The organism is uncultured Gemella sp., from assembly GCF_963537375.1.
Lineage (GTDB): Bacteria > Bacillota > Bacilli > Staphylococcales > Gemellaceae > Gemella.
This window is the reverse complement of record NZ_CAUTDQ010000001.1, coordinates 57,672-115,342: the sequence shown is the minus strand read 5'-3', so window position 1 is coordinate 115,342 and position 57,671 is coordinate 57,672. Positions and strand designations below refer to the sequence as shown.

Genomic DNA, 57,671 nt, shown 5'->3' with positions numbered 1-57,671 from the left:
GTATTCCAGTACCTACAGCAAGTGCAATCAAGCAATATGAGGATAAAAAGAAAAAACAAATTGAAGAATGGAGTAAACTATTATGAAGAAACTAGAATTTCCATGCATGCAACCTAAGTTAGTATCAATTGATAAGGTTGTAGCAAATAATTATAATCCTAATAAAGTAGCTAAGCCAGAAATGGAATTGTTATATAAATCTATTTTAGAGGATGGATTAACAATGCCAGTAGTTACATTTTATGATGAAAAAATAGATAAATACGTTATTGTAGATGGATTCCATCGTTACACAATTGTTAAGGATTATTTTAAGTCAGATGTTGTTGCGATTAGTGTTATTGATAAAGATATTAAGCAAAGAATGGCGAGTACAGTAAGACATAATCGAGCAAGAGGAGTCCACAAGGTAGACTTACAAGCAGATATGGTAGTTGATTTACTTAAAAAAGGTTGGAATGACAATGACATTTCAAAAGAATTAGGAATGACATTAGAAGAAGTGTTGCGATTAAAACAACAAACTGGAATAGCAGAGCTATTTAAAGATAGAACACATTCAAAATCTTGGATAGTTAATTAAGGAGGTGATTTAAATGTTATTAAGTGGAGATAGATAATTATACTAAAGAGGGAGCTTTCTCCCTCTTTCATTAAATTTGTTTTTCTGATATAATTATAGAAAAAATTAGGAGAAGGACATGAATAAAATATCTGAAGCTAAACTAAGAAGCAATAAAAAGTGGGATGATAATAATCGTGAACGTAAAAGATATATTAATAAGAGATCTACAGCAAGAAGTTTTATTAAAACAATGGAACGAGAAGACATTCCAGAATTTGAAGCCTTATTAGAAGAACGTAAAGCTAGAAAAGATTAATATAAAATGTTATAATAAATTTGTTAGTAGAATTCAAAATTTACATATTTGAATTAAAAGAGGTAGTTGAATGACTATCTCTTATTTTTATTCAAGGGGCATAGGGGTACAAATTAGGGGCAAATTTCCCCGAAAAAGCATTTTTTTACGGGAAAATACGGGAGTAAGAAGTCAGTAATACAAGGGGTTTTAAGCACATTCGAGGATATATGGTATATACGAACATGCCTATGCGAAAGATGCATATTTAAACGTAGTAGTTGGTAATGTTTATGATACAAAATTCACACGAAATGTCTTTAACTTCATTAAAGATAAGAAAGATGGAAGAAAATACTCATTGAATAATGTCTTTTATGAAAATGTATCTAATTCTAATTCTGTCGCTTGGGAAATGAATAAAACAGTTCATCAGGTAGAAAAGGTTATGAACAATAACAATATTCTAGTAACAAGAAGAACATCAGAACAAAAAGGTGGATTGTTTGATGCTACTGTATATAAAGCTAAAGTAGCTGCTAAGGCTAAAGAAGGTGTGTATTATCCATTGAAAACTTCTGATATTATCATTAAAGATGTTACAAAATATGGTGGATATACTAGTATTGGTATAGCGTATTATTCAATTTTTGAATATACTTTGGTTAGTAAAAAAGGCGAAGAAAAAATAACTAGAATTATTCCAATACCTATTTATGTTTCTCAAAACATAAAAGATGATAGTTCACTATTAGAATATGGAAACACTCAAACTAATATTAAATCAGGTGAAAAAATAAAAGATTTCAAATTAAAATATAAAAAATTATGTATTGGAAGTTTTATTTTTATAAATAATTATCCGTATTATATTGGAGGAAAAAGTGGAAATAGATTTTATTATGATAACGCTGTACAAGTGATATTAGACTATGAAAGCGAGCTTTATTTAAAAATGCTATCTAAGTATAATAATTGGAAAAAAGAAAACAAAGATGGTGAACTTTGGGAAAGTATAACAAAAGAGAAAAATATAGAGTTATATAATAAGTTGATTGAAAAGATGAATTCTGGAATATTTATTAAGAAAAAACCAAATAAATATGATGAAATGAATAGTGAAGAGATTCGAAATAATTTCAGTAATATTGAAATAGAGGAACAGGTGAAGGTATTATTAGAAATATTGAATTTATTGACAAATAAAAAATCAACATTTGATCTAAAAAATATTAAAGTAGGGGCTGCTAGAGGGCTACAACTACTTGATTTGACAAAATTAAATCAATTCTCAATAATAGAGCAATCCGTTACAGGATTCTATGAAAAAGAAATAACAATAATAGGGGATAAAGAAAATGACATGGAGAACAATAATAGTTAGGGATAGGGCAAAGCTAGATTATAGCTTAAATTTCCTAACAGTAAGAAAAGAAGCGGAGACTAGGAAAGTTAGTCTTAGTGAGATATACATGATCATCATTGAAAGCACTGCGGTATCAATTACCGCCGTGCTTTTAAATGAACTCATGAAAAATAAAATAAAAGTAATATTTTGTGACGAAAAAAGAAATCCAAGTTCGGAATTAATACCATATTATGGTAGTCATGATACAAGTTTAAAATATAAAAATCAATTAGAGTGGACTACTGAAAGCAAAGAGCGTATTTGGACTAGAATAGTATATGAAAAAATACAAAATCAGATGTTATTGTTAAAAAAATTAGGTAAAGAAGAGTATAAATTATTAGAACAATATCTTACTGAACTTGAGTGGAATGATAATAGTAATAGAGAGGGACATGCAGCTAAGGTTTACTTTAATGCAATGTTTGGTATGGATTTTAGTAGAAATAAAGAATGTTTTATAAATGCTGCATTGGATTATGGTTATTCAATAATTCTTTCTGCATTCAATAGAGAAATTGTCTCATGCGGATACTTCACTCAACTTGGACTATGTCACAGAAATCCATATAATAAATTTAATCTAGCCAGTGATTTTATGGAACCTTTCAGAATATTAGTAGATGAAGTAGTGTATAGTTTAGAAGGTAACGAATTTACTAAAAATCATAAAAATATACTAGTCAATATTCTAAATACTACCGTTAAAATTGATGATAAAGAACAAACTTCAGCTAATGCAATAAAACTATATGTTAGAAGTTTGTTTACAGCATTAAAAGAAAATGATTTAGAGTATATAAAAATGTATAGTTATGAGTTATAGATTTATGAGAGTATTAGTAATGTTTGATCTTCCGACAGAAACATCACTTCAAAGAAAGAACTATAGAAAATTTAGAAAAACTCTAATAAAAAATGGTTTTATTATGATGCAAGAATCTGTCTATGTAAAACTAGCGATGAATCAAGGTAGTGCTGATTTAATTGTGAAGAGTATCAGAAAGATTTGTCCTGAAGAAGGTATTGTGCAAGTTTTACAAGTTACAGAAAAACAATTTTCTAAAATGGAGTTTCTAGTAGGAGAGAGTCAAACGGAATATGTTGATAACGATGAAAGGTTACTGGAATTATGAAGATAATTAATAAGAACTGGCAAAGAAAAATCGAGATAGAAGAAAACACTATTTATACATTAGTATTTGAAAATAAAAAATATTATAGGGAAAATATAAAGGAGTTAATAAGTCAACACAAAGGAAATGAAGGTAATTATATCTATTCAAATGATAATAAGGAGATATCATTTGAAAAGAGCAGTTATATAGTTACTGATATTTTTAATATAGAAATTAATAGTAAAAAAATTTTAACGAAGATTTATAATTCACTTTTAAAACAAATAATAGATGATACTGTAGAGTATAATGAATTAACAACACATATAAGAGCATATTTTGAAAAATTAATATTCAATAGTCCATTTGAAGTTGAACAAGTTGAAGAAATTGATGTAAATGCTTTATTGAAATTAGGTGATTTTCGAATTCACGTAGAAGATGATGATATTGTAGAAAAATTTATTAAATTTTTGAAAGTACTTGTGCAATTATGCGGAATAAATATCATCTTTATAGTAGGACTTCATAACGTTTTCAAAGATGAAGAAATAAAAGCAATATATAAGGAAGCTTGTGTCAATAAAATTAGTATTATAAACATAGAATTTCAACAATTTGAAAATCTTTCTAATGAAAACTACATAGAAAAAGTTTATATTTTTGATAGAGATAATTGTGAAATATAATGTTGCAATTTTGGAAAAATACTTGTATAATATAGGTAGATTCAAAATTTACATTCAAGTTCAAATAAAGATTTTATCTAAATTGCCTTTTGGCTGGATCGGTGTCGGTCCATTTTTTTATACCCAAATTCAAAATTTTCAATCCAAATCTCAATTTGAGGTTTGAGAGATATGTAAATTTTGAATTCTATTAAACGGAATTTCAGATTTCAAAGCGTAGTTTGAGTTTGAGAGATATGTAAATTTTGAATTCTATTAAACAACAATCTACCATGCTCAACATTGTGACAAGTTTGAGAGATATGTAAATTTTGAATTCTATTAAACGCATATTGACCTTGAGTAACCGCAGCTAAGTTTGAGAGATATGTAAATTTTGAATTCTATTAAACAAAGTCATTCCATGCTGATTGATGGATACCGTTTGAGAGATATGTAAATTTTGAATTCTATTAAACAAATATAGTAAATATAGTAACCACCCTTTAGTTTGAGAGATATGTAAATTTTGAATTCTATTAAACGTTGTAAATGAATTAAGAATTAAGTGGTTAGTTTGAGAGATATGTAAATTTTGAATTCTATTAAACATGAAAAACTGTTTCTTGTGCAGCTCTTCCGTTTGAGAGATATGTAAATTTTGAATTCTATTAAACATGCTTAACTGGTGAAGATGTTAAGGGGCTGTTTGAGAGATATGTAAATTTTGAATTCTATTAAACGCAGAATACAAACTTGCTATTTCTCCTAAGTTTGAGAGATATGTAAATTTTGAATTCTATTAAACCCATGAAGTAGGATTTCATGCTGGGTTTTCGTTTGAGAGATATGTAAATTTTGAATTCTATTAAACTAAAGAGAGTTATTTAAAGAAAAAGTTTCGTTTGAGAGATATGTAAATTTTGAATTCTATTAAACAGTATTTGCTGAGAATAAGAAAGCTGAACTGTTTGAGAGATATGTAAATTTTGAATTCTATTAAACTTTTGCTCCAGTACCTCAACACGTGCTTTGTTTGAGAGATATGTAAATTTTGAATTCTATTAAACTGTACTTGTTGCTATTCTGTAGAAGAGTTGTTTGAGAGATATGTAAATTTTGAATTCTATTAAACATCATAACCAACAACTACATCTTTCTCATAGTTTGAGAGATATGTAAATTTTGAATTCTATTAAACTAAACCAGTTGTGATTTTAGGTAAAGTTGGTTTGAGAGATATGTAAATTTTGAATTCTATTAAACTACTTCCTTTTGTTCGCTTGCAAAGTCGTGTTTGAGAGATATGTAAATTTTGAATTCTATTAAACTATTAGATATTGAATATACAACTAGAAATCGTTTGAGAGATATGTAAATTTTGAATTCTATTAAACTAAGATTTTGTATTTGTTCAAGAGTACATTGTTTGAGAGATATGTAAATTTTGAATTCTATTAAACAAGTTACAAAAGCGTATTACTGATGTTTGGTTTGAGAGATATGTAAATTTTGAATTCTATTAAACACAATTAGATAAGATTAGACAGAGTTTCTGTTTGAGAGATATGTAAATTTTGAATTCTATTAAACATTTTTGGTATAATTACTCATTTTTAATCTGTTTGAGAGATATGTAAAGTATATTATAATAAGATTATCGATGAGATAACATTGAGTGTTATTTGATCTATAATCTTATTTTTGTTTACATAAACTTTATCAAATAGAAGAGGGTATAAAAAAAAGCGTTCACGTTAATCTCAATAAACGTAAACGCCCTCTAATATTTTGTTACTCCGTTATCTCCTCAATAATCGTTTCTAATTTCATTGAACGACTTGCTTTGAATAGAATAACTTCGTTTTTATGTTTGTTATTTTTTAAATATTCACTAACTTCTGCTGTAGTAGGGAAGTGTAGTGTTTTTATTTTGTCATTTTTAATTTGTTTAGTAATGTTTTCGGCAAGTTCTCCTACGCTGATTACTAAATCTATATCGTTAGTATTGTTAGAGATATATTCACCAACTTCACCGTGATAATTAACTTCATTTGGTCCAAGTTCGAACATGCTTCCTAATACTAATGTTTTATAGTCGAAGTCATTGAAGCTGCTCACGACATCTACTCCAGCTTTCATAGAGGTAGGGCTGGCGTTATATGCATCGTTAATAATTAGTGAGTCTTCTTTGTAAGGAATACTTTGCAGACGCATACCGGTGATTTCTACAGTATTTTCGATAGCCTTGCGAATTTCTTCGTTAGTTAATCCGATTTTACTTGCGATAGCTGTTGCGAACATAATGTTGAATAGATTATGTTTTCCTTTTAATTTAGTGAAGTATTGTTCATCACTGATGTTAAGTTTAAAATCAATTCTATCACGAGTAATAGTGTAGTTTTCTAAAATAATATCGTTATAGTTATTTTCACCACATGAAGTAGCATTGATATCTGATGAATCTACTAATGTTTTTAGAAGAACTTCATCTCCATTGTAAACGAAGTATCCGTCTTTTTTCATTCCGTTAGTAATTTCGAATTTAGCCTTAGCAATACCTTCACGAGATTTGAAGAATTCTATATGACTTTCACCGATATTAGTAATTACTGTATAATCTGGTTCAACCATTTTAGATAAGAAATCAAGTTGACCGAATCCATCAGCTCCCATTTCAAGAACTAGAATTTCACTATCTTCTGGAGCAGCAAGAATAGTTAATGGTACACCAAGTTCATTGTTAAAGTTACCTTGTGTTTTGTGAACTTTATATCTTGTTGATAATACACTTGTAATTATATCTTTTGTAGTAGTTTTACCGTTACTACCTGTAATAGCGATAGTTTTGGCATTTAGGCTGTCTAAGTAATGTTTTGCTAAAGTTTGAATTGCTTCGTAGCTATCATTAACATAAATAATGTTATTATCAGAAACGAAGTCATCTTTTAGTGATAAACTTGCTGCTGCACCTTTTTCAAAAGCACTTTCTATATAGTTGTGACCATCTACATTTTCACCTAAGAAGGGGATAAATAGATCCCCTTGTTTAACTTTTCTACTATCGATTGCGATACCTGTAATTTCTGTATCGCTAGTGATATTTACTTTTTTTGCATTTAATATTTTTTCTAAATCTTTAACTAAATATTTCATGTTTTATCCTATTCTTCAGTTAATAAGTCTTTACGATCTTCATAACGCTCTATAGCTAGCTTGAATAATTCTTCGATGATTTCAGAATAACTTACATTCATGTTTGCCCATAGTGAAGGGAACATTGAGAATGGTGTGAAACCAGGCATTGTGTTTACTTCGTTAATGAAGATTTCTCCTTCTTTAGTGTAGAAGAAGTCAGCACGTACTAGACCAGAACCACTGATTGCACGGAAAGCAGTAGCTGCCATTTCTCTAAATTTAGGATATAGAGTAGTGTCTACTGGGGCAGGAATATCCATACGTGATTGTCCATCAGTATATTTAGTTTCATAATCGTAGAATTCTGTTGAAGAAATATTTACGATTTCACCTGGATTTGTAGTTTTTACTTCGTTGTAACCAAGAACTGCAACTTCTATTTCTTTAGCTCCAACAGCTCCTTGTTCAACAACGATTTTTTTATCGAATTTAAGAGCTTCTTCAATACCTTTAACTAATTCAGCTTCATCATTACAACGGCTGATACCAACTGATGAACCTAAGTTTGCAGGTTTAACGAAAACAGGGTATTTAAGGTTTTCGCCGATTTCAGCGATAATAGCTTCTTTTTTATTTTTCCATGTATACTCGATAAAGTGAACATATGGAAGTTGAGGTAAATCGTAAGCAGCGAATAACTGTTTCATAACTACTTTGTCCATACCAGCAGCACTTGAAAGTACATTGTTACCAACATAAGCGATATCCATAATTTCTAGTAAACCTTGGATTGTTCCATCTTCACCATTTGGTCCATGAAGAACAGGGAAGACGATATCGAATTTACGTCCATCTTCGAATAATAATCCGCTGATGTCATTATCAAAGTTTGAGAAAATAAGATCGTGTTGGTCGACTACTTCTGATGTAATTTGTTCACCACGTGCCCAGTTTCCTTTTAATGAGATGAAGATAGGAAATACGTTGTATTTTTCTTTATCAATTGCGTTAATAATTGATTTTGCTGTTAATAGTGAAATTGAGTGTTCTGCACTTTTTCCACCGTAAATAATTCCAATATTTTGTTTTGTCATGTTTTTAATCTCCTAAGGAATAAAATTGTTTTGTCATTATGTATAAATCTCAATCTACACACATATTAACTTAGTAATGGCTAACGTTTGATGAAAACGATACATTACTAATATACTTTATTATATCACAAAAATCTAAAAGTAGAATAAATTTGTAAAATATATGGAAGAAAAATTTAAAATTACTAAAACGCTTAAGAATAATAAAAAGAAGCGCGAGCTAATTCGATACTATGTTAATCAAATTAGAAAAGTCGCTTCCTTAAAAATTAAGTGCTAAAGCTTATATTTTTCTTTAAGTTCTGCGATAGTATCACGAAGTTTCGCAGCTTGTTCGAACTCGAATTTTTCTGCTGCAGCGAACATTTGTTGTTCTAGTTCTGCTAAGTGTTCTTCAATATTATCGTCGTTGATATTTGCACTTTCTTCAAGTTCAAAAATTTCATCATCTTTAATGACTTCTTTCTTAGCACTTATAGAATCACGAATATCTTTGATAATTGTTTGTGGAGTGATTCCGTGCTCTTCGTTATAAGCCATTTGAATTTCACGACGTCGATTTGTTTCATCTATTGCTTTTCTCATGCTTCGAGTAATATTGTCAGCATACATTATTACTCGACCATTAGCATTACGAGCTGCACGTCCAATCGTTTGAAGAAGTGCTTTATCTCCACGTAAAAATCCTTCTTTATCTGCATCCAAAATAGCTACAAGAGATACTTCTGGAATATCTAATCCTTCACGTAATAAGTTTATACCAATAAGAATATCAAATTTACCAAGACGTAGATTTCTAATTATTTCAGTACGTTCTAAAGTTTTTATATCAGAGTGTAGATATTCTACTTTTAATCCATTTTCTTTTAGATAAGCAGTAAGAGATTCTGCCATTTTTTTCGTTAGAGTAGTGATTAGAACACGTTCCCCTTTAGCTATAATCTTCTCAGCTTCTTTAGTTATATCGAAGACTTGATCGCTTACTGGACGAATATCAATAATAGGATCTAATAGGCCTGTAGGACGAATAATTTGTTCAGTAATTTTTGTACTGTTTTCTAGTTCGAAATCGCCAGGTGTCGCTGATACGAAAATAGCTTGATTTAATTTCTTCTCAAATTCTTCGAAGTTTAAAGGTCGGTTATCTAGAGCTGTAGGTAATCTGAAACCATAATCAACAAGAACTTGTTTACGAGCTCTGTCTCCATTAAACATACCACGAACTTGAGGAAGAGTAACGTGTGATTCGTCAACCACGAGTAACCAATCATCAGGGAAGTAGTCTAGTAATGTATAAGGAGTACTACCTGGTTCACGAAGTGTAAGGTGAAGAGAGTAGTTTTCTATCCCGGAACAGAATCCCATTTCTTCCATCATTTCAAGGTCATAGTTAGTACGCTGTTCAAGACGTTGAGCTTCTAGAAGTTTGTTTTCCATATTAAGAACTTTTAGTCTTTCTTCCAGTTCAGCTCTAATTCTTTTAATTGCTTCTTTAGTTTTTTCATCACCAGCTACGAAGTGACTGGCAGGGTAGATTGCTATATGTTCAAGTTCACTCGATACTTCACCAGTAAGTGGATTAATCTCACGGATGCGATCTATTTCATCTCCAAACATTTCTACACGAACCGAATTTTCACTGCGAGATGCTGGGAAAATTTCAATAACATCACCACGAACTCTAAAAGTACCACGAGTAAATTCGATATCATTTCTCATATATTGAATACTAATAAGTTTTTCTAGCATTTTATTACGACTTATTTCATCGCCAACTCGTAAAGATAGTACTAGAGAAGAATATTCTTCTGGAGACCCCAGCCCGTATATACAGCTGACACTCGAAACTATAATTACATCATCACGATCGAATAAAGATGATGTTGCACTGTGTCGAAGTTTATCAATTTCATCGTTCACCGAAGAATCTTTTTCTATATAAGTATCAGTCGATGGAACATATGCTTCTGGTTGGAAGTAATCATAGTATGAAACGAAATACTCAACACGGTTATTCGGGAAAAACTCTTTAAGCTCGTTGTAAAGCTGACCAGCTAGTGTCTTGTTGTGAGCTAGAACTAGGGTAGGTTTACCCACATTTTTCACAATGTTAGCTATGGTGAAAGTTTTACCAGTACCTGTAGCCCCCAGTAAAGTTTGATATTTTTCTCCATTATTTAAACCTTCAGTAAGTTCGGCAATCGCATTTATCTGATCTCCTTTAGGTTCGTACTTACTTTGAAGGTCAAAATCTACATGTAATCTATTAATTTCCAAAAAATTCACTCCTTTTTTGATAGTTGTTCTGTGAGTTGAAATTGTATAAATAAATCGACTCACACAAAAGGTTCATTAATTCTTTCTATAATATTATAATATAGATAGGGTAATAGTGAAAGAAAAAGTAACTAGTGTTTAATCTAAAAAGTGTTTATTATTATAATTAGATATGTAGAGAAATTAACCTTGAAATACTATATATATCAATGGAAATAGAGGATATTAGTATGATATAATATTGTTATAGGAGATTGTAATTAAACACAATGGGAGGTGTGCAATTATGAAAAAAGTTAGACATGAACATGTAAAACCAACAGAAGATTTAGTAGCTAAAAAAATATTCTCAAATACAGAGATAACATCAGCCTTCATTAGTGATATACTAGGACTATCGGTTAAATGTTCAAAAATATTAGATGGAACTCAAATTCATTCAAGTTTTGAAGACGAGGTATTACTGTACAATACATCTTTAGACGTTTTAGCTGAATTAGATGATGGAACTCAAGTTATTATAGAAATACAGGTGGCTAAGCAGTTAGAATTTTTAAAAAGATTATGGGTGTGTATATGTAATCAAGTGTCCAAAAATATGGATACAATAAGATTACAACTAGGTAGAACTAGTCCTATTTATTCAGAGTTAATACCAGTTTATTCAGTTTCGATTTTAGAAAAAAATTATTTTGACGATGATAGAGCAATAAGAAGTTTCAGTCTAAGAGATGATGATACGAATAAACAGCTAAAAGTTGATGTAAAAGGAATACAAGAAAAAAGAAATTTAATAACTATGGCATTTTTAGAGCTAAGTAAATATAATCCAGATATAAGAGAAAACTATAATAAAAAACGATGGTTAGAATTATTCTCTAATCAGCCGTTTACTCAAAGTCAGGATGAAATAATTGAAAGTGCTGATAGTTTGATGGAGTATAAAAATTGGAGTGAGGAGGAAAAAGCTATGTATGATGAAAAGACAAGGAAATATGATGCATATATAGATGCATTGCAATATAAATTTGTAGAAGGAATAGCTCAAGGAAGAAGCGAAGGACTAGAACAAGGAAGAAATGAAGGAATAGAGCAAGGCATAGAACAGGGAATAGAAAAAGGCCGTAGCGAAGAGAGAAAGAATTCGATAGCGAAATTTATTAAGTATGTAAAATTAGGAGTAATCTCAAAAAAAGATGCATGCCAAGATTTAGGACTGACAGAAAAAGAGTTGGATAAATATTTACAGGCTTAATTAAGATTTGAAGTTTAAAAAAACATTCACTGATAATGAGGTGATTAGATAAGATGTATGATGAAAAGACAAGGAAATATGATGCATATATAGATGCGTTGCACTATAAATTTGTAGAAGGTATGGAACAAGGAATAGAGCAAGGCATAGAACAGGGAATAGAAAAAGGCCGTAGCGAAGAGAGAGAGAATTCGATAGCGATATTTATCAAATATGTAAAGCTAGGAGTAATCTCAAAAAAAGATGCATACCAAGATTTAGGATTAACAGAGAAAGAGCTTGATAAATACTTACAGGCATAGCGTCTTGAGAATGACATTAAAAACCTATTGCATTATAAAAAAATATATATAATAATTGAGAGTGATATTGAATCATAGTTTGAATAAACGGATTTAAAATTATCACTCTCATTTTCTCTGTTTTAAGCAAATATATCTTCTAAATATGAAGCGGAGTTTTCTTATTGTTTATATCATATTTAGAAATATTACATTAATAAATCTTGAATAGTGTAATTAATACTATATTTTAAAACATTTCTACTATATTTCATTTTGTTTTTTTGAATGTATATGTTAAGATAGTATAGTATGAAAAAAGGAGGAAGTAATGGATACACAAAAAATTATATATACTTCACCGAAAAGTGAAAGAATCGATAAATTTTTACAACAAGAATTAACAGATGTTTCTAGAACAAATATCCAGAACTTAATTTCTGAAGGTTATATCAAAGTAGATGGAAATAATATTAAAACAAATTATAAATTAAAAGACGGAAATGTTATTACTATTGAATACAAGGAGCCTGAAGAATTAGACGTTGTAAAACAAGATATTCCAATTGATATTGTATATGAAGATGATGATTTAATTATCGTAAATAAAGATAAAGGTATGGTTGTTCATCCATCAGTAGGTCACAAAGATGGAACATTAGTTAATGCCTTATTATTCCACAGTGAACTTTCAAGTATTAATGGTACTATTAGACCTGGTATTGTTCACAGAATCGATAAAGATACATCGGGATTATTAATCGTTGCGAAAAATGATAAAGCACATGTTAAATTATCTGAAATGATTGCGAATAAGGATGTTAAGAGAAAATATTATGCTCTTGTTCACGGTAGTATCAAACACGACTACGGAACAATTGATGCTCCAATAGCTCGTAATCCAAAAGAACGTAAAGAAATGGCAGTTATCGATGAAGGGAAACCATCTATTACACACTTTAAAGTTGTTGATAGATTCGAGAAATATACACTTATCGAGTGTGAATTAGAAACTGGACGTACTCACCAAATCAGAGTACATATGAAATACATCAACCACCCATTAGTAGGAGATCCAGTATATGGTCCAAGAAAAACATTAAATACTAATGGACAAGCACTACATTCAAAAAGTATCGAATTCAACCACCCAATCACAGGAGAACATTTATATTTTGAAACAGAAATTCCTGAATACATGGTTGAAACTATGTCTAAATTAGACAAATAGTATAAAAGTATAATATATCGCCTCAAATATTAGTATAAACAACTAATTTTGGGGTGATTTTTTCGAATTATATAGGTGTACTAGTATAATGAAAAAAATTTAGAGGGGAAATTAAATAGTTTAAATAAATGAAAATTTTTAAAAAATCAAGTTAGAAAATTTAAAGTGTAAATTTATAAAAACTAAGAAATTAATCATGTATACGTTAACAGAGAAAACTTGTAATACCAAAGAATAGAAGAATTAATATGTTAAAATTTAATAAATATTACACTTAATTGAAAATTATAAAAGAAAATAGTTTATTTTTTCTAAAAAGTGTAGTATTATAATATATAATAAGTAGTTATTTAAGGAGGACAAACAACATGGTATTAGTACCAGCAAAAGACATGCTTGTAAAAGCAAGAAAAGAAGGATATGCTGTAGGGCATTTCAACATCAATAACTTAGAATGGACAAAAGCTATTTTAGCAGCTTGTGAAGAAGCAAAAAGTCCAGTAATCTTAGGAGTAAGTGAAGGAGCAGTTAAATACATGACTGGTTTCAGAACTGTAGCAGCTATGGTTGAAGCTATGGTAGAAGAAATGAAAATTACAGTTCCTGTAGCATTACACTTAGACCACGGTTCATACGAAGGAACTCAAAAAGCTATCGAAGCTGGATTTAGTTCAGTAATGTTCGACGGATCTCACTATCCATTCGAAGAAAACATCGCTAAATCTAAAGAAATGATCGCTTTAGCTCATTCTAAAGGTCTTTCTATCGAGTGTGAAGTAGGTTCAATCGGTGGAGAAGAAGATGGAGTTATCGGTAGCGGTGAATTAGCTGATCCAAACGAATGTAAAACAATGGCTGACTTAGGAATCGACTTCCTAGCTGCAGGTATTGGTAACATCCATGGTAAATACCCAGAAAACTGGGCTGGATTAAGCTTTGAAACATTAGAAAAAATTTCTAACATCACTGGTGGAATTCCATTAGTATTACACGGTGGTTCAGGAATCCCAACTGAGCAAATCCAAAAAGCTATCTCTCTAGGAGTATCTAAAGTTAATGTTAACACTGAATGTCAATTAGCATTTGCTGAAGCTACACGTAAATACATTGAAGAAGGTGGAGATCAAAAACCTAAAGGTTTCGACCCTCGTAAATTATTAAACCCTGGATTTGAAGCTATTAAAGCTATGGTTCACGAAAAAATCGATATCTTCGGTTCAAGAAACAAAGCATAATAACTACGAAACATATTTTAAGACTCATGCTTTGCATGGGTCTTTTTTTAATAGAAGGGAGAATTCCAATGCAAGAAACAATAAATTATTTAAAAAAACTAACAAGTATAGTATCACCTACAGGTTATACTAAAGAAATCTCTGATTACTTAGTAGAAGAATTAGAAAGACTTGGCTATAGTCCTATAAGAACTAATAAAGGTGGAGTGAATGTAGTAGTGAAAGGAAAAGATGATTCTAAACATCGTGTAGTTACTGCTCATGTTGATACTCTAGGTGCTATGGTTCGTGCCGTAAAACCAGATGGAAGACTTAAACTAGCTAAAGTCGGAGGTTATCCTTGGAATATGATAGAAGGAGAAAACTGTCTTGTACACATGGCAAGTACAGGAAAAACAGTAAGTGGTACTATCTTAGTTCATCAAACTAGCACACACGTATATAGAGATGCTGGTACAGTAGAACGTACAGAAGATAATATGGAAGTAAGATTAGATGCGAAAGTAACTAACGAAAAAGAAACTCGTGAATTAGGTATTGATGTTGGAGACTTCATTAGTTTTGATCCTAGAACTATCATCACAGATACTGGATTCATTAAGAGTAGATTCTTAGACGATAAAGTTAGTGCGGCAATCCTACTAGATTTGCTAAGAATATATATAAAAGAAAATGTTGAACTTCCATATACAACACACTTCATGTTCAGTGTGTTTGAAGAAGTAGGACACGGAGCAAACTCAAGTCTTCCGAAAGAAGCGGTAGAATACCTTGCGGTTGATATGGGAGCGATGGGTGATGACCAACAAACAGATGAATATACAGTGTCTATTTGTGTTAAAGATGCGAGTGGTCCGTATAACTATGAATTCAGAAATCACCTAGTAAATCTAGCGAAAGAAAATGGAATAGAATATAAACTAGATATATATCCATATTATGGAAGTGATGCTTCAGCCGCCATGAGAGCAGGAGCAGAAGTGAAACATGCATTATTAGGTGCAGGAATAGAGTCAAGCCACTCTTATGAAAGAACGCATGTAGATTCAGTAGAACAAACTCATAAATTAGTTAATGCTTATTTAAGAAGTGAATTAGTGTAGTAAGTGTAAAGAATAACAGATGATATATATAAATTATCTAATTTATATATATCTATGTTATAATTACTTACCTAAGTTATATTTACTAGTAAAATTGTCGACTAAACGTTATATGAAAATAGTAATGAGATAGAAAAAACTAATTAATCAAAAATTCATCTGTAAATTGGTTTGTTATTACAATAAATTAGATTTGGAATAACGGTCTTTGTTCAGATTAAAAATGTTTTTTGAGTTTTTTATGTTTTGTAAAGTTACAAAAATAAAAAAAATTACAAAAGAATACTATATTTCTATTGACAAGATATATACAATAAGTATATAAATTATTTTAAAAAGGAGATTGTTTTATTATGAAATTAAACAAATTTTTAGCAGTAGCAGTAGCAGCTACAGTATTACCATTATCAGTAGCTCACGCTGTTGATGAAACACCAGTAGTAGAAAAACCAGAGGTAGTATTTGATGCAAATGGACAACCTGTGATTAAAGACGGAAAATTTGAAACTCGTCCTAGCGTAACACAAAAAGGTACTCCAGAAGTTTCTGATGAAAAACCAAATGTAAAAGTACGTCCAGATGGAGTGGTAGAAGGAAAAATTTCTCCAGCAGTACACAATGTACAAGAATTCAAAGGTGGAGTAAACGGAGCTGAAGCAGCAGTAGCTGAAAAACCTGAATACAAAGCTGAAAAAGCAACAAATGGTAGAAATGTAAGAAGAGTTTTACCAAAAACTCACGCAGTAAAATAATACTGACAATAAATAAAAAGGATGTTTGATTTCAAACTCCTTTTTTTTTATGTAAGAATATATATCTTAATATAATTAAGAAAACAACCTTAAAACCCAGATTAATTCTGAACTTTCAAGGTTGTTTTTATTTTTATCTTTTTGCTTTTAATTTCGTTGCAACTACTGTTCCTATGGCTGCGATGATTGCTGATGCATAGAACACGTATGAGGTACTAATATCCCATAGTGCTCCCATAATATACAATCCTATAGCCATGCTTAGTTGGAAACAAATCGCTGTATATAGATTTTGCATATCTATAATCTCTTTGTTGTTGTAATCTCTATTAAGCATTAAGATGAATGCTATATGTGCAACAGCGAAAGTTATTGCATGAAATGTTTGCATTACTGTAAATACATAGATATTATGGAAAGTTGCTAAGGCTGCCCAACGTATCACGGCGCAAACTCCCGCGAACACCAATAGATTTTTTGGTTTTATTTTATCTACCAATCTTTTCGAAAAGATAAAGAAGATAATTTCTGCTATAACTGATACGTTTAAGATTACTCCTGATAACCATTTAGCTGATATATTCATACTTTCTAAATATATAGCATTATAATTGTTGTATGCTGTGTGAGAAAGTTGATATAAGAAAATAGTTACTATTAACAATATCGCATTTCTATCTTTTAATACCCAGCCATATAGGCTTTCTTTTTTATCGCTGTTACTGTTATTATCTAAGTTTAAGTTTTTTACTAATTTAGGCTGTGGTAGGAACATAAATACTAAATATAATGCTACTAAAAATATTAGTATGTAATATAGAGCTCCATTACCTACATAACCCAATACTCCTCCGATAAATATACCAACAACTGTATACCCAAGTGATCCGTATGTTCTTGCTTTCCCGTAGTCGATATTTTCTTCACGTAAAAATAAAGAAGCTAAACCTTCTACAAGAGGATTAATCATAAAGTAAATTAACCCGAATAGGAATGTGATAATTCCTAATAATATCTTTTCGTTTGTAAATCCATAACTTACCGCAAGTATAAGACCTGAAGCAACAGATAATTTCATCGTAATATTTAAGTTGTATTTTTTTATTAAATACGGACTTAAAAATATACCACTGATAACCCTAGCGAAATACAACATTGAGAATATCGAACTGGCCTCTAGAACACTTAAGTTTTTTACAGAAGTCAGATAAACCATCCAGAATGGAAGGAAAGTCCCTGTTACTAAAAATTGTAAAAAGTAGTTAGACGATAACCAAGTTTTTGATGACATATTTACCTCCTAATTTACGAAAAATTGTACTAAAACTACTAAACTATTCATTAAAATATGAGCTACGATAGGTGTAATTATTCTCTTCGTATGTAAATATAGATAAGAAAATACGAATGACATTCCGATATAGACGATCATAATTGGTGAAAATCCATCGTGAGGTAGTGCGAATATTATTCCTGTGATTAGTGCAGGAATTGTAAATCTAATCCACTTTTTACTACCTATCATTGCGTCGTAAAAATATCCAAATACTGCTTTTCTAAAGAACAATTCTTCCATTATTGGTCCTAGTACAGCTACATATAGTACGAAATATGTTTTTAGTTTTATTACTTCAACAACGTTACTTGTATTTTTACTTTTAGTAGGAAAGCTAAAAAAGTTTGATAGGTATACTAATAAACCATTCAGAAGTCCTTGCAGTAACATCATCGAAATAAATCCAATAATTCCAATTGCAAATAGGGTGATAAGGTTATATTGTGACTGTTGTCTATCTATATCGTTAGTTCCTTTTCTAGCTATAAAACCAAGAATAAAGGTCGATGTTAAAGATAAAAATAACACAATAGTTACACGACTATCAACACTAATGTTTCGAGGGAGTTGAAGTGGAATAACAAATACTGCTAGTATATAAATAATCCCACTAAGAAGTAGGTGGTTAACATTACCACGAGTTAATGAAAATCTCATAGCCCCTCCTTATTAAATTTTAATCATTTTCTATTATAACATCTATAAATAGTGAGTACAACCTTATTGATTAAAAGTTGTATATAATGGTGAAAATAATACGCTAAAAATTTAATCTAAATAATTTATCATTCATAAGTAAACGTATTCATGATATTTTTATTAATTTAACTTGAAAATTTATAAATTTAGTGATAGAATGTAATGTAAGAAAGCGAGCTGATGATGGTGAAAGTTCAGCAACAATATTGGCATTAAATACAATTTAATATTGTTAAAGTTGAGTTTTTACTAATCAGGGTGGAACCGCGGAAATTATTTCGTCCCTAGATGTGCTTCGGCATATCTAGGGCTTTTTATATTTTTATTAACAAGGAGGAAACAACAATGGAGAAAATTTTATCTCTAGCAAAAAATAGAGGATTCGTATTTCAAGGATCTGAAATTTATGGTGGATTAGCTAATACTTGGGATTACGGTCCACTAGGTGTAGAATTAAAAAATAACGTAAAAAAAGCATGGTGGAAAAAATTCATTCAAGAATCACCATATAACGTAGGGTTAGATGCAGCTATTTTCATGAACCCACGTACTTGGGAAGCATCAGGACACGTAGGTAACTTCAGTGACCCTATGATGGACTGTAAAGTTTGTAAATCACGTCTTCGTGCTGATAAACTAATCGAAGAATACTACTTCAATGAAAAAAATGAAGATGTAGTAGTTGATGGTCTTCCATTCGAAGAATTAGAAGCTATTATCGATCGTGAAAACATTAAATGTCCAGAATGTGGTAGTCATGATTACACAAACATTCGTCAATTTAACCTTATGTTCAAAACTAACCAAGGTGTAGTAGAAAATTCTACAAGCCAAATTTACCTACGTCCTGAAACAGCACAAGGTATCTTCGTTAACTTCAAAAACGTTCAACGTAGTATGCGTAAAAAATTACCATTCGGTATTGGACAAATTGGTAAATCATTCCGTAACGAGATTACGCCAGGTAACTTCATCTTCCGTACACGTGAATTCGAACAAATGGAATTAGAATTCTTCTGTGAGCCAGGAACAGAATTAGATTGGCACAGTACTTGGAAAAATAATTGTGAAAAATTCTTACTAGACTTAGGTATGACTAAAGAAAATATCCGTCTACGTGACCACGATCAAGAAGAATTATCTCACTACTCTAATGCAACAACTGACATCGAGTTCAAATTCCCATTCGGTTGGGGAGAACTTTGGGGTATTGCTTCAAGAACAGATTACGACTTAAAACAACATATGGAACACTCAGGTCAAGATTTAACTTACCAAGACTTAAGTACAAATGAAAAATTCATTCCATATTGTATCGAACCATCTGTAGGGGTTGACCGTGTTCTTTTAGCATTCTTATGTGATGCGTACAACGAAGAAGTGGTTGGAGAAAATGATACTCGTACAGTTCTTAAATTCCACCCAGCACTTGCTCCATTTAAAGCAGCGGTATTACCACTTTCTAAAAAATTAAGTGATAAAGCTGTTGAAGTATATCAACAATTAGCTGCAGATTTTATGGTTGATTTCGATGAAACTGGATCAATTGGTAAGAGATATAGAAGACAAGATGAAGTTGGTACTCCATTCTGTATCACTTATGACTTTGAATCTGAAAACGATGGAATGGTAACTGTTCGTGATAGAGATACTATGGAACAAACTCGTATTCCAATCGCTGAATTAAAACAATATATCGAAGAAAAAATTAAATTCTAATTAAATGAACACTCAGAATATTAGTTCTGGGTGTTTTTTGTAATAATTTTAGTACATATTTAGAATAATAAAATCAAATGTCTGTATTTTCTTATGTAAACAAGTGCTTTAAATAAATGAATAGGTTGAAAAGTTCATAAAATCTTTAAAATTATTTATAAAAAATTAAAAATATCCGATTTTTATTCTATTTATACTTGATAAAAATTTAAACAAGTAGTATAATTTGAATTGTAGACGTACGATAAAAATATTTAATGTAAATAAATAATCAAAAAACGTACATTTAAAATTAAAAAGGAGCTTAAAGTATGAAAGTTGCGGTAATTATGGGTTCAAAGTCGGATTATACAACGATGGAAGAAACTTGTAAATTGTTGGAAGAGTTTGAAATTCCTTTTGATAAAAAAGTAGTAAGTGCACATAGGACATCTGATCTTTTAGTTGAATTTTCTAAAAATGCGAGAAGTGATGGCTATTCGTTAATCATAGCCGCGGCAGGAGGGGCAGCACATCTTCCTGGTATGGTTGCTTCTATGACTACCTTACCTGTTATAGGTGTTCCGATTAAATCGAGTGTTCTTAGTGGAGTCGATTCATTGTATTCGATAGTACAGATGCCTGCTGGAGTACCGGTCTTAACTATGGCAATTGGAGTAGCGGGAGCAAAAAATGCGGCTATAAGTGCTTTATCTATACTTGGAATAAATGATGGAAAGTATGCATCTAAGTACGAACGATTCAAAAAAGAACAAGAAAGAATAGTATTGGAAGAGATGAAACTATGATTAAGACGATATTACCAGGAAAAACTATTGGAATAATTGGTGGTGGTCAACTTGGAAGAATGCTTGCGATGGGTGCTAAGGAGATGGGATACAAAATTGCTGTTCTAGATCCTAGTGATAGTTGTTGTGCAAAAATATTTAGCGATATTTTTATTCAAGCTGAATTCAATGATTTTGCTAGTGTTGAAAAGTTATGTTCGGTTAGTGATGTTATTACTTTTGAATTCGAGAATATCGATGCCGCTTCTTTAGAAAAACTAGAGAAAAAATATAACATTGTTCAAAGTGCAGAAGTGCTGAGAACTACTCAGCACAGATATTATGAAAAAGAATTTGCTAGAAAACTAGATATTCCAACAGTAGACTATATATATGTTGAAGAAGAAACAAATGTAGAAATAACTAAACCATATTTAATGAAAACTGTACGTTTTGGTTATGATGGAAAAGGTCAGAAAAAAATTAGCTCTAGTGAAGAAGTAGAATCATATACTTTACTTGAAGAGTTCGTTAAACTCGATAAAGAAATCTCGATAGTTGCGGTTAAAGATAAAGATGATGTTAATATCGTCGCAGTAGTCGAAAATGAACATAGAAATAATATTTTATATCGTTCGAAAGTACCAACTACAGCCACTAAAGAACAAGAAGCTCTTGCAATCGAATATACGAAAAGAATTCTTAGTAATTTTGACTATTACGGAGTACTTACTGTTGAGTTCTTTATAAGTGAAGGAAAAGTTATTTTTAATGAAATAGCACCACGAGTTCACAATTCAGGACATATAACAATGCAGAGTGCAACGAAGAGTCAATTTAGAGCTCATATTGAAGCTATTTGTGGTTTAAAAGTAGGTAAGATAGAGAATAAAGAAACGACACTTTATAATATCCTAGGTCAAGACTTAGATTATTATATAGATGTGTATAAAAATAAAGGTGGTTACTTACACTTATATGAAAAAGAACCACGCCAAGATAGAAAAGTAGGACATATTAATTTTTACGGTGATGTAAATTTAGGAGGAGAACATGACTAACAAACGAATTTTTGTAAAGAAACGCAATGGATATAATAAAGAAGAACTACAGCTAAGAGACAACTTGAACTTAGAGTTTAATCTAGGCCTTGACTCTGTGGAATTGTATGTAATTTATGATGTCTTTAATATTGATGAAGAAACTTATGAACTAGCTAAAACTTCCGTGTTTTCTGAGATTGTTGTTGATGAAGTGTTTGAAGATATTGAGCTTAATGATGGGAAATACTTCGCTTATGAAGTTCTACCTGCCCAATACGATCAAAGAGCTGACAGCGCAAAAGAAAGCATAAGATTGCTTAACTCAAAAAGTAAAGCAACTGTACGAAGTGGTAAGTTAGTTCTTTTTAATACACAGTTAACAGATGAACAACTAGAACTTGTAGAAAGCTATTTAGTAAATCCTATTGAAGCTCGTAAAAAAGATTTATCAATTCTTGACTTTACATTAGATTCTACTCCAAAACCGCTAAAAGATTTAGCCGGATTTTTAGAGTTTGACAAAGATGCGTTACTTGGTCTTAAAAAAGAATTTTCTCTAGCTATGAATATTGAAGATTTAGTATTTATCCAAGATTATTTCAAAAAAGAAGGCCGTGTGCCTACTGAAACTGAAATCTATGTATTAGACTGTTACTGGAGTGATCACTGCAGACACACTACATTCGAGACTGTATTAGATGATGTAAAAATTGAGTCAGAACTTTTCCAAAAAGAGATGCAAGATGCCTTTGAATATTACTTAAACGTCCGTAGTGAACTTGGCCGTAATGATAAACCTATTACACTTATGGATATGGCGAGTATTATCGGTAAATATCATGTGAAAGTATTGAAAGATGAAAATATTGAAGTAAGTGAAGAAATTAATGCATGTTCATTCTTTACTACTATAGAAAATAATGGTGAAAAAGAACGTTGGTTAATCCAATTCAAAAATGAAACTCATAACCACCCAAGTGAAATCGAACCATTCGGGGGAGCTAGTACTTGTATAGGAGGAGCTATTAGAGACCCACTATCAGGACGTAGTTATGTATATCAAGCTATGCGTATTTCAGGAAGTGGTAATGTATTACAAAAACGTGAAGATACTTTAAAACACAAACTTCCTCAAGTAGATATCGCTAAAGGAACAGCACACGGTAACTCATCTTACGGTAACCAAATTGGTCTTGCGACTACATTTGTTCGTGAATTATACGATGATAGTTATGTAGCTAAACATATGGAAGTTGGTGCTGTAGTTGGTGCTGTTAAGGATGGAGATTATAAACGTGAAACTCTTGTCGATGGTGATATTGTTGTGATGATAGGTGGAAGAACTGGTCGTGATGGTATTCAAGGTGCGAGTGGTTCAAGTGTAGAACATACTAATGATTCATTAAATACCATGTCTAGCCAAGTTCAAAAAGGTAATGCGCCAGAAGAACGCAAGTTACAACGTTTATTTAGAAAACCAGAAGTCACAAAACTTATTAAAAAATGTAATGACTTCGGTGCTGGTGGTGTATGTGTGGCAATCGGTGAACTTTCTGATGGTATTGAAATTCACTTAGAAAAAGTTCTTACTAAATATCAAGGTTTAAATGCTACAGAATTAGCTACTAGCGAATCTCAAGAACGTATGGCAGTAGCTATTGATAAAAAAGATTATGATGTGTTTGTTCGTGAATGTGAGAAAGAAAACATCGAATATGCTCATGTTGCTAATGTGACTAATAGACGTCGCTTAGAGATGTATTACAACGCTGAGAAAGTTGTAGATATGAGTGCTGATTTCTTAGAAACTAGTGGTGTTCGTCAAAAATCAAAAGTTACGATGAAAGATAATACTGCTGCTAATCCATTCTTAAATAAAGAAGTAACTCGTGAAAATATCTTAAGTGAATTAGGTGAGTTAAATGTAACTTGTCAAAAAGGTCTTGCTCAAAAATTCGACTCTTCAATTGGTGTTACTACAGTTCTTATGCCTTTTGCAGGGAAACATAAACTTACGCCAGTTCAAGCGAGTGTTCAAGCTTTACCAACATTACATATAACGAGTGATACAGCGACAATCTTAACTTATGGATTCATTCCAAAAATTTCGTACTACTCACCATTCCTATCATCTATTTATGCCGTGTTAGAATCAGTAGCAAAAGTTTACGCAGTAGGTGGAAATAAAGATAGCTTATACTTCTCATTCCAAGAATACTTCGAAAAATTAGGTACTGATAGTACTAAATGGGGTAAAGTTACTCAAAGTTTATTAGGAAGTATTTATGCTCAAAAAGAAATTGGTAGACCAAGTATCGGTGGTAAGGATAGTATGTCAGGTACTTTCAATGACTTAAATGTAGTTGAAACATTAATTTCATTTGCTTGTACACCTGTAAAAATAGCTGATGTAATTACTCCAGAATTAAAACAAGCTGGCAATAAATTGTACTATGTACCTGTAGAAAAAGATGAAAAAGGATATCCAGATATTAAGAAAACTTTAGAAAATTATGAACTTGTTCATAAGTATATTAAAGAAGGTAAGATAGTATCTGCATATGTACAAGAAGAAGGAAGTATAGCCGCTTCATTAGTGAAAATGTCACTTGGTAATGATCTTGGTTTTGAAGTTGAAAAAGAAAATATTCTTAACTTTGATCCAGCATCTCTAGTAGTTGAAGCAACAACCGAGCTACCATTTGAGAAGTTAGGAAAAGTTAGTGAAAGAATTATAATTAATAACGAAGTGTTTATGCATAAAGATATTTACGAAGCATACACAAAAACACTAAATAAAATTTATCCATTATATCAAAATGAAGATAAAGGTAATGTTGAAAATCTTCATACAGAATATAAAGAGAAAAAATATTATCCAGAATATGTAGAAGATGTAAAAGTAGTTATTCCAGTATTCCCTGGTACAAACTGTGAGTACGATAGTGAAAAAGCTTTTATAGAAGCAGGAGCTACACCTATTACAGTAGTTATTAGAAATACTCGTGAAAATGATATTGAACAATCGATAGAAGAGTTCACAAAAGCTATCGAACAATCTCATATAATTATGTTTCCTGGAGGATTCTCTAGTGGGGATGAACCAGATGGAAGTGCTAAATATATTGTAAACTTCTTAAAAAATGAAAAAGTTAAAGATGCAATTCATAAACACCTTGCTCAGAAAAAATTAATCTTAGGTGTGTGTAACGGATTCCAAGCATTGCTTAAATCAGGACTATTACCATACGGTGAAGTTAGAGAATTAGCTGAAGATGATTTAACACTATATAGAAATGATAGTTACGAACATATTTCAACTACAGCCTTTACTCGTGTAGCTAATACAAACTCACCTTGGTTACAAGATTTTAATATTGGAGATCAACACGAAGTGGTATTCAGTCATGGTGAAGGTAAAGTGGTAGGACTTAATATTAACAAGTTTAAACATCTTGTCGCTTTCCAATATAGTGATTTCGATGGTAATGCTACATTAAATGGTCGCTTCAATCCTAATGGATCAGTTCTTGCAACTGAAGGATTAGTTAGTGAAGATGGATTTATCCTAGGGAAAATGGGTCACAGCGAAAGATACGGAGATACATTATATAAAACAAATACATTAAAAGTTAAACAAGATATTTTCAAAAATGGTGTGAATTATTTCAAAGGGGGAAGAAAATAATGAAACTTTTATACGAAGGAAAAGCTAAACAACTGTTCGAATGTGAAAATAATGATGAAATATATGTACATTATAAAAATAGTGCTACAGCATTTAACGGTGTGAAAAAAGAAGAGTTTGAAGGAAAAGGAGTATTCAATAATACAATTACTTCATTAATCTTCGAATACTTAGAAAAACAAGGTGTAAAAACACATTTCATTAAAAAAGTTAATGAAACAGATCAAATTTGTAAACATGTCACTATTATTCCTTTAGAAGTAATAGTTCGTAATATAGTAGCTGGTTCTATGGCTAAAAAATATGGACTTGAAGAAGGGAAAAAATTAAAAAAACCAGTCTTTGAGTTAAGTTATAAAAATGATGAACTAAATGATCCGCTAATTAATAATGATCATGCGGTGGCATTAGAAATCGTTACAGAAGAAGAGTTAGAAAATATTCGTACTCAAGCGTTAAAAATCAATGAACTATTACAAAAACTGTACTTAGATGTAAACTTAGTACTTGTTGATTTCAAAATTGAATTCGGAAAAACTAAAGATGGTGAGATAATTCTTGCTGATGAAATTTCTCCAGATACATGTCGTCTTTGGGATAAAGACACAAATGAAAAATTAGATAAAGATAGATTTAGAAGAGATTTAGGTTCAGTAATGGAAGCTTATGAAGAAGTTTTAAGGAGATTAGAAAATGCGTAGTCTTAATGAAGAATGTGGAGTATTTGGTATTTGGGGACATCCTGAAGCAAGTAACGTAACATACTTTGGTTTACATAGTTTACAACATAGAGGTCAAGAAGGAGCTGGAATAGTTTCTAAAGAAGGTACTAAACTAAGAGGGCATCGTGATCTAGGTCTAGTATCAGAAGTATTTCGAGATAAAGAAAAATTAGAAAGATTAGTAGGAGAAAGTGCTATTGGTCATGTTAGATATGCGACTAGTGGTAGCAATAGTATCCAAAATATTCAACCATTCTTATTTCATTTCTACGATATGAGCGTTGGTATTTGTCATAATGGTAACTTGATTAATGCTAAAACTCTTAAAAAGGAATTAGAAGAGCAAGGTGCAATATTCCACTCTTCTTCAGATACAGAAGTACTTATACATCTTATTAGAAGAAGTAAAAAAGAAACGTTTAAAGAACAGCTTAAAGAAAGTCTAAATATTATCAAAGGTGGATTTACATATTTAGTATTAACAGAAGAAACTCTATATGGGGCGGTAGATCCAAATAGCTTTAGACCTTTAGCGATAGGTAAGATGAAAAATGGAGCGTATGTTGCTGCAAGTGAAACTTGTGCTCTAGATGTAGTAGGTGCTGAGTTTGTGTGTAATGTAGGTGCTGGAGAGCTAGTTACTATTAATGATAAAGGTATTAGAATCGAGAAATATACTGAAGATACACAAGTAGCTATAGCTGCGATGGAATATGTATATTTTGCTAGACCTGACTCAAATATTGCTGGTATTAACGTACACAGTGCTAGAAAAAGAACAGGGCGTACACTTGCTAAAGAACAACCTACACCAGATGCAGATATGGTAATTGGTGTACCTAACTCATCTTTATCAGCTGCGAGTGGTTATGCAGAAGAAAGTGGACTTCCATATGAAATGGGATTAATTAAAAATCAATATGTAGCACGTACATTTATTCAACCTACACAAGAACTTCGTGAACAAGGTGTGAGAATGAAACTGTCAGCGGTTAGAGGTGTAGTTCAAGGTAAGAGTATAGTCTTAGTCGATGATTCGATTGTACGAGGGACTACTAGTAAGAGAATAGTTCAATTGCTAAAAGAAGCGGGAGCAAGAGAAGTACATGTAAGAATTGCTTGTCCACCACTTATGTTCCCAAGTTTTTATGGAATAGATATTTCTACTACAGAAGAACTTATTTCAGCAAACAAAACAAATGAGGAAATATGTGAAATTATTGGAGCTGATTCACTAGGTTTCCTAAGTGAACAAGGATTAATTGATTCTATTGGTTTAAACTATGATGCACCGTATACAGGTTTATGTATGGAGTGTTATAACGGAGATTATTCAGCAGGTCTATATGACTATGAAGAAAGCTACGTTAATTCTATGACAGATATTCAAAAACAATTTCTAAAAGAGAGAGGTAGAATGTAATGAGTAAAAAGTATGAAGAAAGTGGTGTAAGTCTACAAGCTGGTTATGAAAGTGTAGAGCGTATTAAGAAACACGTAGCACGTACAAAAAATTTAGGAATGATGTCTGCAATAGGTGGTTTTGGTGGAGCATTCGACCTTAGTAGTTATAACTTTAAAAATCCAGTATTAGTTAGTGGTACTGACGGTGTTGGAACTAAATTAAAACTTGCATTCGAATTAGATATTCATAACACTATAGGTATCGATGTTGTAGCGATGTGTGTCAATGACATTCTAGCTCAAGGTGCAATTCCATTATTCTTTTTAGATTATCTAGCAGTAGGTAAAAACTACCCTGAACAAGTAGAAGCGATAGTTGAAGGTGTTGCTGAAGGTTGTGTTCAAGCAGGATGTGCGATAGCCGGAGGAGAGACTGCTGAGATGGCAGGATTTTATGAAGACGGGGAATATGATATTGCAGGATTCTGTGTAGGTGCTCAAGAAAAAGAATTACTGCTAAGTACAGAAAACACAAAAGCAGGACAAGTAGTAATAGGTCTACCATCAAGTGGTGTACATTCTAATGGTTTCTCATTAGTAAGAAAAATTTTAAAAGATAATAATATTGGTTTAAACGAAGAATTTAACGGAAGTACAGTAGGAAAAACATTATTAACACCTACTAAAATCTATGTAAAAGAAGTACTTAAAGTATTAGAAGAGGTTAAAGTAGCTGGAATAGCTCATATTACTGGGGGAGGTTTCCATGAGAATTTACCTCGTGCTCTTAAAGACGGATTAGGTATGAAAATTAATAAGAGTTCATATGAAGTACCAGAAATATTTAAGTACCTACAAGAAAAAGGTAAAATTGATGAAGAAGAAATGTACCATATCTTTAATATGGGTGTAGGTATGGCATTAATAGTAAACAAGGAAGATGTAGATAAAACTTTATCATTAATAGATAATGCGTTTGTCCTTGGTGAAGTAACAGAGGAAAGTGGAATAGAGATAGTATGAAGAAAGTAGCGATATTTGCGTCGGGAACAGGGAGTAATTTCGAAAAAATTTCAGATGATGAAAGACTAAAAGATAAAATCTCAATCGAGCTACTAGTATGCGATAGAAAAGATGCAGCGGTAATTAGAAAAGCTCACGATAGAAATATTAAGGTGTTTATATTCTCTGCGAAAGATTTCGAGTCAAAAGAAGCGTACGAAAGTGTAATTTTCGAGAAAGTTAAAGATTTAGATTATATTTTCTTAGCAGGTTATATGAGAATTATCTCACCTTATTTCTTAGAAAGATATAAAAAAACTATTCTTAATTTACATCCATCATTATTACCGAAGTTTAAAGGTAAAGATGCTATCGAACAAGCTTTTTATGCAGGTGAGAAGGAAATAGGAATTAGTATTCATTATGTCAATGAAGAGCTAGATGGTGGAGAAGTAATAGCTCAGAGATCATTTGAAGTACAAGAAGATGATACTATAGAAACTGTAACTGAAAAAGTGCATAAACTAGAACATAAATTATATCCAGAAGTAATATTGAAATTAGTTAAGGAGGCACTATGACTAAAAGAGCATTAATAAGTGTAAGTGATAAAACGAATATTGTAGAATTCGCAAAAGGTTTAGAAAAACATGGTTTCGAAGTTATTAGTACAGGGGGAACTTTTACACATTTGAAAAATAATGGAGTAAGTTGTATTAGTATCGAAGATGTTACACATTTTCCAGAAATTTTAGAAGGACGTGTAAAAACTTTGCACCCTAAAATTCATGGTGGATTATTATCAAAACGTGGTAATGAACTTCATAATAAACATGTAGCTGAAAATAACATTGAGTATATAGATTTAGTTTGTGTAAACTTATATCCATTTGAAGCTACTGTTAAAAAAGAAGGTGTTAGTGAAGAGGAAATCATCGAAAACATTGATATTGGTGGACCTAGTATGCTAAGAAGTGCTGCTAAAAACTTTAATGATGTAGCTGTAGTTACTGATATTAACGACTATGATAGAGTACTTTCTGAACTAGAGCAAGGTGAAATCTCATACGAAACACGTCGTGCTTTAGCTATAAAAGTATTTAATACAACAGCTAGTTATGACGCAGCTATTGCGAATTATTTCAATAAAAAAGATAACTTAGTACCTGAAAAATTAACATTATCATATAAATTACAAGATAATCTTCGATATGGGGAGAACCCTCATCAAAAAGCTTATCACTATGTACAAGATAATAACGAAAGTTATGCTTTACAAAATGCTGTGCAACTTCATGGTAAGGAAATGTCATACAATAATATTCAAGATGCTTCTGCAGCTTTAGATATTCTTTCAGAGTTTGATGAAACTACATGTGTTGCTGTTAAACACATGAATCCATGTGGAGTAGCGACAGGAAGTTCTGTATTTGAAGCGTATAGTCGTGCATATGAAGCGGATCCTGTATCTATCTTTGGAGGAATTGTTGCAGTAAATGGAAAAGTAGATAAGGAAACTGCTGAAAAAATGCACAGTATCTTTTTAGAAATTATTTTAGCGACAGATTACGATGAAGAAGCGTTGGAGATACTAACTAAGAAGAAAAATCTACGTATCTACAAACTGTCTGAAAAAAATAATAATCATGAACAACAAATCAAAAGTGTTCGTGGTGGAATCTTAGTACAAGATTTTAACGAAAAACTTGCTGATGAATATGAAAGTGTTACTGAGAAAAAAGTTGATGAAACTCAACGAAAAGATATTGAGTTTGGCTTAAAAGTTGTAAAACATGTTAAATCAAATGCAATAGTTGTAGTAAAAGACGGACAAACTTTAGGAATCGGTGCTGGTCAGATGAATAGAGTAGGTTCATGTAAAATAGCTTTAGAACAAGCGGGAGAAAAAGCAAGAGGTGCAGTGCTAGCTTCTGATGCATTCTTCCCAATGAGAGATAGTGCTGATATTTCAGCTGAATATGGTATTGCTGCGATAGTACAACCAGGAGGATCTATACGAGATCAAGAAAGTATAGATGCATGTAATGAGAAAGGTGTGGCGATGGTCTTCAGTAAAATACGCCACTTTAAACACTAATATGGCTAAAGTATTAGTAGTAGGAAGCGGCGGTAGAGAGCACGCTATCGCCTATAAATTCCACAAAGAGGGGCACGAAGTACAGATGGCAGGAATTAATCCTGCAGTTGAACAATTTGGAGTATGTGTAGCATTAACAGAAGACCAAATACCAAACTACGCAAAAACAAACAATATCGATCTTGTTTTCGTTGGACCTGAAGTACCATTAGTAAATGGATTAGTAGATGAACTACAAAAAGAAGGTATCCGCGCCTTTGGACCATCTAAGCTTGCAGCACAACTGGAAGGAAGTAAAGTATTTTCAAAAATGATGATGAGAAAATACAATATTCCAACAGCAAAATATGAAAGTTTTAATGATTATGAACAAGCAAAAGAGTACTTAAGTAAGCAAAAAGCACCGATTGTTCTTAAAGCAGACGGCTTAGCTGCAGGTAAAGGTGTAATCATAGCAAACACTTTAGAAGAAGCACAAATTGAACTTAAGGAAATGATGTGTAACGCTAAGTTCAATAAGGCTGGTTCTAGCGTTGTTATTGAAGAATTTCTTCAAGGTGAAGAATTTTCGCTAATGTGTTTTGTTTCGGATAGAAAAGTTTATCCGATGAAAATTGCTCAAGATCACAAACGTGCATTCGATAATGATGAAGGATTAAACACAGGTGGAATGGGAGCATACCTTCCGCTTAAGAAAATTACTCAAGATGACATTGATGAAGGGGTTAGAAATGTTGTTCAACCGATGGTTGATGCTATGAGTGATGAAGGAATGCCATTTTACGGAATACTGTATGCCGGTCTTATGAAGTGTCATGATGGCGTAAAAACTATAGAATTTAATGTTCGTTTTGGAGATCCAGAGAGTGAAATTTTACTACTGTCTTTAGAAAGTAGTCTATATGAGATTGCTAATAATATTATCGATGGAAAAGAAGTTAAATTAACTTGGTCTGAGGATGCATTTATCGGTGTCGTAATGGCAGCAAAAGGATATCCAGAACATAGTGAAAAAGGGGCTGTAATACATGGCTTAGATAAAGTTACTACACCAATATTCCATATGGGAACTAAGCGTGTAGGTGATGATATAGTAATTAATGGTGGTCGTGTATTATTAGTTTGCGCTCAAGGAAAGAGCTTGCAAGAAGCATATAAAAAAGTGTATAATGAGATAGTAAAAATAGATTGTGAAGAACTATTTTACAGGAAGGATATCGGTCACTTGTCTTTATAGTATTTTTTAGATAGACCGATTGAAATAAAAACATCAGGAGATTATTGCAATGATTGAAAGATATAGTAGAGAAGAAATGCGTAATATCTTTAGCGATGAAAATCGTTTTAAAGCATATTTAGAAGTAGAACTTTATGCGACAGAAGCTTGGAGTACATTAGGTGTCGTACCAAAAGAAGATGTTGAAAAATTATTCGCTAATGCAAAATTTGACCTACCAGGAATTTTAGAATTAGAAAAAGAAACAAAACATGATATAGTAGCATTTACTCGTAATGTTTCTAGTTATCTAGGTGATGAGAAAAAATGGGTGCACTATGGATTAACATCTACTGATGTTGTTGATACTGCTTATGGATATTTATATAAACAAGCTAATGATATAATTTACAGAGATTTATTAAATTTCCAAGAAGTATTAAAAGAAAAAGCATTACAATATAAATTCACACCATGTATCGGACGTACTCACGGGGTTCATGCTGATATAAGTAGCTTTGGATTAAAATTCGCTCTTTATTATGATGAGTTTAACCGTCATATCAAGCGTTTCAATGAAGTTAGAAAAATTATCGAAGTAGGGAAAATTTCTGGAGCTGTAGGTACATTCTCAAATACACCACCAGAAGTTCAAGACTATGTTTGTAAAAAATTAGGAATAGAATCTAGTAATATTTCAACGCAAACACTTCAACGTGATAGACATGCAGATTACTATGCAACTTTAGCATTAATCGCAAGTTCAATCGAAAAAATTGGGGTGGAAATTCGTCACTTACAACGTACAGAAGTAAGAGAAGCAGAAGAATTTTTCTCGAAAAATCAAAAAGGTTCAAGTGCAATGCCTCACAAACGTAATCCAATCTCAAGTGAAAACATGGCAGGATGTGCTAGAATTATGCGTGGATACATGTTAGCAGCATACGAAAACATTCCATTATGGCATGAACGTGATATTTCTCACTCAAGTGCAGAAAGAATCTTAAGTAATGATGCTACAACATTATTAGACTACATGTTAAATAGATTCACTAATGTTGTAAAAAATCTAACTGTATTTACTGATAACATGATTAAAAATATTTACGCAACTAACGGTGTAATCTTCGCTCAAAGAACAATGAGTAATCTTATTGAAAAATACTCATTCTCACGTGAAGAAGCTTATGACTTAGTACAACCATTAGCTATGAAGTCATGGTTTGAAGGTATTCCATTTAGAGAGCTTCTTGAAGAAAATGAAACTATAAAAAATACAGTTTCTAAAGAAGTGTTAGATAGTTGTTTCGATCTAAATGTACATTTAGTAAATATCGACAAAATATACAAACGTATTCCAGGATTGGAAGATTAAAATAAAAAATACAAAGCACAAAGAAAAGAGGTAGATTAAATGAAGTCAGACTTTCAAATTTCAAATGAATGTGAAAAGAAACATATTGCTGAAGTAGCAGGTAAATTAGGGATAAAAGAAGAAGATTTAATATTATACGGAAATCACAAAGCAAAAATCCAAACAAAAAATATCAAAAAAGATATTAGTGAAGATGCAAAACTAGTATTAGTTACATCTATTAACCCAACATCAAGTGGAGAAGGGAAAAGTACTGTAACTATCGGTTTATCTGATGGATTAAATAGAATCGGGAAAAAATCTTGTGTTGCACTACGTGAGCCATCTTTAGGTCCTGTATTAGGAAGAAAAGGTGGAGCAGCTGGTGGAGGATATGCACAGGTTGTACCAATGGAAGATATTAACCTTCACTTTACAGGAGATATGCACGCTATTACTACAGCGCACAATGCAATCGCAGTATTAGTAAATAACCACGTATTCCAAGGTAACGAATTAGAAATTGATAAAATCGTCTTTAACCGTGTTATGGATATGAATGCACGTGATTTACGTCATATTAAAGTTAACGCTGGGACTGATTTAGAACGACTAGATGGTTTTGATATTACTGTAGCTAGTGAAATCATGGCAATCTTATGTTTATCAGAAGGACTAGGAGATCTTAAAGAAAAATTAAGTAATATTCTTGTTGCTTACAACAAAAAAGGTGAACCTGTTTACCTAAAAGATTTGAAAATTGAAGGTGTTATAACTTCATTATTAAAAGATGCAATTAAACCGAATATTGTTCAAACATTAGAGAATAATCCAGCGATTATTCACGGTGGACCATTCGCAAACATTGCACACGGATGTAACTCAATCTTAGCTACAAAAACAGCATTAAAATTCGCTGACTACGTAATTACAGAAGCTGGATTCGGAGCTGATTTAGGAGCAGAGAAATTCTTAAACATTAAATGTCGTAAGTCTGGTTTAAGACCAAAAGCTGCAGTAGTAGTTGCAACTATTAAAGCATTAAAACTACACGGTGATATTGAAGAAAAAGATCTAAAAGAAGAAAACTTAGAAGCATTAGCTAAAGGTGTTCAAAACTTAGAAAAACATATCGAAAACTTACGTAAATTTAATCTACCAATAGTAGTAGCTCTAAATGTCTTCGTTACTGATACAGAAAAAGAACTAGCGTTCTTAGAAAACTGGGCTAAAGAACAAGGTGTAGAATTCTCACGTACAGAAGTATGGGAAAAAGGTGGTCTTGGAGGAATAGACCTGGCAGAAAAAGTAGTTAAAGCTGTTGAAGGAAATGACAAAGAACTTCAATTATTATACAAAGATGAAGCTTCAATCATTGAAAAAATTGAAACTGTATGTCGTGAAATATATGGAGCTGATGGAGTTAACTTCTCTGATGAAGTTAAGGCTGAAATCGAAAGAATCGAAAATCTTGGATTCAAGAACTTACCAGTATGTATGGCAAAAACGCCAGCTTCATTAACAGATAATGCGAAAATTAAAGGTCGTCCTACAGGATTTAATATTTCAATTAACGATGTTAAGCTACGTAGTGGTGCTGGATTCGTAGTAGCTTATGCGAATAAAGTATTAACAATGCCAGGGCTTCCAAAAGTACCAAGTGCTTTAAATATCGATATCGATGAAGAAACTGAAACAATCTTAGGAATCTTCTAATAAATTCTAAGATTAGAAAATATTAATAACAAGTAACTCGAGAAATAAATTATGCTATTTTTCGGGTTATTTTTTGTTTTAGTATTTCAATGTAGTTGGCATAGTTCAATTACAATAGTTTTTAATGAAAACGCATAAAAGTGTATAAAGTGTTAAAATAGATTATATTGTCCGATAATTTTGAGCTTTTTATAAAAAATGGTTGTAAACGTCTGTATTTGTGATATAATTATTAATGGAAAAAATATTTGCTTTTAGGAGGCGTAACTAATGTCAATAATCGTAGTAGTAGGTTCACAATGGGGAGATGAAGGTAAAGGTAAAATTACCGACTTTTTAGCAGAACGCGCTGATGTAATTGCTCGTTATCAAGGGGGTAACAACGCAGGACATACTATTAAGTTTGATGGAAAAACTTACAAACTTCAATTAATCCCATCTGGAATTTTTAATGAAGAAAAACTTTCAATTATCGGAAATGGTCTAGTAGTAGATCCAAAATGGATTTGTAGTGAGATCGATAGACTAAAAGAAAGTGGAGTTACTTGTAATGGATTAAGAATCTCTAATAGAGCACATGTAGTATTACCATATCACTTAAAACTAGATGAAGTTGAAGAAGCTCGTCGTGGAGAAAATAAAATTGGTACTACTAAAAAAGGTATTGGACCATGTTATGTAGATAAATACAAACGTTGTGGTATCCGTATCGCGGACTTATTAGATGCTGATCTATTCAAGAAAAAATTAGAACAAAATCTGAAAGAAAAAAATGAACTATTCGAAAAAATATATGAAACTGAAGGATTCACAGTAGAAGAAATCTTCAATGAATACTTCGAATACGGAAAACAATTAGCTCAATATGTTACAGACACTTCTAAAGTATTAGAAGATGCACAAAATGAAAATAAAAATATCTTATTTGAAGGTGCTCAAGGTGTAATGTTAGACATCGATCACGGTACATACCCATATGTTACATCATCTAATCCATCTGCAGGTGGAATCACAGTAGGTAATGGATTCGTACCAACAAACGGTCTTAAAGTATTAGGAATTTCAAAAGCTTATACTTCACGTGTAGGTGATGGACCATTCCCAACTGAATTATTCGATGAAATCGGAGACACAATTCGTGAAGTTGGTCATGAGTACGGAACAGTTACTAAACGTCCACGTCGTATTGGATGGTTTGATACAGTAGTAATGCGTCACTCAGCTCGTGTATCTGGAATGACGAATCTGTCAGTGAACTGTCTTGACGTTCTTACAGGACTTAAAGAAATTAAAATCTGTACAGCATATGACTATAAAGGTGAAATATTAACTGAATATCCAGCGAATGAAAACATCATTAAAGATTGTAAACCAATCTATGAAACATTACCAGGATTTGATGAAGATATCACAGGTGTAATATCACTAGATGAACTTCCTGAAAATGCAAGAAAATATTTAGAAAAAATCGAAGAATTAGTAGGTGTTAAAATCTCTGTATTCTCTACAGGACCTGACAGAACACAAACTCACTTACTAGAAGATTTATGGAACTAGTATTAAGATTAATATAAGAATTAAACCTCGAGGTATAGAGTGTTATGCCTTGAGGTTTATTTTTAAGAATAACTATTCTAAGTAAAAATTATTATGTGACGAAAATGTCACGTCGTTAAATGTTTAAATTGAAAAAAAGAGTTAACGTTAAGGTGTGCGACAATTTTGTCGTGATTTTAAAATAAGAATTAATTTAATGATAAAATATAGAAGAAATCATTATTAAAATAGTATTTGTTAATAACTATTTTAGATAATTATAGCTAATATTAAATTTAGGAGACGAAAAATGAACGAGAAAAATCAGCATGGAAGTATTTTTAAAAAGTTAAGAGAGGAGAGAGGATATAAATTAAAAGATGTCGCAGTGGATGTAGCACCAGGTGAATTAAACAACAAACCTGAGTTACAACGTCCAAGAGTTAACTCAAATGGATTAAATACTCTGCCTAATACAGGTGAAAGTCAAACAGGAACGGCAACTGTAGCTGGATTAGTGGCATTAGCAGTAGCTGTGAGATTACGTAAAAATAAAGAAAATAATTAAGATAAATAATAGTTTAATTGTCTCCCTTTTATGTTGAGGGGGACAATTATTTTATAAATATTAGTAGAAAAGAATAAAGTTTGAAAGAAATATTGTGTAAATAAAGATAATGTTGCATAAAAGAATGAAATAAATTAATGAAATTTTAGTATTGAATTTTTATAAGTTAATTAAAATAATAGTGAATTAGTTTAAATAGTTATATTTAGTAAATTTAGATTTATCAACGATTTACAGTTTAAACAAAGTAGTTGGAAATAATAGATAAAAACTATAATTTTAATGTTAAATTACTATTAGTGTCACAGCTGTCATTTTTAGCTAAATATATGTGTTTAAATGGCGAAAAGTGACAATTTTAACACAATACATAAATTTTTAAGAATTAGTGCTATAATAATAAATGTCTATAAGAGTCCGTACTTATTATTTACTATAACAAAAGATGAAATATCATGTTAACACTTTTGGTTGTTTTTTCGTTAATAATGATATTCTAGGGTAAATTATAGTAGTTTATAGAAAAGAAAGTTGAAGTTTATATAAAATAATTTTGTTAACTTGCCATAAAAAATTAATTTAGAAAAAGTAGTCTAAATTGATTAAAACTTAACAAAATTGGAGAAAAAATATTATGTATTTAAATATACTTAAGTAAAATAAAGATGAGAAAAGTATTAATTTTTGAAGTTTATAAACAAGAGTAATTTAACGGGAAAATATATAGGCGTTAAAGAAAGTGACTGTGTTGTGTTGTGTTGTCAGTTACTTTTTTTATTTTTTATGATATATTTTCAATAAAATGAAAAAAACGAGGTCGCTTACTACATTAATTACTTAATATATGTTATAATTAACTTATAATTTATTTAGGAGGCGGGCGCTTAAATGGATGAAAGAAATATGCAGGGAAAAATCTTTAAGAAGATTAGAGAAGAACGTGGAATAAAGTTGAAAGCTGCGGCAGGAACAGCAATATCTGCCAGGACATTAATTAGATTTGAAGCTGATGAGACTAGTGTGTCGTTAGAAGTTTTCGAGCAATTATTAAGAAATATAGGTATATGTTATCAAGATTATTTCTCTGAATATTTACCTCTTGTAGAAGTAGATCAATCTGGTTTTTTAAAAGAGGCGAATGCATTGGAAGAATCTGGCAACTTTTCAGCTATAAAAACTCTTGCGATTAAGACTCTTGAGAGAGAAAAAATCTCAATGACTACACGTCTATATATAGAGCAGTATCTTGCGGTATTACAGGAACGTATGGTTCCAAAAATCATATTAGAAAATAGGGAAATGGTTTTGGAGCATTTAATAAATATGGATAAACATACAAAAAATGAAATGTTAACATTGGCATTAATGCTTAGAGTACTTTCAGAAGAACAACTACCTATTGAGTTTGTTCGTAGGATTATTGATGAAAATTTAAAACCTGTTGGTATTAGTGATATGTTTTCAGTTGATAAAGGAGAAAGAGCTTTACTTACTTTGCATAGTGCTATAGCATGTTTATCTAGAAGAGGATATCCAGAGGAAGCTGAAGAAAAATGCTTAAGAGCTATAGAATTAATAAAGACAAACTATAGTGAATTGACTCATTTTAATTTTCATATTAATGCATTTACTTTTATTTTAGTACAAATACAATTAAGATTAAACAAACCAGAAGCTGTTAAGTTAGCTAATAAGTGTATTCGTATGATTGATGCTCAGATTGATTTACATAATATGCAATCCGATATATATGCTAGAGAAAAATTGGTTAAAAGTTTTTATGAAAGAAATAAAACAGGAATTGATTTTGAATTCTAATGAAGCAATGTTCGTCTTAATATAATATATAATAATGAAATTCAAAATGGGAAGCTCTTATGCTTTACTGTTTTGAATTTTTTATTGAGTATAAAATTAAAGCGGTTTAATTTTATATAGATAATATAAGTTTAATTTTAAGTAAAAGCGTTATCATAAAATTATAGGTTGATAATAGTTATTAATCCTATTTAAGTTGAAATAAAATAAAAAGAGGTGTAAAAAATGTCAATATTAACTAAAGCTTGGTTATATATAACTAGGAAAAGTTTTAAATCATTTGTTATATTTTTAATTTTAGTAACAATGTCATCATTAATTTTAAGTACTATTTCAATAAAAAAATCAACGGATGCATTATCTAAAGAAACTTTCCAGAATATAACTAGTAGTTTTTCTATGGAGATAAATAGAAAAACAAATCCAGGTACTGCTAGAGGTGCTGGTAACTTAATCGGTGAGGATATAGAAAAGATTAAGAATCTTCCTGGTGTGAAAAAATATATAAAAAGAATGAATGTAAGTGCGGATCTAGTTGATTTAGAACCGTTAAAACTTGCTAATCATCAACAAGAGGAGAAAAACAACAAACAAAGACAACTTTTCTCTAAAACTGTTATTGTAAGTGGAACTAATGATTCTTCATTAGATGATAGATTCTCTGCTGAAACACTAAAATTACAAGAAGGTAGACATCTTAAAGATGATGATAAAAACTCTGTTTTAATTCACGAAGGTTTTGCTAAGAAAAATAAAGTAAAAGTAGGAGATAAGATCAAATTAAAAGGTAATCCAAATGATGCAGATAATGAAAAGAAATCTGATAAAGAGGTTGAAGTAACTGTAGTTGGTATTTTTGGAGGACAGAATAAAGGCGCAACTTCTAGTCATATGGAGCTATATGATAATATTTTTATAGCTGATACGCAAACAACAAAAACTTTATATAACTATGAAGATGGAAAAGAAATATATCAAGATGCAACATTCTTAGTTGATGGAAAAGATAAGGTAGATAGCATAATTAATGATGCTAAGAAATTACCTATTAACTGGAAACAATATATGCTTGTTAAAAGTAATCAAAACTTCCCAGCGTTACAACAATCATTAGATACAATATATAGCTTAACTAATGGTGTATTTATAGCTACAATAGTATTTAGTATAGTAATTCTTTCTCTGATTTTATTCCTATGGATAAACAGTAGAAGAAAGGAAATTGGTGTAAGTTTAGCAATTGGGATGACAAAAGCAAGTATTATTGGTCAATTTATACTTGAAGTATTGCTAATTAGTATTCCGAGTTTCATAGCTTCGTATTTTGTTGGAAGTGCAATAAGCCAAAGTATAGGTAATCAGATTTTACAAGAATCTATTAAGTCTGTAAGTAAGACGATATCAAATCAAGCTAACGGTGTTAATCTTGGAGCAAATGCAGAAGTTGAAGGTGCGAATAAAATTATTACAGCGCTAGATGTAAGTGTAGGCCTTGGCAATATGTTAACAGTAGTTATTGTAGGAATTGTAATTATTATCGTTGCTGTAGGTATTGCTTCTAGTAGATTGGCTTATAGAAAACCAAAAGATTTATTATCGGATATTAACTAATGTAAGGAGAAACTCATGAGTATTTTTAATAGGGCATATCTTTATATTATTAGAAAAAAAGTTAGGAGTAGCATTTTATTTTTCATTGTTACTTTAATATCATTTTTCTTGCTAAGTGGAAGTATACTAAATACAACTGTGGGAAGCATCTCTAAGAACTTATATAAAGATGTTAACTTTGGATTTACTATTGAAAGCATAGATAAATCAAATAAGGAAATAGAAAAGGATACTTTGAAGAAAATTAATGAAGTTGCTGGAGTAAACGAGAAGAACTATCTTTATGCAAAGTCTGTTAATGTAGTAGACAAAAAAGTTGTTCAAGAAAATCAAAATATTACAATTACTGAGGAAATAAAAAATAAAAGTAATTTAGTAATGATGAATGGAATAACTTCTACAAAAAATAATATAGATTTTAAAAGTGAAGTTCTGAAGCTAGAAAAGGGAAGACATATAGAAGAAAGTGATCAAAATAAAATCTTAGTTCATGAAAAATTTGCTACAATCAACAATTTAAACTTAGGTGATAAGATTAAATTAGAACAAAATGGTAAAACTGTTGAATTTGAAGTAGTTGGAATTTTTTCAGGGGAGAAGACTAATAACTTTGAAGGATTAAGTTCAGATTTTATAGAAAATACTGTTTATACAGATTATAACTCTAGTCAGGAGTTATTAAATTATTCAACAAGTAATCGAGTGACATCTGTTGAGTATGGAGTTAATAATCCAACTAAGTTAGATGATATTATTAGAGATGTTGAGAGTTTAGGAATAAATAATATTTCAGTATCAAAATCTAACAAGAATTACGAATTGATTACTTCTTCAGTTGAAAGTGTTACAAAACTTACGAACATGATTAGAATTGGTAGTGTTATTGTAGGAGTTGTGATTTTATCGTTAGTGCTTATGTTTTGGATAAGAGAACGATTATATGAAATTGGTGTTTTACTATCGTTAGGCATAAGTAAAGTGAATTTAATTTTACAATTTGTTGTAGAAACATTAATGGTTATGATATTCGGCTTTTTATCAGCTTTAGGATTAGAGTTTATCTTATTTAAATACATTAGCGGTAATGCTACAAGTATTTTTTCAGAAGATTTACCAAAGATAATTAGCGATGAATTAACTAAAATTTCGATTAATGGTTCGAATATTATTGGTGTGATAATAGTTATGGTAACTATTGTGATTATTTCAGTTGTAGTTGCGTTGTTACCAATATTAAAAACAAAACCGAAGAAAATTTTAACGCAAATAAATTAGAGAGGAATAAGAAATGTCGATTTTTAAATTAAAAAATGTAGATTACTTATATGAAAATAGCAGATCTAAAGTGCTAAGTGGAATTACTTATAACTTCGAAGTAGGAAAGTTTTATGCAATAATAGGGAAATCAGGAGCAGGTAAATCAACTTTACTATCTTTATTAGCTGGATTAGATAGCCCTTCAAATGGAGAAATATTATTTAATAATATAAATATTGAAAAAATAGGGTATAGTGAACATAGACGAAAAGATATTTCATTAGTATTTCAAAACTATAATCTAATTGATTATTTAACACCATTAGAAAATCTAAAGTTAGTTTCAAAAAATGTGAATAAGGATATTCTTCTAAAACTTGGATTGGAAGAAGAACATATTAATCGAAATGTTATGAAGCTTTCTGGAGGTCAGCAACAACGTGTAGCTATAGCAAGAGCATTAGTATCTGAAGCACCGATTATACTAGCGGATGAACCAACAGGAAACTTAGACGAGAATACTGCACAAGAAATTATAGATATTCTAAAAAAAGTTGCAATTGAGAATAATAAATGTGTTATTGTTGTTACTCATAGTAATCAATTAGCAAATGCTGCCGATGTAGTATTAGAATTAAAAGATAAGAAGTTGAAAATAAAATAAAATAAAAATAAAGAGGTTGACTCAAGCTGTTAGTTGGTTTGAGTCAATCTCGTTTATTGTTATAGTTTAGTTTTTAGACAAAACAGTTTTTCTAGTTCATTCATAGCTTCTTCAAAACTGTAAACTAGTGTACCATGTTTTAAAATACCACCAAGAACATAATGGTTCATTGCATAGCTAGGTATATCATATTTGTTAGCTGATTTTAATCTAATATCAGAATTAATAGCTATGATTTTTTTGTTCAGTGCAATAGCTATTCCTAATTCTACCATAACTCCGCTGTCTTCGTTAGTTACATCTGCTAAGAAAATATCACAATTTTCTACTGCGTATGTATCTCCATTGAAAATATCTTGAGGTGTTGGTAATGTTTGTTTATCTTCGTTGAAAGGTTGTTCAATTGGATTGAATACAGATAATCTTTCTCCGAATCTTTCACTTAATAATTTTCCCTCTTTTAAACGTTGAGAGATTTCCGCTTCATTAAATAGTGCTCCTGCTAAATAAAGTTTCATAGACAAATCCTCCTTTGGTGTTATATAAATTATAATATATATGAGGTGTATTTTACAACTAATGTTGAGGGGAAGTGATAGTGATTATAAGTTACTAATTTTTTCGGATAAAATGATAGATGAGAGTAAATCGATTGAGTTTGAGGATTCACAAAGAAAAGAGTATCCCTTATAGAGATACTCTTATTATGATATTGATGCTGGTGTTTCACAGCGAATAATGATATTGATGTGGGTGTTTCACCACTAATTTATATTAATAGTATCTCATTTATTTACGTATGTGTCAAATATTAAAGTAAATTTTTCTTGTTCTTAGAATGAAAAGTAAGAATGATTTAAGTAAAAAAAGGGGGAATGTTCCCACACAATAAAAATATAATTCAATTCTAATTTATCACTAGTTATTTTATCCTAAGTTTATTATAATAATTATAGTAGTAAAGAAAATATGTGAGGATATTATTGATGAAAAGTGTAGTACTTTGTGAAAAGCCGTCGGTTGCTCGTGATATAGCGAGAAATCTCGGGGCTAAAAATAATAAGAATGGTTGCTTAGAGGGAGATAAATATGTAGTTACATGGGCATTGGGACACTTGATTACCCTTCAAACACCGGATAAATATAAAGAATTTAGTAATGTGAACTTAGAAAGTTTGCCGATGATTCCCAAATTTATGAAGACTGAAATTATTAAGAAAACTTTTAAACAATATAAAGTAGTGGAGAATGCTCTAAATAGAAAAGATGTTAAAGAAATTATTATTGCAACTGATGCAGGACGTGAGGGAGAGTTAGTTGCTCGCTACATTATTGATAAAGCAAAATGTAATAAGAATATTAAACGTCTATGGATTTCATCTGTAACTGATAAAGCTATAAAAGATGGATTTAAAAATTTAAAAGATGGAAAAGAATATCTTGGATTATATCATTCTGGTATAGCTCGTGCTAATGCGGATTGGTTAGTCGGGATTAATGCTTCAAGAGCCTTAACTCTGAAATATAATGCATCTTTAAACTGCGGTCGAGTTCAAACACCAACTTTACAGATGGTTTTTGAAAGAGAAGAAAAAATTAAACAGTTTAAGCCGAAAGATTATTATACATTTGAAGCTCAAATTGATGGCGTGAAATTTAGCTGTGATAACAGTGAGTTTAATTTAGAAAAAGCAGAACAGTTTATTAAGAAGAATATTAATAAAGATATTAAGTTTAATGATGTTCAAAAAAAATCTAAGACTTCTTCTGCTAAACCATTATATAATTTAACAGATATTCAACAAACAGCGAGTGCTTTATTTGGGATGTCACCGAAACAGACGCTGAATATAGTCCAAAGTTTATATGAAAGACATAAAGTATTAACGTATCCTAGAACTGACAGTAGATATTTAACTAGTGATATGAAAAATACTCTAAGAGATCGTGTACAAGCTATAGGTGGAGATTTTAAAGAGATTACTGCAAAACTATTAAGAGAAAAAGACTTAAATGCTAAGAAAATTATTAATAATGCAAAAGTAAGTGATCACCACGCGATTATTCCTACAGAACAGAGACCAAATTATATGTCGATGTCTGAGATGGAGATGAAAATTTATAATTTAGTAGCGAAAAGATTTTTAGAAAACTTACTACCTGACTATAAATATGAAGAAACAACGTACTCATTTACTCTGGAAAATAAGGTGTTTTCAGCAAAAGGTCTAAAAGTTCTTCAGGAAGGTTATAAAATATTAAGCAAAGAAGAAATCCAAGATAAAGTTATTAATCTAAAGAATAATAGTCTTAAACTTGAATCATTAGTCTATAATAAGAAACAAACAACTCCTCCTAGTTATTATACTGAAGGTAGTTTAATATATGCGATGGAAAATCCATTTGAATTTGTTGATGATGAGAATGAAAGAAAAATTCTTAAGGAGACAAATGGTATCGGAACTGTTGCGACTAGGGCGGATATATTAGAGAAACTGTTCACGAATGATTATTTAGTATTAGACAATGGAAGAATAAAAATTACTAATAAGGCTAAACAGCTTTTAAATTTAGTTCCGAAAAATCTTAAGAGTCCGTCTCTAACAGCGGTATGGGAAAAACAACTTGATAATATTGCTAGAAGTAAACTTTCTAAAGATAAGTTTCTAAATGATGTTAAACAATATACAAAATCTTGTATCGCAGAAATTAAAGATAGTGAAGATAAGTTTAAACACGATAACATTAGTGGTAAAAAATGTGAAGAGTGCGGTAGCTTTATGTTAGAAGTAGATAAAAAGGGAACTAAAATGCTAAAATGTTCTAATCCAAGCTGTCGTAATCGCAAGGTGATTAGCCGTTTAACAAATCTTCGCTGTGATAATTGTCATAAGAAAATGACATTATTCGGAAATGGAGAAAATGCTACATATCGTTGTCAATGTGGAAATTCTTTAAAACAAAAAGAAGTTGATAAGAGAATTAAATCAAGCAAGAAAGATAAGGCTAGCCGTGTAGATATGAAAAAATACATGAAGCAGGAGAAATTAGAAAATAATGCACTAGCGGGATTAGCAGGATTGAAGCTTAAGTAGAATCATAGAGTTATATTTTGTTAAATTAATAAGTTGAGTTTAATTAATGTTGATGTTGAAAAAAATTTTTTTCGTATAAATGTAGTGTTAAAAGCAAGTCTGTGCTATAATGTATATTGAAAAAATTTGTCTGAGAGGTATATAATGAAATATGTATCAGTGGCTGTAGATGGGCCAGCAGGATCTGGAAAAAGTACGATAACAAAAATGGTAGCTGAAAAACTAGGATTTAACTATGTTGATACTGGTGCTATGTATCGTGCATTAACATATAATTTTCTATCTAATGATTTAAATGAATTGGAAGAAAATAAAATTAAAGAATTACTTAAAGATTTAGATTTTAGAGTGGAATATGTTGATGGTATTCAATATGTATATGTAAATGATGTAGAAGTTAGTGATAAAATACGAACTGCTGAAGTTAGTCAGTATACATCTTTATTCGCTAAATCTCCTACAGTGAGAGAGTTTCTAATTGATACTCAAAGAAATCTAGCTCATACTAATAATATTATTATGGATGGACGCGATATTGCTTCAGTTGTCCTACCTAATGCTGCTGTTAAAATATTTTTAACAGCGTCTGTTGAAGAAAGAGCAAGAAGAAGGGTATTAGATTTTGAACGTCAAGGTCTAGAAAATGTTGATTTCGAAAAAGTTAAGGAAGATATTAAAGCTAGGGATTGGCAAGATGAAAATAGAGATATTGCTCCACTAGTAAAAGTTGACTCTGCAACGTTAGTAGATACGACATCTATGACTATTGATGAAGTTGTTGATAAAATGACTGAACTAGTGAAAGCTGTAGAAAGATAATATTGAATAGGAGTGTAGCATGTATAATTTTGTAAGAAAATTATTAAGTTTATTTTATAAAATATTTTATAAAGTTACGATTGTTAATAAAGAAAAAATAGAAAATGCTAAAGGTGTAGTAATCTCAGGGAATCACTTGAGTAATCATGATCCATTATTATTCCCAGCTTTTTTCGAGAAAAATATCCGCTTCATAGCTAAAGAAGAATTGTTTAAAATATTTTTTGTTAAACAAGCTTTAGAAGCGACAGGAGCAATTCCTATAAAAAGAGGTACATTTGATAGAACTGCGATAAATAATAGTATTAAATTACTTAAAGAAGGAGAAGTTGTCGGGATTTTCCCTGAGGGTACTCGTTCTCATTCAAAAGATTTAGACCTTGGTCAATCTCATAACGGAGCGTCATTTATTGCTACGAGAGCAAAAACAAAAATTATTCCATTTGCTATTATCCCAAATAAAAATTTTAGAATTTTTTCTAGTATTAAAATTGTGATTGGCGATGAGATAGATGCAACTTCTTTAAAAGAAGAAGGTAAGAGTCACGATGAGATTACTGCTATTTTAATGGAAAAAATTTCAGAATTGATTGCAAAGGAGAAATAAAGTGTACGAAAAAACGATTAAATTTAAATTAGAAAAGAAATTTTTCAATCAAGCTGGTTTTTTAGATAATAAATATGTTTATGAATGGATGAACCTTGCTAAGAAGTATTATTTAAACAGCTTAGGTATAGATATCGATTCTTTAATCAACTATAATTTATATTATGCTGATATTGATGTTAAGTATTCGATAAGATCTAATATAAGATATAATAGTCAAGATATTTTTATTAAAGCATGGATTGAAAAACATAGCGGAATTAAAACTATTTTTTCTTATGAATTTTTTGTGGATGGAGAAGTAGTGATTATCGCTTCAAGTTCTCACAATATTCTAGGAACAGATAGTGATCGTGCTATAAGAATTGATAGAAATTTACCAAAATGGGATCAAATTCTTAAAGACGTTGTAGCAAATGAATATAAAGAGTAATTATAAATAATTAAAGGAGTTTCTCACTAGTATGAAAATTTCATATTTCTGAGAGACTCCTCTTATACTTTTAAAACTTTACAATGAATTTACGAATATAGATATATTAAATATAGCCTGTTTAATTGATAAATAATTGATTTTATTATATACTTTATAGTGGTTCAAAATATGTTTATTTTTTGAAAAACATATTTAATTATTGAGAAAGAAAGGTAGATAGTATGATATATTTAGATAATTGTGCTACGACTAAACCGTATAAAGAAGCTCTAGACGCTTTTGTAGAAGTTAATACGTCTTACTATGGAAATCCAGCTAGTATCAACAAATTTGGAAAAACAACTAATAAACTTCTTTCAGCTGCAAGAGCTCAAGTGGCAACTATTCTTGGTGTAGGGGAAGAAAATATCTTTTTTACTTCATGTGCTACCGAGAGTAATAATATTGCATTATTAGGAAGTGTTGAACACAAGAAAGATTTTGGAAATAGAATTATAGTTTCTAAGATTGAACATCCTTCAGTGTTAGAAACATTTAGAGAATTAGAAAGACGTGGTTTTATTTTAGACTATGTTAATGTTGATGAGAATGGTATTATAGATTTAAATCATTTAAAAACATTATTAACTAAAGAAACTATATTATTAAGTGTGATGCATGTTAATAATGTATTCGGGGCAATTCAACCTATCAATGAAATTTCAGAGATACTAAAAGAGTATCCAAAGGTTCATTTTCATGTTGATGGTGTTCAAGGAGTCTTAAAAAACAGTATTGACCTTTCAAAAGTTGATAGCTATTCTATTTCTGCTCATAAATTTCATGGTTTAAAAGGTATTGGGGTGTTGTATTTAAAATCTAGACGAACAGTTCATAATATTACTTTTGGTGGTGGACATGAGGATGGATTACGTAGTGGAACAGTGAATGTTGCAGCTGCGGTAAGTTTAGCAAAATCGTTAAGATTATCACAAGAAAAAGTTGAAGCGATAAAGGTTAAACATAAAGAATATAAAAAACTTATCGTTGATGAATTCTCTAAATATAAGCATATAGTAATTAATTCACCATTGAGTGAAAATTTTGTGGATTCTATTGTTAACATTAGCTTACCTAAAATTAAGGGTGAGGTAATTGTTAATGCCTTGAATGATAGAGGTATCATGGTTTCTACTACAAGTGCTTGTTCTTCAAAAACATTCCATCTTAATGAGGCGTTGTATGCAAGGGGATTATCTAAAGAAAATATAGAAGGTAGTATCCGAGTTAGTTTTTCATATGAAACTACAAGAAAAGAAGTTGAAACGTTTATTGAAGTATTAATAGATGAGTACAATAAAAAATTTAAAGAGGTAATTGAAAGTGGAATTTAGTCATATTATAGTAAGATATGGAGAACTTACTCTAAAATCTGGAAATAGAAATGAATTTCTAAAAAAACTTACAAAAAATATTAGATATAATTTACAAGGATTAACAGGTTTTCATGTTCAAACAAAAAGAGATAGAATGTATATACATTTAGATCATAATGAAGATGTTCATGAAATCATGGAAAAATTAAAAAGAGTACCAGGTATTCATAATTTTTCACCTGTATTAAGAGCGGGATTAGATGTTGAAGAAGCTAAGAAGGTTATTGATAAGCTGCTTGAAACTAAGTTAGATAAAGAATACAAATTTAAAATTCAAACCAAAAGACCAAATAAGAACTTCCCACATAACACAAATGAATTAAATAATGTGTTTGGAAGTCATGTGTTAATAAATTACAAAAATTTAAAAGTAAATGTAAAACAACCGGATTTTGTTATAAATGTAGAAGTTCGTAGTGAAGGGATATTTATTTTTACAGACTTTATAAAAGGAGTGGGAGGCTTCCCGGTTAATACTTCTTCGAAAGCTTTATTACTACTTTCTGGTGGTATTGACTCACCCGTAGCTGCACATACACTTCAAGTTAAAGGTGTAGAAGTTGAAATGATCCATTTCCAATCACCACCTTTCACTTCTGCAGAAGCATTACAAAAGATTTTTGATTTAACTATTAAATTAAGTCAAGTAGTAGGGAAAATTAAATTACACGTTGTTAACTTTACTAAGTTACAAACAGAGATTGTTAAACGAGTTCCATCGAATTATACTATGACTTCAACAAGAAGATTCATGTTACGTATCGCAGAAGAAGTAGCAAAAAAAGAAGGATGTTTAGCTATTGCAACAGGAGAATCTCTTGGACAGGTAGCATCGCAAACTTTAGAGTCGATGAACTGTATTAATGAGGTTACTAACTTACCTATATTAAGACCACTATTGACAATGGATAAGATAGATATAATTAAAATTGCTCAAGAAATTGAAACATTAGAAATTTCTAATCTTCCTTTTGAAGATTGCTGCACAATTTTCACGCCAAAAGCACCAAAAACAAAACCAAGATTAGAAAAAATTAAAGCTTATGAAGCACGTGATGACTACTCAGATTTAATAGCTGAGACATTAGATAGTGTTCAAACATATTTATTTGATAAAAATGGTAGAGTTATTACTCAAGATATGAGAGAACAAGAAGTTAAAAAAGAAGAAAAAGAAGATTTTTCAGATTTACTATAAAATAGAAAGTGAGATAATTAATGGAAAAAAAAGTAATAGTAATTGGAGCGGGGTTAGCTGGTAGTGAGGCTGCATGGCAACTAGCAAAACGTGGAGTTAAAGTAGATTTATACGAAATGAGACCAAAAAAAATGACACCAGCTCATAAAACTCAAAATTTTGGAGAGTTAGTTTGTTCTAACTCACTACGAGCTAACAATATAACTAATGCTGTTGGATTATTAAAAGAAGAGATGAGAATGTTAGATTCAATCATTATTAAATGTGCAGATGAAACACAAGTACCAGCTGGTGGAGCACTTGCGGTAGATAGAGATAAATTCTCAGAAATGATTACTGAAACTATTAAAAATCATCCAAATATTAATGTTATCGGTGAAGAACTACCACAAATTCCTAAAGGAGATGTACCTGTAATAGTAGCAACAGGACCACTTACATCAGATGCATTAAGTCAAGATATTAGAAACTATACTAAACAAGATGGATTATATTTCTATGATGCAGCAGCACCAATTATTGAAAAAGATTCTATCGATATGGAAAAAGTTTATCTTAAATCAAGATATGATAAAGGTGAGGCAGCATACTTAAACTGTCCGATGACAAAAGAAGAATTTACTAATTTCTATAATGAATTAATAACAGCTGAAGCTGCTCCGTTAAAAGAATTTGAAAAAGAAATTTACTTTGAAGGGTGTATGCCTTTTGAAGAAATGGCAAAACGTGGAGAGAAAACATTATTATTTGGACCGATGAAACCAGTAGGATTAGAAGATCCAAAAACTGATAAACGTCCATATGCTGTTGTTCAATTGCGTCAAGATAATAGTGAAGGAACTCTATACAATATTGTTGGATTCCAAACTCACCTTAAATGGGGTGAACAAAAGAGAATTATTAATATGATTCCTGGGCTTGAAAATGCTAATATAGTACGATATGGTGTTATGCATAGAAACACATACTTAAATTCACCACAATTATTAGAAAAAACATATAGATTAAAAGAAGAAAAGAATATTTATTTCGCTGGTCAAATGACAGGGGTAGAAGGATATGTTGAAAGTGCAGCATCAGGTATTGTTGCAGCGTTAAATGCGCTTTATAATACTGAAGATAGAGAAGTAGTATTTCCAACTGAAACAATGATAGGGGCAATGGCTAACTATATCGTTGATAGCACAAGTAAAAACTTCCAACCTATGAACGCGAATTTTGGTATTATCAAACCACTTCCTGAAAGAATCAAAGATAAAAAGGAAAAATATGAAAGATATGCTAAAAGATCGCTAGAATTGTTAGAAAATTTCAAAATTGATTAAATTAATTTTTAAAAAGTCTTACAATTTATCAAAATAAATGTTATAATAATCAGGGAAGTATTTTGTAAGGAGAAAATTAATGGCAAGTTTATTACAAAAAACAAGAAAAATTAGTACAATTTTACAAGAAGGACGTCATGATAACGTAGACTTTGAAGCTATGGCTATGCGTCTTAGCCCGATTTTAGATTCAGTAGTTTATATTCTAGATACTGAAGGGAATATTCTTGGTTATGATTCAATCGTTGATTATTCAAATGAACGTATGGAAAAAATTATCCAAGAAAGAAAAGTTCCTAAAGCGTATTTGGATGCAACATTAAAAGTTTATGCCACTAAGGTTAATATTCCTTTCCAAGAACCATTATCAATTTTCCCCGAAGAAGAAGAAGAACGCTTTCAAGGGAACAGTTATACTGTAATTTTACCAATTCGAGGCGGAGGAGAACGTTTAGGTACACTTGTAATTGGTAGAATGGATAATGATTTCAAAGATGATGATTTAGTTTTAGCAGAGTATGCATCTACGGTAGTAGGAATCGAAATCTTACATGAAAAACAAGATAAAGAGAAAAACTTAGCAAGAGACAAAGATATGGTTAATATGGCTCTAAATTCATTATCATTCTCTGAGAAAGAAGCTATTGAACATATCTTTAGAGAGTTAGATGGAACAGAAGGATTATTAATTGCTAGTAAGATTGCGGATAGAGTAGGAATTACAAGATCTGTAATCGTAAATGCTCTTAGAAAATTAGAGAGTGCTGGTATTATTGAATCTAAATCACTAGGTATGAAGGGTACATATATTAAAGTACTAAAAGAATATTTCTTAGAATTAATGTTTTCTAACGAATTTTAGTAAATAAAATTGTATAATAAAAGAAAGGTTGTAGATTTACAGCCTTTCTTTTTTACTTGAAAATTATTTAGTATTCTAGTTAGTTAATTTATCGATAAATATTTTATTATTAATAATTACCCTTGTATGAGAAGCGTCAGCAATTTTTTTATTTTCTTCAAAGGCTTCTAAAGAAAAAATAATAACTTTTTCTTTAATTATCTCAGTAATTTCTCCTTGAATTGTAATTTCTTTTCCAACTAAAGTAGGAGCAAGATGGTTAATATTTATATTGCTTCCAACACTTCCAAATTCATTTGATAAGAAATCGTTCAGGTATGTTTTAGCAGCATTTTCCATAAATGCCACAAGACTTGGAGTAGCTAATACTTCTAGATCACCGCTTCCCATGAATTTAGCGGTGTTGTTATCTGATACGATATATTTTTGTTTAAATTGTTTATTAATTTCTATATTCATAATTTTGCTCCTATTGAATTATTCATAAAATGTAACTTCGTAATCTATAAATTTATTATTTTTGTAATTGAATTTAGCTGAGAAGAATGGTTTATCTTTAACCAACCAATCTAGGAAGATATAGTCACCTTCCCATGTTTTTATATTTTGGATTTCTGACTTTTTCACCCATACTAAATCACCTTCATTACAATCTTCTGTCAGTGTTCCTCTATAGTTAGGTGCTGTAAATACATAAGTATACCAGTCACGTTCACCATCGAAATTAGGGAAGGTAATGATACCTCTTAATTTAGGGTTAATAATATCTAAGTTTGTTTCTTCTTTTACCTCTCTAATTACGCAATCTTCAGGACTTTCCCCAGGTTCAAACTTACCACCAACACTAATTGTTAATCCTTCGTGAATATCGTTTTCTTTCTTTGTTCTTTTCAACATCAAGAAACTATCGCCAGTGTCAATATAGCACATAGTAGCTAATACATTATTCATTATATTATCATCTCCTCATATTTAAAGAAAAAGTAGGAAAGAGGATTTACCTCAATACCTACTTTCTTTTGTGAAAAATTTTTATTAGATTAGTAATCTTGTTTAACGTTTTTTATCTAAACCTACAGCGTCTAATAATGCAACAAATACTGTAAACATTACAGAAAGAATAGCGCAGTCACGAAGTGTATTAACTTCACCATTGCTTCCTAAAATAGATGATACGATAAATATTACAATAAATGCGAATATAAATGACCAAATTAGTGAAATAATATATTTCATCGTTATCACTCCTTAATTTTTTACTTACACTAACTATTATACAACTATTATCAAAATCTAGCAACATTTTTATTAATAAATTGTATTTATAACATTTGTGTGTAATAATTAGAGTATAAGTATGATTAATATATTAGTTCTAGAAAACTATGAAAACTAATTGGAATTTTCATTATTTTTCTAGAAATTTACAAAAAATATGATATAATAAAATAAATAAAATTGTGGAGGTAGTTTATGTATCAAAAATTATATATCGATACGAATTTAAAAAATAATATTTCAACTGATATAAAACAAGTGTTTTTTGATAACGAGATACCTTTTGAATTTATTGAAAATCCAAACGTTTTTGAATCTAATGTTTTATTTTTAACTGATGATAAAAATAATCTTAGTTCTACATTGGTTAATGTTTTCTTAATGAAAAAAGAGTATGATTTTCTAGATGTAAAAAATGCTATTTTTATAAGAAACATTGAAGATGTAGTAAGGGTATTTAAAAATGATGTTTGGAAAAAATGGGCACAAGAGCTTCAATTTCTTTCTCAATGTAGTTTAGCTTATAGTAAAGATAAATTTGATAGAGAGCGATCAGAAAGAATTAGAGAAATTGCTTGCGAGATGTTATCATTTAAATATGATATTCCATTAGAAAAAGTGAAGCTAGATTTTGCTGGAGAATTGGGTTATCAAACACCGAAAGTAGAAACGAGAGCGGCTGTTATTAAAGATAATAAAATTTTATTAGTTAAAGAACAGTTTGATGGTAAATGGGCTCTTCCAGGTGGCTATCAAGATGTTAATATGAGTATTAAGGAAAATGCGATAAAAGAAGCTAGTGAGGAAGCAGGAGCGGTTGTTAATCCTGTGAAGATTATTGCAGTACTTGATTATAATAGACATCATCATGTCAATTTCCCATTTGGAATGGTTAAGGTGTTTATTTTATGTGAATATGTGAGTCATAGTTTTGTTGAAAATACTGAAACATTGGGGGCAGAATTTTATTCTCTTGATGAATTACCGGAATTGTCAACAACAAGAACGACAAAAAAACAATTAGAAATGTGTTTCGATTGTTATAATAACATTGAAAATTGGGAAACTATATTTGATTAATTTTTTATGAGGAGCGATTTTAGAGTTTATGAATTTACGAGAGACATTAATCAATAAAAATCTTCCAGTACATGAACAATTGATGTTCTGTTTATTATTAACAGTTATGGGTGGTTTTTTTGATGCATATACATTTGTTAACTGTGGAGGTATTTTTGCTAATGCTCAAACGGGGAATCTAATTTTTGTAGGTATTGATATTATTGAAGGTAATTTTGGGGAAGTCCTACATTATTTAATTCCTATATTTTCTTTTGTTGTAGGGGTATTAGTTAGTAAATTTATTGAAAACAGATATAAAGAATTATCTATTTTCAAGCATATATTTATGCTGTTATTGATACAAATGACGGCTTTAATAATAATTTCTATAAAACATCAATTTTTTGGAATCGATGTAAGACCTATCGTTATTTCTTTTATTTGTGCGATTCAATATGATGGATTTAGAAAAGTTAATAATTTAGTATTTGCTAGTGTATTTTGTACTGGTAACTTGCGTTCTATGAGTGAACATTTATATAAGCTTGTTGTTTTGAAAAAACAAGAGAGTAAAACTCCGTTAATTATTTATTCTACTGTAATTAGCGTATTTTTGTTTGGTGTAATCTTAGGAGCTGCTATGTCGAAATATTATCTACATAAAGCAATTATTGTTCCTATTGGTATAATTTCTGTGAATTTAGTTTTTATAATTGTTATTTACAATAAATTCGGAAGAAAAAAATTAGTATAAAATAATAAAATTTCAAGGTAATTTTAGAAAGTTTTAATTAGCTTTTTAAATTGTCTTGGAATTTTTTTATATTTCATGAAAAATTGTTATAAATGCATTTACATAAAGTTTTATAGATGTTATAATCAATATAGAAATAAAAAATAGGGTAGTTTTAATACTAAGGGGGTATTTATATGAGTGAAACAGTATTAAACAATTTTAATGAATATCTAATAAATAGAAAAGAGTTTTCAACAAACACTATTAATTCATACGATAGGGATTTGAAAAAAATCTTTTTATATTTAGCTGAAAGAGGATATTCAACAGATGATTATTCATGGCTTAATGAAGAATTCATTTCTAGATATATTGATTACTTAAGAGAAAAAGAGTATTCGTCAGCAACATTATCAAGAACGATTTCTACTGTTCATATTTTTGTAGAATATTTATGGATGGAAAAAATTATTCCTAATAGGATAAATATTGATGTACATATTGATAAAGAAGAACATCAAGATTTGGTAATTTTTACAAGACAAGAGATTTCTAAAATCCTAGACGTTAAAACTCGTAATCTTATTGGTTACAGAGATAAAGCTATATTTGAATTATCTTATTCTATAGGTATAAAACCGACGGAGTGTATTAATCTTGAGCTTAAAGATGTAAATACTACTATTGGATTTTTAAAATATAGAAAAAAAGAAGGATATAGAACTGTTGCTTTGAATAGAGAATCAGTTGAAGCGATTGAAAATTATATCGCTGAGTTAAAAAAGGAATATCCTGATATTAAGGACGATAGTAAGTTATTCTTAAATCATGATGGTGAAGGTATAAGTCGCCAAGGTTTCTGGAAAATATTTAAAAAACGTCAACAGGATTTAGGTTTGACGAAAGAATTAAATACTATGAATTTTAGAAATTCTTTAGCTATTCATTTACTTGAAGATAAAGTTCCAGCTGAAGAAGTTCAAGAACTACTTGGGCTGAAAAATATTCATAGCTTAAAATTGTATTTCTCAAATTTAGAGAGTAATAAATCTAAAAGAACAATGACTAATCATCCAAGAAAAACAATTAATAAAGGATAAAATTAATGTATAATGTTAACTTAGAGGTTTTTCAAGGACCACTTGATTTACTTTTACATTTGATAGAAAAGATGGAAATTGATATTTATAATATTCCCATAGCGCGTCTAACAGAGAGCTATCTAGAATATATAAATAATAACGATGAATTTTCTTTAGAAAATGCAGAAGAATATATTGTTATGGCAGCAACTTTGCTTCATATAAAAAGTAAGAATTTACTTCCTAAGTTTGAAGATGAAAATATTGATGATGAAGAGGATCTAGTTCAACAGCTTCTCGATTATAAAAACTACAAGGAATTGAGTGAAAAACTAGATAATCTTCAAAGAATGAGAGCTCAATTTTTAGATAAAGAAAGTTCTAATATAGAAGTAGAAGGTAGTGTCGATTCACTTCGAATACCTTCTACTAAATTGTTAAGGGCGATGGAGAATATTCTTAGGTCTTTCGATGAAAAAGATAGCGAAGTTTCTTTAATTAGTTATCGTAGAGAAGTCTCTTTTGAACAAGTAAAAGAGGGACTTGTTCATAAGTTTAGGGATAGGCCTAAGATGCACTTTTTTGATCTTGTAAAAACATATTCTCAAAAAAATGAGATAGTCTTGATGTTTATGGGAATCTTAGCTATGATAAAAGAACAAGAATTATTATGTGTTGACAAAGATGGTGAAATCATTTTAGAATATAAATTAAAGGAAAATTAATATGCTATTAGATGAAACAAAGAAAATAATTGAGGCTTTACTCTTTATGAAAGGAGAAGATGGTCTTAATATTGAATATTTTTCTACCTTTATGGAGGTGGAACAACACGAAGCGGAGAACATGTTAAATGTATTCTGTGAAGATTATAATAAAATCAATAATTCGTTGATTATTAAAAAGTTTGGATCAACTTATAAAATGCTCTTAAGAGATGAAATGACAGAGGTAATAAAAAAAGCTGTTATTTCTAAAAATCTAGTTAAGTTATCTAAAGCTTCTCTAGAAACTCTAGCGATAATCGCTTATAATCAACCAATTACAAAAGTTCAAATTGATAAGATAAGGGGTGTAAGTAGTGATTCTATATTACACTCTCTTGTTAGTAAGGAGCT

General features: G+C 30.5%; 53 protein-coding genes and 1 CRISPR repeat array (2 of these 54 cut by a window edge). Of the genes, 44 read left to right on the top strand and 9 right to left on the bottom strand.

Annotated elements, in window-relative coordinates:
• The 7 genes from RYK99_RS00565 to csn2 form a co-directional block, all read left to right on the top strand.
• Positions 1–86: the final stretch of a phosphoadenosine phosphosulfate reductase family protein gene (locus RYK99_RS00565; protein WP_314989166.1), read on the top strand. 1,015 nt of this gene lie to the left of the window's left edge; only the last 86 of its 1,101 coding nucleotides appear in the window; the start codon falls outside the window, past its left edge; the stop codon is at positions 84–86.
• Positions 83–583, top strand: coding sequence for a ParB/RepB/Spo0J family partition protein (locus RYK99_RS00560; protein ID WP_314989164.1), 501 nt, complete (start codon positions 83–85; stop codon positions 581–583). Before RYK99_RS00565 ends, RYK99_RS00560 begins: the two co-directional genes overlap by 4 nt.
• A 118-nt stretch (positions 584–701) precedes the next feature.
• Positions 702–881 (top strand): hypothetical protein, encoded by a 180-nt coding sequence (locus RYK99_RS00555; protein WP_060913971.1) that lies wholly within the window; start codon positions 702–704, stop codon positions 879–881.
• A gap of 205 nt (positions 882–1,086) precedes the next feature.
• Entirely contained in the window at positions 1,087–2,244 is a 1,158-nt protein-coding gene (gene cas9 / locus RYK99_RS00550; RefSeq protein WP_399543933.1) for a type II CRISPR RNA-guided endonuclease Cas9, read from the top strand.
• Entirely contained in the window at positions 2,219–3,094 is an 876-nt protein-coding gene (cas1, locus tag RYK99_RS00545; RefSeq protein ID WP_314989160.1) for a type II CRISPR-associated endonuclease Cas1, read from the top strand. Before cas9 ends, cas1 begins: the two co-directional genes overlap by 26 nt.
• A 4-nt stretch (positions 3,095–3,098) precedes the next feature.
• Positions 3,099–3,404: a CRISPR-associated endonuclease Cas2 gene (gene cas2 / locus RYK99_RS00540; protein ID WP_314989157.1), complete on the top strand. Its 306-nt coding sequence runs from the start codon at positions 3,099–3,101 to the stop codon at positions 3,402–3,404.
• Entirely contained in the window at positions 3,401–4,075 is a 675-nt protein-coding gene (csn2, locus tag RYK99_RS00535; RefSeq protein ID WP_314989155.1) for a type II-A CRISPR-associated protein Csn2, read from the top strand. Before cas2 ends, csn2 begins: the two co-directional genes overlap by 4 nt.
• A 160-nt stretch (positions 4,076–4,235) precedes the next feature.
• A CRISPR array of direct repeats spans positions 4,236–5,713; the repeat unit is 36 nt; unit sequence GTTTGAGAGATATGTAAATTTTGAATTCTATTAAAC.
• Positions 5,714–5,848: 135 nt separating this feature from the next.
• Here csn2 and murF read toward each other — a convergent pair.
• From murF to uvrB, 3 genes are all read right to left on the bottom strand, one after another.
• The gene (gene murF / locus RYK99_RS00530) at positions 5,849–7,210 is read right to left on the bottom strand and encodes a UDP-N-acetylmuramoyl-tripeptide--D-alanyl-D-alanine ligase (protein ID WP_314989154.1); all 1,362 of its coding nucleotides are present in this window, start codon (positions 7,208–7,210) and stop codon (positions 5,849–5,851) included.
• A gap of 8 nt (positions 7,211–7,218) precedes the next feature.
• A complete protein-coding gene (locus tag RYK99_RS00525; protein ID WP_314989153.1) occupies positions 7,219–8,286 on the bottom strand; it encodes a D-alanine--D-alanine ligase in 1,068 nt (355 codons plus the stop codon).
• Between the two features lie 276 nt (positions 8,287–8,562).
• Entirely contained in the window at positions 8,563–10,563 is a 2,001-nt protein-coding gene (gene uvrB, locus RYK99_RS00520; RefSeq protein ID WP_314989151.1) for an excinuclease ABC subunit UvrB, read from the bottom strand.
• Between the two features lie 286 nt (positions 10,564–10,849).
• On the opposite strand from uvrB, the gene RYK99_RS00515 reads away from it, so the two are divergent.
• From RYK99_RS00515 to RYK99_RS00490, 6 genes are all read left to right on the top strand, one after another.
• Positions 10,850–11,818: an Rpn family recombination-promoting nuclease/putative transposase gene (locus RYK99_RS00515; protein WP_314989149.1), complete on the top strand. Its 969-nt coding sequence runs from the start codon at positions 10,850–10,852 to the stop codon at positions 11,816–11,818.
• Between the two features lie 53 nt (positions 11,819–11,871).
• The gene (locus tag RYK99_RS00510; RefSeq protein WP_314989147.1) at positions 11,872–12,120 is read left to right on the top strand and encodes a hypothetical protein; all 249 of its coding nucleotides are present in this window, start codon (positions 11,872–11,874) and stop codon (positions 12,118–12,120) included.
• 310 nt (positions 12,121–12,430) lie between these two features.
• Entirely contained in the window at positions 12,431–13,330 is a 900-nt protein-coding gene (locus RYK99_RS00505; RefSeq protein ID WP_314989145.1) for an RluA family pseudouridine synthase, read from the top strand.
• A 368-nt stretch (positions 13,331–13,698) separates the two neighbouring features.
• Positions 13,699–14,565, top strand: coding sequence for a class II fructose-1,6-bisphosphate aldolase (gene fba / locus RYK99_RS00500; protein ID WP_003145913.1), 867 nt, complete (start codon positions 13,699–13,701; stop codon positions 14,563–14,565).
• A gap of 68 nt (positions 14,566–14,633) precedes the next feature.
• Complete coding sequence (locus RYK99_RS00495) at positions 14,634–15,668, top strand: M42 family metallopeptidase (protein ID WP_314989143.1); 1,035 nt, start codon at positions 14,634–14,636, stop codon at positions 15,666–15,668.
• 353 nt (positions 15,669–16,021) lie between these two features.
• A complete protein-coding gene (locus tag RYK99_RS00490; protein ID WP_314989141.1) occupies positions 16,022–16,420 on the top strand; it encodes an SIALI-17 repeat-containing surface protein in 399 nt (132 codons plus the stop codon).
• Positions 16,421–16,553: 133 nt separating this feature from the next.
• Here RYK99_RS00490 and RYK99_RS00485 read toward each other — a convergent pair whose 3' ends face one another.
• Together RYK99_RS00485 and RYK99_RS00480 are read right to left on the bottom strand one after the other, a co-directional pair.
• Entirely contained in the window at positions 16,554–17,711 is a 1,158-nt protein-coding gene (locus RYK99_RS00485; RefSeq protein WP_314989139.1) for an MFS transporter, read from the bottom strand.
• Positions 17,712–17,720: 9 nt separating this feature from the next.
• Positions 17,721–18,413 carry a type II CAAX endopeptidase family protein gene (locus RYK99_RS00480; protein WP_314989136.1) on the bottom strand — a complete coding sequence of 231 codons (693 nt, stop codon included), beginning with the start codon at positions 18,411–18,413 and terminating at the stop codon, positions 17,721–17,723.
• A gap of 387 nt (positions 18,414–18,800) precedes the next feature.
• Here RYK99_RS00480 and RYK99_RS00475 point away from each other — a divergent pair, with 387 nt between their 5' ends.
• The 18 genes from RYK99_RS00475 (at position 18,801) to RYK99_RS00390 (ending at position 42,638) form a co-directional block, all read left to right on the top strand.
• Positions 18,801–20,174, top strand: a complete 1,374-nt coding sequence (locus RYK99_RS00475) for a glycine--tRNA ligase (protein WP_314989134.1) — start codon at positions 18,801–18,803, stop codon at positions 20,172–20,174.
• A 311-nt stretch (positions 20,175–20,485) separates the two neighbouring features.
• Complete coding sequence (gene purE, locus RYK99_RS00470; protein WP_314989132.1) at positions 20,486–20,962, top strand: 5-(carboxyamino)imidazole ribonucleotide mutase; 477 nt, start codon at positions 20,486–20,488, stop codon at positions 20,960–20,962.
• Entirely contained in the window at positions 20,959–22,002 is a 1,044-nt protein-coding gene (locus tag RYK99_RS00465; protein WP_314989130.1) for an ATP-grasp domain-containing protein, read from the top strand. The genes purE and RYK99_RS00465 overlap by 4 nt, the downstream gene beginning before the upstream one ends.
• Positions 21,995–25,672 carry a phosphoribosylformylglycinamidine synthase gene (locus tag RYK99_RS00460; protein WP_314989128.1) on the top strand — a complete coding sequence of 1,226 codons (3,678 nt, stop codon included), beginning with the start codon at positions 21,995–21,997 and terminating at the stop codon, positions 25,670–25,672. Before RYK99_RS00465 ends, RYK99_RS00460 begins: the two co-directional genes overlap by 8 nt.
• Positions 25,672–26,373, top strand: a complete 702-nt coding sequence (gene purC, locus RYK99_RS00455) for a phosphoribosylaminoimidazolesuccinocarboxamide synthase (protein ID WP_314989126.1) — start codon at positions 25,672–25,674, stop codon at positions 26,371–26,373. Before RYK99_RS00460 ends, purC begins: the two co-directional genes overlap by 1 nt.
• Positions 26,366–27,817: an amidophosphoribosyltransferase gene (purF, locus tag RYK99_RS00450; RefSeq protein ID WP_314989125.1), complete on the top strand. Its 1,452-nt coding sequence runs from the start codon at positions 26,366–26,368 to the stop codon at positions 27,815–27,817. The genes purC and purF overlap by 8 nt, the downstream gene beginning before the upstream one ends.
• A complete protein-coding gene (purM, locus tag RYK99_RS00445) occupies positions 27,817–28,821 on the top strand; it encodes a phosphoribosylformylglycinamidine cyclo-ligase (protein ID WP_314989123.1) in 1,005 nt (334 codons plus the stop codon). Before purF ends, purM begins: the two co-directional genes overlap by 1 nt.
• A complete protein-coding gene (gene purN / locus RYK99_RS00440) occupies positions 28,818–29,381 on the top strand; it encodes a phosphoribosylglycinamide formyltransferase (RefSeq protein WP_314989121.1) in 564 nt (187 codons plus the stop codon). The genes purM and purN overlap by 4 nt, the downstream gene beginning before the upstream one ends.
• Positions 29,378–30,898, top strand: coding sequence for a bifunctional phosphoribosylaminoimidazolecarboxamide formyltransferase/IMP cyclohydrolase (purH, locus tag RYK99_RS00435; RefSeq protein WP_314989120.1), 1,521 nt, complete (start codon positions 29,378–29,380; stop codon positions 30,896–30,898). Before purN ends, purH begins: the two co-directional genes overlap by 4 nt.
• A gap of 1 nt (position 30,899) precedes the next feature.
• Entirely contained in the window at positions 30,900–32,135 is a 1,236-nt protein-coding gene (gene purD, locus RYK99_RS00430) for a phosphoribosylamine--glycine ligase (RefSeq protein ID WP_314989193.1), read from the top strand.
• 49 nt (positions 32,136–32,184) lie between these two features.
• Positions 32,185–33,489: an adenylosuccinate lyase gene (gene purB / locus RYK99_RS00425; RefSeq protein ID WP_314989119.1), complete on the top strand. Its 1,305-nt coding sequence runs from the start codon at positions 32,185–32,187 to the stop codon at positions 33,487–33,489.
• 39 nt (positions 33,490–33,528) lie between these two features.
• On the top strand, positions 33,529–35,184 hold the full coding sequence (locus RYK99_RS00420) for a formate--tetrahydrofolate ligase (RefSeq protein ID WP_314989118.1): 1,656 nt from the start codon (positions 33,529–33,531) through the stop codon (positions 35,182–35,184).
• A gap of 270 nt (positions 35,185–35,454) precedes the next feature.
• The gene (locus tag RYK99_RS00415) at positions 35,455–36,741 is read left to right on the top strand and encodes an adenylosuccinate synthase (protein WP_314989117.1); all 1,287 of its coding nucleotides are present in this window, start codon (positions 35,455–35,457) and stop codon (positions 36,739–36,741) included.
• A gap of 289 nt (positions 36,742–37,030) precedes the next feature.
• Positions 37,031–37,288: an LPXTG cell wall anchor domain-containing protein gene (locus RYK99_RS00410; RefSeq protein WP_314989116.1), complete on the top strand. Its 258-nt coding sequence runs from the start codon at positions 37,031–37,033 to the stop codon at positions 37,286–37,288.
• 888 nt (positions 37,289–38,176) lie between these two features.
• Entirely contained in the window at positions 38,177–39,106 is a 930-nt protein-coding gene (locus RYK99_RS00405; RefSeq protein WP_314989114.1) for a helix-turn-helix transcriptional regulator, read from the top strand.
• Between the two features lie 225 nt (positions 39,107–39,331).
• Positions 39,332–40,717: an ABC transporter permease gene (locus RYK99_RS00400; protein WP_314989112.1), complete on the top strand. Its 1,386-nt coding sequence runs from the start codon at positions 39,332–39,334 to the stop codon at positions 40,715–40,717.
• A gap of 15 nt (positions 40,718–40,732) precedes the next feature.
• Positions 40,733–41,992, top strand: a complete 1,260-nt coding sequence (locus RYK99_RS00395) for an FtsX-like permease family protein (RefSeq protein ID WP_314989110.1) — start codon at positions 40,733–40,735, stop codon at positions 41,990–41,992.
• Positions 41,993–42,005: 13 nt separating this feature from the next.
• Positions 42,006–42,638: an ABC transporter ATP-binding protein gene (locus tag RYK99_RS00390; protein ID WP_314989109.1), complete on the top strand. Its 633-nt coding sequence runs from the start codon at positions 42,006–42,008 to the stop codon at positions 42,636–42,638.
• A 59-nt stretch (positions 42,639–42,697) separates the two neighbouring features.
• Here RYK99_RS00390 and RYK99_RS00385 read toward each other — a convergent pair whose 3' ends face one another.
• Positions 42,698–43,156: a nucleoside 2-deoxyribosyltransferase gene (locus RYK99_RS00385; RefSeq protein WP_314989107.1), complete on the bottom strand. Its 459-nt coding sequence runs from the start codon at positions 43,154–43,156 to the stop codon at positions 42,698–42,700.
• Between the two features lie 468 nt (positions 43,157–43,624).
• Between RYK99_RS00385 and RYK99_RS00380 the strand changes: the two genes are divergently transcribed.
• From RYK99_RS00380 to codY, 8 genes are all read left to right on the top strand, one after another.
• Positions 43,625–45,733 carry a DNA topoisomerase III gene (locus RYK99_RS00380; protein WP_314989105.1) on the top strand — a complete coding sequence of 703 codons (2,109 nt, stop codon included), beginning with the start codon at positions 43,625–43,627 and terminating at the stop codon, positions 45,731–45,733.
• Positions 45,734–45,877: 144 nt separating this feature from the next.
• The gene (cmk, locus tag RYK99_RS00375; RefSeq protein ID WP_314989103.1) at positions 45,878–46,552 is read left to right on the top strand and encodes a (d)CMP kinase; all 675 of its coding nucleotides are present in this window, start codon (positions 45,878–45,880) and stop codon (positions 46,550–46,552) included.
• Between the two features lie 19 nt (positions 46,553–46,571).
• Positions 46,572–47,159, top strand: coding sequence for a lysophospholipid acyltransferase family protein (locus tag RYK99_RS00370; protein ID WP_314989101.1), 588 nt, complete (start codon positions 46,572–46,574; stop codon positions 47,157–47,159).
• A 1-nt stretch (position 47,160) separates the two neighbouring features.
• Positions 47,161–47,592: a hypothetical protein gene (locus tag RYK99_RS00365; protein ID WP_314989099.1), complete on the top strand. Its 432-nt coding sequence runs from the start codon at positions 47,161–47,163 to the stop codon at positions 47,590–47,592.
• Positions 47,593–47,816: 224 nt separating this feature from the next.
• Entirely contained in the window at positions 47,817–48,968 is a 1,152-nt protein-coding gene (locus RYK99_RS00360; protein ID WP_314989097.1) for a cysteine desulfurase family protein, read from the top strand.
• Positions 48,958–50,208: a tRNA uracil 4-sulfurtransferase ThiI gene (thiI, locus tag RYK99_RS00355; protein WP_314989095.1), complete on the top strand. Its 1,251-nt coding sequence runs from the start codon at positions 48,958–48,960 to the stop codon at positions 50,206–50,208. Before RYK99_RS00360 ends, thiI begins: the two co-directional genes overlap by 11 nt.
• A 20-nt stretch (positions 50,209–50,228) precedes the next feature.
• Positions 50,229–51,533, top strand: a complete 1,305-nt coding sequence (trmFO, locus tag RYK99_RS00350; protein ID WP_314989092.1) for an FADH(2)-oxidizing methylenetetrahydrofolate--tRNA-(uracil(54)-C(5))-methyltransferase TrmFO — start codon at positions 50,229–50,231, stop codon at positions 51,531–51,533.
• A gap of 79 nt (positions 51,534–51,612) precedes the next feature.
• On the top strand, positions 51,613–52,395 hold the full coding sequence (gene codY / locus RYK99_RS00345) for a GTP-sensing pleiotropic transcriptional regulator CodY (protein ID WP_314989090.1): 783 nt from the start codon (positions 51,613–51,615) through the stop codon (positions 52,393–52,395).
• Between the two features lie 75 nt (positions 52,396–52,470).
• Here the strand turns inward: codY and RYK99_RS00340 are convergent, their stop codons facing one another.
• The 3 genes from RYK99_RS00340 to RYK99_RS00330 all read right to left on the bottom strand — a co-directional run bounded on the left by RYK99_RS00340 (position 52,471) and on the right by RYK99_RS00330 (position 53,631).
• On the bottom strand, positions 52,471–52,854 hold the full coding sequence (locus RYK99_RS00340) for a thioesterase family protein (protein ID WP_314989088.1): 384 nt from the start codon (positions 52,852–52,854) through the stop codon (positions 52,471–52,473).
• 18 nt (positions 52,855–52,872) lie between these two features.
• Entirely contained in the window at positions 52,873–53,346 is a 474-nt protein-coding gene (locus RYK99_RS00335; protein WP_314989086.1) for an 8-oxo-dGTP diphosphatase, read from the bottom strand.
• A gap of 102 nt (positions 53,347–53,448) precedes the next feature.
• Complete coding sequence (locus RYK99_RS00330) at positions 53,449–53,631, bottom strand: DUF2929 family protein (RefSeq protein ID WP_003145970.1); 183 nt, start codon at positions 53,629–53,631, stop codon at positions 53,449–53,451.
• A gap of 237 nt (positions 53,632–53,868) precedes the next feature.
• On the opposite strand from RYK99_RS00330, the gene RYK99_RS00325 reads away from it, so the two are divergent.
• From RYK99_RS00325 to scpB, 5 genes are all read left to right on the top strand, one after another.
• Positions 53,869–54,753: an NUDIX hydrolase gene (locus RYK99_RS00325; protein WP_314989083.1), complete on the top strand. Its 885-nt coding sequence runs from the start codon at positions 53,869–53,871 to the stop codon at positions 54,751–54,753.
• Between the two features lie 28 nt (positions 54,754–54,781).
• The gene (locus tag RYK99_RS00320) at positions 54,782–55,489 is read left to right on the top strand and encodes a YoaK family protein (protein ID WP_314989081.1); all 708 of its coding nucleotides are present in this window, start codon (positions 54,782–54,784) and stop codon (positions 55,487–55,489) included.
• Between the two features lie 176 nt (positions 55,490–55,665).
• Positions 55,666–56,571 carry a tyrosine-type recombinase/integrase gene (locus tag RYK99_RS00315; protein ID WP_314989079.1) on the top strand — a complete coding sequence of 302 codons (906 nt, stop codon included), beginning with the start codon at positions 55,666–55,668 and terminating at the stop codon, positions 56,569–56,571.
• A 71-nt stretch (positions 56,572–56,642) separates the two neighbouring features.
• Entirely contained in the window at positions 56,643–57,278 is a 636-nt protein-coding gene (locus RYK99_RS00310; protein ID WP_314989077.1) for a segregation/condensation protein A, read from the top strand.
• A 1-nt stretch (position 57,279) separates the two neighbouring features.
• Positions 57,280–57,671: the 5' portion of an SMC-Scp complex subunit ScpB gene (gene scpB / locus RYK99_RS00305; RefSeq protein ID WP_271987304.1), read on the top strand. The gene runs 157 nt beyond the window's last position; 392 of the gene's 549 nt are visible here — the first part of the coding sequence; it begins with the start codon at positions 57,280–57,282; its stop codon lies beyond the right edge, outside the window.

What these genes read in the sequence shown, in the direction of transcription:
- RYK99_RS00560 (WP_314989164.1), top strand. Translation starts at nt 83, where the DNA reads ATGAAGAAACTAGAATTTCCATGCATGCAACCTAAGTTAGTATCAATT.
- RYK99_RS00555 (WP_060913971.1), top strand. Translation starts at nt 702, where the DNA reads ATGAATAAAATATCTGAAGCTAAACTAAGAAGCAATAAAAAGTGGGAT.
- cas1 (WP_314989160.1), top strand. Translation starts at nt 2,219, where the DNA reads ATGACATGGAGAACAATAATAGTTAGGGATAGGGCAAAGCTAGATTAT.
- cas2 (WP_314989157.1), top strand. Translation starts at nt 3,099, where the DNA reads ATGAGAGTATTAGTAATGTTTGATCTTCCGACAGAAACATCACTTCAA.
- csn2 (WP_314989155.1), top strand. Translation starts at nt 3,401, where the DNA reads ATGAAGATAATTAATAAGAACTGGCAAAGAAAAATCGAGATAGAAGAA.
- murF (WP_314989154.1), bottom strand. Translation starts at nt 7,210, where the DNA reads ATGAAATATTTAGTTAAAGATTTAGAAAAAATATTAAATGCAAAAAAA.
- RYK99_RS00525 (WP_314989153.1), bottom strand. Translation starts at nt 8,286, where the DNA reads ATGACAAAACAAAATATTGGAATTATTTACGGTGGAAAAAGTGCAGAA.
- RYK99_RS00515 (WP_314989149.1), top strand. Translation starts at nt 10,850, where the DNA reads ATGAAAAAAGTTAGACATGAACATGTAAAACCAACAGAAGATTTAGTA.
- RYK99_RS00510 (WP_314989147.1), top strand. Translation starts at nt 11,872, where the DNA reads ATGTATGATGAAAAGACAAGGAAATATGATGCATATATAGATGCGTTG.
- RYK99_RS00505 (WP_314989145.1), top strand. Translation starts at nt 12,431, where the DNA reads ATGGATACACAAAAAATTATATATACTTCACCGAAAAGTGAAAGAATC.
- fba (WP_003145913.1), top strand. Translation starts at nt 13,699, where the DNA reads ATGGTATTAGTACCAGCAAAAGACATGCTTGTAAAAGCAAGAAAAGAA.
- RYK99_RS00495 (WP_314989143.1), top strand. Translation starts at nt 14,634, where the DNA reads ATGCAAGAAACAATAAATTATTTAAAAAAACTAACAAGTATAGTATCA.
- RYK99_RS00490 (WP_314989141.1), top strand. Translation starts at nt 16,022, where the DNA reads ATGAAATTAAACAAATTTTTAGCAGTAGCAGTAGCAGCTACAGTATTA.
- RYK99_RS00485 (WP_314989139.1), bottom strand. Translation starts at nt 17,711, where the DNA reads ATGTCATCAAAAACTTGGTTATCGTCTAACTACTTTTTACAATTTTTA.
- RYK99_RS00480 (WP_314989136.1), bottom strand. Translation starts at nt 18,413, where the DNA reads ATGAGATTTTCATTAACTCGTGGTAATGTTAACCACCTACTTCTTAGT.
- RYK99_RS00475 (WP_314989134.1), top strand. Translation starts at nt 18,801, where the DNA reads ATGGAGAAAATTTTATCTCTAGCAAAAAATAGAGGATTCGTATTTCAA.
- purE (WP_314989132.1), top strand. Translation starts at nt 20,486, where the DNA reads ATGAAAGTTGCGGTAATTATGGGTTCAAAGTCGGATTATACAACGATG.
- RYK99_RS00465 (WP_314989130.1), top strand. Translation starts at nt 20,959, where the DNA reads ATGATTAAGACGATATTACCAGGAAAAACTATTGGAATAATTGGTGGT.
- RYK99_RS00460 (WP_314989128.1), top strand. Translation starts at nt 21,995, where the DNA reads ATGACTAACAAACGAATTTTTGTAAAGAAACGCAATGGATATAATAAA.
- purC (WP_314989126.1), top strand. Translation starts at nt 25,672, where the DNA reads ATGAAACTTTTATACGAAGGAAAAGCTAAACAACTGTTCGAATGTGAA.
- purF (WP_314989125.1), top strand. Translation starts at nt 26,366, where the DNA reads ATGCGTAGTCTTAATGAAGAATGTGGAGTATTTGGTATTTGGGGACAT.
- purM (WP_314989123.1), top strand. Translation starts at nt 27,817, where the DNA reads ATGAGTAAAAAGTATGAAGAAAGTGGTGTAAGTCTACAAGCTGGTTAT.
- purN (WP_314989121.1), top strand. Translation starts at nt 28,818, where the DNA reads ATGAAGAAAGTAGCGATATTTGCGTCGGGAACAGGGAGTAATTTCGAA.
- purH (WP_314989120.1), top strand. Translation starts at nt 29,378, where the DNA reads ATGACTAAAAGAGCATTAATAAGTGTAAGTGATAAAACGAATATTGTA.
- purD (WP_314989193.1), top strand. Translation starts at nt 30,900, where the DNA reads ATGGCTAAAGTATTAGTAGTAGGAAGCGGCGGTAGAGAGCACGCTATC.
- purB (WP_314989119.1), top strand. Translation starts at nt 32,185, where the DNA reads ATGATTGAAAGATATAGTAGAGAAGAAATGCGTAATATCTTTAGCGAT.
- RYK99_RS00420 (WP_314989118.1), top strand. Translation starts at nt 33,529, where the DNA reads ATGAAGTCAGACTTTCAAATTTCAAATGAATGTGAAAAGAAACATATT.
- RYK99_RS00415 (WP_314989117.1), top strand. Translation starts at nt 35,455, where the DNA reads ATGTCAATAATCGTAGTAGTAGGTTCACAATGGGGAGATGAAGGTAAA.
- RYK99_RS00410 (WP_314989116.1), top strand. Translation starts at nt 37,031, where the DNA reads ATGAACGAGAAAAATCAGCATGGAAGTATTTTTAAAAAGTTAAGAGAG.
- RYK99_RS00405 (WP_314989114.1), top strand. Translation starts at nt 38,177, where the DNA reads ATGGATGAAAGAAATATGCAGGGAAAAATCTTTAAGAAGATTAGAGAA.
- RYK99_RS00400 (WP_314989112.1), top strand. Translation starts at nt 39,332, where the DNA reads ATGTCAATATTAACTAAAGCTTGGTTATATATAACTAGGAAAAGTTTT.
- RYK99_RS00395 (WP_314989110.1), top strand. Translation starts at nt 40,733, where the DNA reads ATGAGTATTTTTAATAGGGCATATCTTTATATTATTAGAAAAAAAGTT.
- RYK99_RS00390 (WP_314989109.1), top strand. Translation starts at nt 42,006, where the DNA reads ATGTCGATTTTTAAATTAAAAAATGTAGATTACTTATATGAAAATAGC.
- RYK99_RS00385 (WP_314989107.1), bottom strand. Translation starts at nt 43,156, where the DNA reads ATGAAACTTTATTTAGCAGGAGCACTATTTAATGAAGCGGAAATCTCT.
- RYK99_RS00380 (WP_314989105.1), top strand. Translation starts at nt 43,625, where the DNA reads ATGAAAAGTGTAGTACTTTGTGAAAAGCCGTCGGTTGCTCGTGATATA.
- cmk (WP_314989103.1), top strand. Translation starts at nt 45,878, where the DNA reads ATGAAATATGTATCAGTGGCTGTAGATGGGCCAGCAGGATCTGGAAAA.
- RYK99_RS00370 (WP_314989101.1), top strand. Translation starts at nt 46,572, where the DNA reads ATGTATAATTTTGTAAGAAAATTATTAAGTTTATTTTATAAAATATTT.
- RYK99_RS00360 (WP_314989097.1), top strand. Translation starts at nt 47,817, where the DNA reads ATGATATATTTAGATAATTGTGCTACGACTAAACCGTATAAAGAAGCT.
- trmFO (WP_314989092.1), top strand. Translation starts at nt 50,229, where the DNA reads ATGGAAAAAAAAGTAATAGTAATTGGAGCGGGGTTAGCTGGTAGTGAG.
- codY (WP_314989090.1), top strand. Translation starts at nt 51,613, where the DNA reads ATGGCAAGTTTATTACAAAAAACAAGAAAAATTAGTACAATTTTACAA.
- RYK99_RS00340 (WP_314989088.1), bottom strand. Translation starts at nt 52,854, where the DNA reads ATGAATATAGAAATTAATAAACAATTTAAACAAAAATATATCGTATCA.
- RYK99_RS00335 (WP_314989086.1), bottom strand. Translation starts at nt 53,346, where the DNA reads ATGAATAATGTATTAGCTACTATGTGCTATATTGACACTGGCGATAGT.
- RYK99_RS00330 (WP_003145970.1), bottom strand. Translation starts at nt 53,631, where the DNA reads ATGAAATATATTATTTCACTAATTTGGTCATTTATATTCGCATTTATT.
- RYK99_RS00325 (WP_314989083.1), top strand. Translation starts at nt 53,869, where the DNA reads ATGTATCAAAAATTATATATCGATACGAATTTAAAAAATAATATTTCA.
- RYK99_RS00320 (WP_314989081.1), top strand. Translation starts at nt 54,782, where the DNA reads ATGAATTTACGAGAGACATTAATCAATAAAAATCTTCCAGTACATGAA.
- RYK99_RS00315 (WP_314989079.1), top strand. Translation starts at nt 55,666, where the DNA reads ATGAGTGAAACAGTATTAAACAATTTTAATGAATATCTAATAAATAGA.
- RYK99_RS00310 (WP_314989077.1), top strand. Translation starts at nt 56,643, where the DNA reads ATGGAAATTGATATTTATAATATTCCCATAGCGCGTCTAACAGAGAGC.